The 57671-nt window shown below is 68.1% G+C and carries 52 protein-coding genes (1 of these 52 running past the window's edge); 28 read left to right on the top strand and 24 right to left on the bottom strand.

Annotated elements, in window-relative coordinates:
* From eccB to mycP (ACIGDI_RS30330), 8 genes are all read left to right on the top strand, one after another.
* On the top strand, positions 1 to 1270 hold the 3' portion of the coding sequence (gene eccB / locus ACIGDI_RS30365) for a type VII secretion protein EccB (protein ID WP_399903210.1). The gene continues 308 nt to the left of window position 1, outside the view; the window shows 1270 of its 1578 coding nt (coding positions 309–1578); its start codon lies beyond the left edge, outside the window; the stop codon is at positions 1268 to 1270.
* 246 nt (positions 1271 to 1516) lie between these two features.
* The gene (locus ACIGDI_RS30360) at positions 1517 to 1828 is read left to right on the top strand and encodes a WXG100 family type VII secretion target (RefSeq protein ID WP_142142896.1); all 312 of its coding nucleotides are present in this window, start codon (positions 1517 to 1519) and stop codon (positions 1826 to 1828) included.
* An 89-nt stretch (positions 1829 to 1917) separates the two neighbouring features.
* Complete coding sequence (locus ACIGDI_RS30355) at positions 1918 to 2202, top strand: WXG100 family type VII secretion target (RefSeq protein WP_374192155.1); 285 nt, start codon at positions 1918 to 1920, stop codon at positions 2200 to 2202.
* Positions 2203 to 2414: 212 nt separating this feature from the next.
* Positions 2415 to 3698, top strand: a complete 1284-nt coding sequence (mycP, locus tag ACIGDI_RS30350) for a type VII secretion-associated serine protease mycosin (protein WP_399903207.1) — start codon at positions 2415 to 2417, stop codon at positions 3696 to 3698.
* 55 nt (positions 3699 to 3753) lie between these two features.
* The gene (locus ACIGDI_RS30345) at positions 3754 to 4092 is read left to right on the top strand and encodes a hypothetical protein (RefSeq protein WP_272177414.1); all 339 of its coding nucleotides are present in this window, start codon (positions 3754 to 3756) and stop codon (positions 4090 to 4092) included.
* A 41-nt stretch (positions 4093 to 4133) separates the two neighbouring features.
* A complete protein-coding gene (locus ACIGDI_RS30340; RefSeq protein WP_399903204.1) occupies positions 4134 to 5672 on the top strand; it encodes a hypothetical protein in 1539 nt (512 codons plus the stop codon).
* Between the two features lie 122 nt (positions 5673 to 5794).
* Positions 5795 to 7060 (top strand): S8 family serine peptidase, encoded by a 1266-nt coding sequence (locus ACIGDI_RS30335; protein WP_399903833.1) that lies wholly within the window; start codon positions 5795 to 5797, stop codon positions 7058 to 7060.
* 422 nt (positions 7061 to 7482) lie between these two features.
* Positions 7483 to 8787 (top strand): type VII secretion-associated serine protease mycosin, encoded by a 1305-nt coding sequence (gene mycP, locus ACIGDI_RS30330; protein WP_399903201.1) that lies wholly within the window; start codon positions 7483 to 7485, stop codon positions 8785 to 8787.
* A 364-nt stretch (positions 8788 to 9151) separates the two neighbouring features.
* Here the strand turns inward: mycP (ACIGDI_RS30330) and ACIGDI_RS30325 are convergent, their stop codons facing one another.
* The 4 genes from ACIGDI_RS30325 to ACIGDI_RS30310 are packed head-to-tail and all read right to left on the bottom strand — an operon-like array spanning position 9152 to position 12152.
* Entirely contained in the window at positions 9152 to 9808 is a 657-nt protein-coding gene (locus ACIGDI_RS30325) for a hypothetical protein (protein WP_399903198.1), read from the bottom strand.
* Positions 9809 to 9842: 34 nt separating this feature from the next.
* Positions 9843 to 10553 (bottom strand): hypothetical protein, encoded by a 711-nt coding sequence (locus tag ACIGDI_RS30320; protein WP_399903195.1) that lies wholly within the window; start codon positions 10551 to 10553, stop codon positions 9843 to 9845.
* 28 nt (positions 10554 to 10581) lie between these two features.
* Positions 10582 to 11823 (bottom strand): putative T7SS-secreted protein, encoded by a 1242-nt coding sequence (locus ACIGDI_RS30315; protein ID WP_399903192.1) that lies wholly within the window; start codon positions 11821 to 11823, stop codon positions 10582 to 10584.
* Entirely contained in the window at positions 11823 to 12152 is a 330-nt protein-coding gene (locus tag ACIGDI_RS30310; protein WP_399903190.1) for a hypothetical protein, read from the bottom strand. The genes ACIGDI_RS30315 and ACIGDI_RS30310 overlap by 1 nt, the downstream gene beginning before the upstream one ends.
* Before the next feature lie 411 nt (positions 12153 to 12563).
* On the opposite strand from ACIGDI_RS30310, the gene ACIGDI_RS30305 reads away from it, so the two are divergent.
* A complete protein-coding gene (locus tag ACIGDI_RS30305; RefSeq protein ID WP_399903187.1) occupies positions 12564 to 12827 on the top strand; it encodes a hypothetical protein in 264 nt (87 codons plus the stop codon).
* Between the two features lie 33 nt (positions 12828 to 12860).
* On the opposite strand, the gene ACIGDI_RS30300 is transcribed toward ACIGDI_RS30305, so the two are convergent.
* Both ACIGDI_RS30300 and ACIGDI_RS30295 read right to left on the bottom strand, forming a co-directional pair.
* Entirely contained in the window at positions 12861 to 13442 is a 582-nt protein-coding gene (locus ACIGDI_RS30300; protein WP_399903184.1) for a hypothetical protein, read from the bottom strand.
* 80 nt (positions 13443 to 13522) lie between these two features.
* On the bottom strand, positions 13523 to 14101 hold the full coding sequence (locus ACIGDI_RS30295) for a hypothetical protein (RefSeq protein ID WP_399903181.1): 579 nt from the start codon (positions 14099 to 14101) through the stop codon (positions 13523 to 13525).
* Positions 14102 to 14231: 130 nt separating this feature from the next.
* On the opposite strand from ACIGDI_RS30295, the gene ACIGDI_RS30290 reads away from it, so the two are divergent.
* The 7 genes from ACIGDI_RS30290 to ACIGDI_RS30260 all read left to right on the top strand — a co-directional run bounded on the left by ACIGDI_RS30290 (position 14232) and on the right by ACIGDI_RS30260 (position 19840).
* Positions 14232 to 14567 (top strand): hypothetical protein, encoded by a 336-nt coding sequence (locus tag ACIGDI_RS30290; RefSeq protein WP_399903178.1) that lies wholly within the window; start codon positions 14232 to 14234, stop codon positions 14565 to 14567.
* A 29-nt stretch (positions 14568 to 14596) separates the two neighbouring features.
* The gene (locus ACIGDI_RS30285) at positions 14597 to 15763 is read left to right on the top strand and encodes a PE-PGRS family protein (RefSeq protein WP_399903176.1); all 1167 of its coding nucleotides are present in this window, start codon (positions 14597 to 14599) and stop codon (positions 15761 to 15763) included.
* A 134-nt stretch (positions 15764 to 15897) separates the two neighbouring features.
* On the top strand, positions 15898 to 16293 hold the full coding sequence (locus ACIGDI_RS30280; RefSeq protein WP_399903173.1) for a hypothetical protein: 396 nt from the start codon (positions 15898 to 15900) through the stop codon (positions 16291 to 16293).
* Between the two features lie 197 nt (positions 16294 to 16490).
* Positions 16491 to 18152, top strand: a complete 1662-nt coding sequence (locus ACIGDI_RS30275; RefSeq protein WP_399903170.1) for an alpha/beta hydrolase — start codon at positions 16491 to 16493, stop codon at positions 18150 to 18152.
* Positions 18153 to 18214: 62 nt separating this feature from the next.
* Positions 18215 to 18697, top strand: a complete 483-nt coding sequence (locus ACIGDI_RS30270) for a hypothetical protein (RefSeq protein ID WP_399903167.1) — start codon at positions 18215 to 18217, stop codon at positions 18695 to 18697.
* Positions 18698 to 18742: 45 nt separating this feature from the next.
* A complete protein-coding gene (locus ACIGDI_RS30265; protein WP_399903164.1) occupies positions 18743 to 19309 on the top strand; it encodes a hypothetical protein in 567 nt (188 codons plus the stop codon).
* Positions 19310 to 19348: 39 nt separating this feature from the next.
* Positions 19349 to 19840: a hypothetical protein gene (locus tag ACIGDI_RS30260; RefSeq protein ID WP_399903161.1), complete on the top strand. Its 492-nt coding sequence runs from the start codon at positions 19349 to 19351 to the stop codon at positions 19838 to 19840.
* Between the two features lie 56 nt (positions 19841 to 19896).
* Here ACIGDI_RS30260 and ACIGDI_RS30255 read toward each other — a convergent pair whose 3' ends face one another.
* From ACIGDI_RS30255 to ACIGDI_RS30230, 6 genes are all read right to left on the bottom strand, one after another.
* Positions 19897 to 20502, bottom strand: a complete 606-nt coding sequence (locus tag ACIGDI_RS30255; protein ID WP_399903159.1) for a hypothetical protein — start codon at positions 20500 to 20502, stop codon at positions 19897 to 19899.
* Between the two features lie 934 nt (positions 20503 to 21436).
* On the bottom strand, positions 21437 to 23683 hold the full coding sequence (locus tag ACIGDI_RS30250; protein WP_399903156.1) for an SUKH-4 family immunity protein: 2247 nt from the start codon (positions 23681 to 23683) through the stop codon (positions 21437 to 21439).
* A gap of 50 nt (positions 23684 to 23733) precedes the next feature.
* On the bottom strand, positions 23734 to 23922 hold the full coding sequence (locus tag ACIGDI_RS30245) for a hypothetical protein (RefSeq protein WP_399903155.1): 189 nt from the start codon (positions 23920 to 23922) through the stop codon (positions 23734 to 23736).
* Positions 23912 to 25399 (bottom strand): NAD(P)/FAD-dependent oxidoreductase, encoded by a 1488-nt coding sequence (locus tag ACIGDI_RS30240; protein ID WP_399903152.1) that lies wholly within the window; start codon positions 25397 to 25399, stop codon positions 23912 to 23914. The genes ACIGDI_RS30245 and ACIGDI_RS30240 overlap by 11 nt, the downstream gene beginning before the upstream one ends.
* A 202-nt stretch (positions 25400 to 25601) precedes the next feature.
* Entirely contained in the window at positions 25602 to 27521 is a 1920-nt protein-coding gene (locus ACIGDI_RS30235) for an SUKH-4 family immunity protein (RefSeq protein WP_399903150.1), read from the bottom strand.
* 236 nt (positions 27522 to 27757) lie between these two features.
* The gene (locus ACIGDI_RS30230; protein ID WP_399903147.1) at positions 27758 to 30241 is read right to left on the bottom strand and encodes a toxin glutamine deamidase domain-containing protein; all 2484 of its coding nucleotides are present in this window, start codon (positions 30239 to 30241) and stop codon (positions 27758 to 27760) included.
* A 196-nt stretch (positions 30242 to 30437) separates the two neighbouring features.
* Between ACIGDI_RS30230 and ACIGDI_RS30225 the strand changes: the two genes are divergently transcribed.
* Positions 30438 to 32276 carry a hypothetical protein gene (locus tag ACIGDI_RS30225; protein ID WP_399903145.1) on the top strand — a complete coding sequence of 613 codons (1839 nt, stop codon included), beginning with the start codon at positions 30438 to 30440 and terminating at the stop codon, positions 32274 to 32276.
* Positions 32277 to 32327: 51 nt separating this feature from the next.
* Positions 32328 to 32570, top strand: a complete 243-nt coding sequence (locus ACIGDI_RS30220) for a hypothetical protein (RefSeq protein ID WP_399903142.1) — start codon at positions 32328 to 32330, stop codon at positions 32568 to 32570.
* Between the two features lie 500 nt (positions 32571 to 33070).
* On the opposite strand, the gene ACIGDI_RS30215 is transcribed toward ACIGDI_RS30220, so the two are convergent.
* Both ACIGDI_RS30215 and ACIGDI_RS30210 read right to left on the bottom strand, forming a co-directional pair.
* The gene (locus ACIGDI_RS30215; protein ID WP_399903139.1) at positions 33071 to 33601 is read right to left on the bottom strand and encodes a hypothetical protein; all 531 of its coding nucleotides are present in this window, start codon (positions 33599 to 33601) and stop codon (positions 33071 to 33073) included.
* Between the two features lie 94 nt (positions 33602 to 33695).
* The gene (locus ACIGDI_RS30210) at positions 33696 to 34334 is read right to left on the bottom strand and encodes a hypothetical protein (RefSeq protein ID WP_399903136.1); all 639 of its coding nucleotides are present in this window, start codon (positions 34332 to 34334) and stop codon (positions 33696 to 33698) included.
* Positions 34335 to 34440: 106 nt separating this feature from the next.
* On the opposite strand from ACIGDI_RS30210, the gene ACIGDI_RS30205 reads away from it, so the two are divergent.
* Positions 34441 to 34875, top strand: coding sequence for a hypothetical protein (locus ACIGDI_RS30205; protein ID WP_200705015.1), 435 nt, complete (start codon positions 34441 to 34443; stop codon positions 34873 to 34875).
* 21 nt (positions 34876 to 34896) lie between these two features.
* Here the strand turns inward: ACIGDI_RS30205 and ACIGDI_RS30200 are convergent, their stop codons facing one another.
* The 6 genes from ACIGDI_RS30200 to eccCa form a co-directional block, all read right to left on the bottom strand.
* Positions 34897 to 35199, bottom strand: coding sequence for a hypothetical protein (locus ACIGDI_RS30200; protein WP_399903134.1), 303 nt, complete (start codon positions 35197 to 35199; stop codon positions 34897 to 34899).
* Positions 35200 to 35247: 48 nt separating this feature from the next.
* Positions 35248 to 36312 (bottom strand): SUKH-4 family immunity protein, encoded by a 1065-nt coding sequence (locus ACIGDI_RS30195; protein ID WP_399903132.1) that lies wholly within the window; start codon positions 36310 to 36312, stop codon positions 35248 to 35250.
* A 59-nt stretch (positions 36313 to 36371) separates the two neighbouring features.
* On the bottom strand, positions 36372 to 38300 hold the full coding sequence (locus ACIGDI_RS30190) for an ATP-binding protein (RefSeq protein WP_399903129.1): 1929 nt from the start codon (positions 38298 to 38300) through the stop codon (positions 36372 to 36374).
* 104 nt (positions 38301 to 38404) lie between these two features.
* Entirely contained in the window at positions 38405 to 38698 is a 294-nt protein-coding gene (locus ACIGDI_RS30185; RefSeq protein ID WP_399903127.1) for a DUF397 domain-containing protein, read from the bottom strand.
* Between the two features lie 79 nt (positions 38699 to 38777).
* Positions 38778 to 39164 carry a hypothetical protein gene (locus ACIGDI_RS30180; RefSeq protein ID WP_159104135.1) on the bottom strand — a complete coding sequence of 129 codons (387 nt, stop codon included), beginning with the start codon at positions 39162 to 39164 and terminating at the stop codon, positions 38778 to 38780.
* Positions 39165 to 39290: 126 nt separating this feature from the next.
* Positions 39291 to 43235, bottom strand: a complete 3945-nt coding sequence (gene eccCa, locus ACIGDI_RS30175; protein WP_399903125.1) for a type VII secretion protein EccCa — start codon at positions 43233 to 43235, stop codon at positions 39291 to 39293.
* Between the two features lie 299 nt (positions 43236 to 43534).
* Here eccCa and eccD point away from each other — a divergent pair, with 299 nt between their 5' ends.
* The 7 genes from eccD to ACIGDI_RS30140 all read left to right on the top strand — a co-directional run bounded on the left by eccD (position 43535) and on the right by ACIGDI_RS30140 (position 52311).
* Positions 43535 to 44992, top strand: coding sequence for a type VII secretion integral membrane protein EccD (gene eccD / locus ACIGDI_RS30170; protein ID WP_399903122.1), 1458 nt, complete (start codon positions 43535 to 43537; stop codon positions 44990 to 44992).
* A gap of 178 nt (positions 44993 to 45170) precedes the next feature.
* Complete coding sequence (locus tag ACIGDI_RS30165) at positions 45171 to 46703, top strand: PQQ-binding-like beta-propeller repeat protein (RefSeq protein WP_399903120.1); 1533 nt, start codon at positions 45171 to 45173, stop codon at positions 46701 to 46703.
* 166 nt (positions 46704 to 46869) lie between these two features.
* Positions 46870 to 47157 (top strand): 30S ribosomal protein S15, encoded by a 288-nt coding sequence (gene rpsO / locus ACIGDI_RS30160; protein ID WP_200705305.1) that lies wholly within the window; start codon positions 46870 to 46872, stop codon positions 47155 to 47157.
* A 306-nt stretch (positions 47158 to 47463) separates the two neighbouring features.
* Complete coding sequence (locus ACIGDI_RS30155) at positions 47464 to 49680, top strand: polyribonucleotide nucleotidyltransferase (RefSeq protein ID WP_200705306.1); 2217 nt, start codon at positions 47464 to 47466, stop codon at positions 49678 to 49680.
* On the top strand, positions 49677 to 51056 hold the full coding sequence (locus ACIGDI_RS30150) for a M16 family metallopeptidase (protein ID WP_399903116.1): 1380 nt from the start codon (positions 49677 to 49679) through the stop codon (positions 51054 to 51056). Before ACIGDI_RS30155 ends, ACIGDI_RS30150 begins: the two co-directional genes overlap by 4 nt.
* A gap of 37 nt (positions 51057 to 51093) precedes the next feature.
* A complete protein-coding gene (gene dapB / locus ACIGDI_RS30145) occupies positions 51094 to 51846 on the top strand; it encodes a 4-hydroxy-tetrahydrodipicolinate reductase (RefSeq protein WP_399903113.1) in 753 nt (250 codons plus the stop codon).
* Between the two features lie 12 nt (positions 51847 to 51858).
* Positions 51859 to 52311 carry a hypothetical protein gene (locus ACIGDI_RS30140; protein WP_142142963.1) on the top strand — a complete coding sequence of 151 codons (453 nt, stop codon included), beginning with the start codon at positions 51859 to 51861 and terminating at the stop codon, positions 52309 to 52311.
* Between the two features lie 65 nt (positions 52312 to 52376).
* Here the strand turns inward: ACIGDI_RS30140 and ACIGDI_RS30135 are convergent, their stop codons facing one another.
* The 3 genes from ACIGDI_RS30135 to thyX form a co-directional block, all read right to left on the bottom strand.
* A complete protein-coding gene (locus ACIGDI_RS30135; RefSeq protein ID WP_399903110.1) occupies positions 52377 to 52925 on the bottom strand; it encodes a PH domain-containing protein in 549 nt (182 codons plus the stop codon).
* Between the two features lie 91 nt (positions 52926 to 53016).
* Positions 53017 to 53253, bottom strand: coding sequence for a hypothetical protein (locus ACIGDI_RS30130; RefSeq protein ID WP_399903107.1), 237 nt, complete (start codon positions 53251 to 53253; stop codon positions 53017 to 53019).
* A gap of 213 nt (positions 53254 to 53466) precedes the next feature.
* Positions 53467 to 54252 (bottom strand): FAD-dependent thymidylate synthase, encoded by a 786-nt coding sequence (gene thyX / locus ACIGDI_RS30125; RefSeq protein WP_200705311.1) that lies wholly within the window; start codon positions 54250 to 54252, stop codon positions 53467 to 53469.
* Between the two features lie 334 nt (positions 54253 to 54586).
* On the opposite strand from thyX, the gene dapA reads away from it, so the two are divergent.
* Both dapA and ACIGDI_RS30115 read left to right on the top strand, forming a co-directional pair.
* Positions 54587 to 55486 carry a 4-hydroxy-tetrahydrodipicolinate synthase gene (gene dapA, locus ACIGDI_RS30120; protein ID WP_249839493.1) on the top strand — a complete coding sequence of 300 codons (900 nt, stop codon included), beginning with the start codon at positions 54587 to 54589 and terminating at the stop codon, positions 55484 to 55486.
* Between the two features lie 145 nt (positions 55487 to 55631).
* Positions 55632 to 57317: a ribonuclease J gene (locus ACIGDI_RS30115; RefSeq protein ID WP_399903103.1), complete on the top strand. Its 1686-nt coding sequence runs from the start codon at positions 55632 to 55634 to the stop codon at positions 57315 to 57317.
* Between the two features lie 141 nt (positions 57318 to 57458).
* Here the strand turns inward: ACIGDI_RS30115 and ACIGDI_RS30110 are convergent.
* The coding region (locus ACIGDI_RS30110; protein ID WP_399903100.1) for a hypothetical protein at positions 57459 to 57671 on the bottom strand (213 nt) is incomplete at its 5' end.

The raw sequence follows: 57671 nt of genomic DNA, 5'->3' as shown, positions 1-57671 counted from the left end.
CCCCGTCCTCAACTACGCCTCCGCCAAACTCCTGTTGGACAAGGGCAAGGGCAGCGTCCTGGAGGTCTCCGGCAAGGAGATCGACAAGAGCGACATCGCGCACGGCGCCACCCTCGGCATCCCGTACGCCCCCGACCGGCTGCCCTCCGCGAGCGACGCGGAGAAGACGAAGACGTGGGCGGTGTGCGAGCGCCCCGCGCAGGGCTCGGGCAGCACCGAGGACGGCAACATCGACCGCGCGGTGTTCGTCATGGACGCCGCGGACGCCAAGTCCCTGAACGGCACGGGCAAGGTGGGCCCCGGCCAGGCCCTGTACGTCAAGGACCCCAAGACCGCCCGTGAGTACCTGGTCGACGGCAAGGGCAACCTCTTCTGGCTCGGCGGTCCCTCGGTCAGTGACGCGGCCACCATGCAGCAGTTGCGCTCCGTCGTCATCGGCAGCACGGCCAAGGCGCAGCCGGTGAGCCAGGAATGGCTGCGCACCCTCAACCCGCGCGGCGTCATCACCTTCCCGAAGGTCCCCGGCTCCGGCGGCACGACCTCCGTCAAGGGGCTGCCCAGCGGGGCGAGCACGGTGGGCCAGGTCCTGGAGGCGCCGGACGCGCAGGGCATGCAGTACTACGTCGTCCTCAAGGACAAGGTCGCCGTCGTCACGCCGTTCGTCGCGCAGCTGTTGATGCAGTCGCCGCAGGCCCAGAACACCAGCCCCACCAAGGTCTCCTCCGGCGTGATCATCCAGGCCAACGGCGGCCCCGCGGACCCGTTCTACGGCGACCAGGGCTGGCCCCAGACCGTCCCGCGGCAGGCCAACCCGGCGACCACGGCCACGGGAGAGGCCCGCACCACCTCGTGCAGCGTCTACGACGGCACGATCGGCGCGGACAAGAAGCCGCAGCTGGCGGCGTGGGCCGGGACGACATACCCGAAGAAGGTCATCGCCGACTCGCTGAGCGCCTACGTGTCCTCGGGCTCGGGCCTGCTGTTCCAGGAGGTCATGGGCGCGGCGGGCGGAGGCGGCGCGTGGTACCTGCTGACCGACACGGGTCTGCGCTACTCGCTGCCGTCGAACAACGACAGCACGGCGAAGGGGAGTTCGGCCTCCTCGGCGTCCACGTCGTCCGGGGAGCCGAGCGAGACGGACAAGGCGCGTACGCGCCTCGGCTACGAGGACGTCTCCAGGCCGGCGATCGTGCCGCAGACGTGGGCGACGTTCATCCCGAAGGGACCCACACTGGACACGGGCGGCGCGAAGCAGGAACAGAGCCAGTGACCTGCGGGGCCGTTTGTCGGCGGCCAACGGACGTATCAGAAAGCGCACTTGAGGGTAAGACGGCACATGGGTCACGAGAGCGTCGCTCAAGTGTGTGAGCCGTGTAACTGATTGGTCCTGTCAGTGGATGAGTGACAGGCTGACGATAGAGTGTTTGCAGCGCTCAACGGTGCGAAGCTTCTCCGGGCACCTGGCAGGTTTCCCGGATCCGACAAACATGAACGACGACATGGGGGAAGGTTCATCATGGCCGGCCAGTTCCGGGTAACAGAGGACGAACTCACCAAGCTCTCCGGTGACATCAACACCGTCAACGGCCAGCTGCAGGGCGAGATCCGCCGCCTCAACGGCGTCATCGAGCAGATCGCCGGCGGCTGGAAGGGCCAGGCGGCCACGTCCTACCACCAGCTGCAGGAGCGGTGGAACGCGGACGCGAAGAAGATGAGCGACATTCTCAACGACATCAAGGAAGCCGTGGACTCCACGCGGAGCAACTACTCCGCGTCCGAGGACCAGCAGAACTCCGAGATCAGCAAGATCATGTCGGACTTCGGCTGATCCAGCAGGCCGTCGGAGGTTCTCGCCCCCGAATCGCCCGGATCAGCACTCCACTGCCTTCCACCACTCTTCCTGAAAGGGAACTGACGATGTCGATCCTCGTCAATTACGCAACGATCACCAACGCGTCCACCGACGTCCGCACCACGGCCGGCCGTATCAAGCAGCAGCTCGAGGACCTCGAGGCCTCCGTCAAGCGCGTCGCCGCCACCTGGGAGGGCGAAGCGCAGGAGGGCTACCAGCGCAAGCAGCGCGAGTGGGACCAGACCGCCCAGGACCTACACTCCACCCTGCTGAAGATCTCCACCGCCCTGCAGAACGCGGCCGACAACTACCAGGCCACCGAGAAGAGCAACGCCGCCACCTGGGGCTGAGCCCGTCGGCGACCCGAGGGCCTGAGGGACCTGAGATGAAGAGAATCGGCCCAGCCGACGCCACGGCGTCCGCTGGGCCGAGCTCTGCTCCGGGTCCGTGCCCGAACCGTGCGGGGCGACACACAGCAAATCCCGCAAATCTTCACACTCGTCAGCAGTACGTCTCGGACGTCGAGGAAGCCCTGGGGGCCTGGACAATGAGGGGCCTGAACGTGAAGGGCCGCAGAGCCCGTTCGCGTAGCCACAACGGCCGTAACGGCCGCGGCACCGGAACCCGCGCGGCGCAGCGGGTCCTCGGCGTGCTCGCGGCCGCCGGGGTCTGCCTGGCGTCGACGCCGCCGGCGCTGGCCTCTGACGGTCACCCCGCCCCCGGTCGCGCGGACTTCGGCCTGGCGGCGAGCGGGGAGTGCGTCTTCGGGGGCGGCGTCATCAAGTCCACGCCGTGGTCGCTGCAGCGGGTGCTGCTGGACCAGCTGTGGGCCCAGGCGACGGGCAAGGGCGTGACGGTCGCGGTGATCGACACGGGCGTCGACAGCTCCAACCGCCAGCTCACCGACGCGATGGCCCCGGGCAGCAAGTCCTTCGTCGACGGCTCGGCCACCCAGGACCGGGAGGGTCACGGCACTCGCGTGGCGGGCATCATCGCGGCCCGCCCGATTAAGGGCACCGGGTTCGAGGGGATCGCGCCCGAAGCCAAGATCCTGTCCCTCCGCTACACCGGCGGAGCGAACAAGCAGGGCAACTCGGGAACCATGGCCTCGGCGATCCGCGCGGCGGTCGCCAAGGGCGTGGACATCATCAACATCTCGTCGGACACCGCGAACAAGAAGGACGACCCGACGCTGCGCAGCGCGGTGACGGCCGCCGTGAACGCGGGCGCACTCATCGTCGCCGCCGCCGGCAACGACGGCGCCGACGGCAAGTCCGCGGACACGTACCCGGCTTCGTACGACGGCGTCCTGGCCGTCGCGGCCTCCGACCGCAACGACGAACGCGCCTACTTCTCCCAGTCCGGCGACTTCGTGGACGTGGCGGCCCCCGGCGTCGACATGGTCTCGACGGTCCCGAAGGGCGGCCAGTGCACGGCCGACGGCACGAGCTTCGCGGCGCCGTACGTGGCGGGCGTCGCGGCCCTGCTGAAGCAGGCGCACCCGACCTGGAAGGCGGCCCAGATCGCCACCCGGATCGAGCAGACGGCCCAACGGCCGGGCCGGGGACCCAACCAGTTCACCGGATGGGGCGTCGTCGACCCGGTGGCCGCCCTGTCGGACACCTCCACCCCGGCCACGTCCCCGACCCCCGACCCGCCCGTGCGGGCCGGCACTGGCGGAGTCGTCCCCATGGCGGTGACCATGGGCGAGAGCGAGGCCGAAAAGGAACGCCGAACGGCCATCTACGTACTGGGAACCGGCTTGGCCCTGGTACTGGTGGTGGCGGGGAGCGGGGTGGCTGTGCGGGATTGGCGGAGCCGGCGAACCGGGCGGGCCGACCGATGAGGCCGACGCTGAACGGTGCTGAGAACTTGAATAACAGGGGAGAGGACAACGGGGTATGAGTAACGGAATGCGGGTCGATCTGAGCGCCCTGGATGAGGTCATCCGAAAGCTCAACGGCCTCCTCTCGGACATGGACAAGGCCAACACCAAGGCCAAGTACGAGACGGACATCCCGAGCAGTGCCTTCGGCAGTGAGAAGTTCCTGGAGTCCAACGAACTTCACGAGGCCCACCAGAAGCAGAAGACCAGGATCGAGAACATGATCAAGGATCTGCACAAGCTGATCGACGACTTCGGTACCAGCACCTCGAAGGTCAGGGACAAGTACAGCAACCAGGAGCACGCAAACGCACAGGGCGTCAGCGCGACTCCCAAGGGTGGGTCCGCTTACTAGGCGGTTCGGCGACCGGTCACTGACGGAGGGGATGTTCGAAGATGTACGGCTACGGCTACACGCCTACCGAAGAGCAGATCAAGGCCCAGCAAGAGGCACAGAAGCAGCGGATCAAGGACAAGCACGACGAGAAGCTCGAGTCACTGCCCGATGGTGGAATGGGGGGTCCGGACCGCAGCAAGCTCGACACCCATTTCATGAAGATGGGTATCCCCGAGCTGCGCTCCCTGATCCTGGACGCGGACCCCAACCGCATCTACGAGGTCAGTCAGCACTGGAAGTCCGTGCACAACATCCTGTCGGGCGGCGACGGTGACCCCAAGACCGGCGGTGTTGACTCGGTCTCCTCGAAGGACAGCGTCGCGGGCATGATGCAGAGCGCCGTGGAAAACGTCCTCGAGCACTGGGAGGGCGACGCGGCCGAGGCCTTCCGCAAGAAGGCCAACGAAATCATGGGGAACGTCCGCAACGCGGCCGCATGGGCCAACCACTACGGCGAAACCATGCACGCCGTTCAGAACGACCTTCGCAACTCAATGAGCAAGATGCGGGACGTCAATGAGCCCTCCGGTTGGGACCGGGCCTGGGACAAACTCACGGACGACAACCGCAGCGACGAACAGCTCCTCGCCGACATCAACAAGGGCGTGAGCACGGACGCCGCCCGCCAGGCCAACGCGGATTCCTTGTCCAAGGGTAAGGAAGAGCAGTTGAAGGGGGTGGCGATTATGGAGCAGTTGGGGGTTAATTACAAGGCCTATGCGAGTCCACAATATTTCGACAGGGACAAGAACGACCCATTCTCGCCGCCGAACCCTAGTACGCCAATGCCGCCCCCCATCTCTGTTCCATCTGCTGGCGGTTCGGCTCCAAGTAGGGCAGGAACCACAGCTAAGCCTTGGAGCGCAGGCCCGACGGCGAGCATTAAGCCGTCTCCGACGGTTCCGCGTGATCAAGGCATCACAGGCGGTTCGCAGCTTCCAGCTGTCCCAACAGCCAAGACGAATGTGGACAGTATCTCGCCGGGTATGAGTGGACCTGGTCCCAGCACGGGTGTTGGCGGACCTAGCGTTGGTGGAGGCAGCGTCGGCAATCTCGGAGCTGGTGGATCTATGAGCCCGGGCATTCTGGCTGCTGGCGAAGCAGGCGGCCTCGCGGGCGGCGCTGCCGCACGCGGCGGCATCGGCGCCATGGGCGGTCGCGGTGGCTTGGCCGGTGGCGGCGCGGCAGCAGGCCGAGGTGTCGGTGGCCGAGCGGGTATGGGCGGCATGGGCGGTGGTGCCGGTGCTGGGGCGGCCGGTCGAGGCGGCGCAAGCGCCGGCGGTCGCGGAGCACTCGCGAGGGCCCGTGGTGGTGTCGTTGGTGCTGCCAAGGGAGTCGGCAAGGGCGCCGGCGGCGGCGCAGGCTTGCACGGTAGCCGCGGCGGAACGCAGGCAGGTGCCGGCGGAGCCGGTGGCAAGGGCCGTAAGTCCAAGAAGGAGAACAGCCAGGGCGACCGTCCCGACTACTTGGTCGAGGACGAAGAGACCTGGATCTCGGAAGAGGACCGCAACCGCAACGTGCCGCGGACCATCGAGTAAGCGTGTAAGCGGGCCTGGCGTAAGGTCGGAGTCGGCCCATTTATCGGGCTGGTGACTCCAGCCGCAGCTGAGTGAGGAGCAGGGAGTTGGGTTTCAAGCGAGTCTGGTCCACGACGGGTGTCGTGGCGTTGACAGGAGCCTTGCTCCTCACTTCGGCCCCAATTGCGTCGGCGGATCAAGTACGAGACGCTCAGTGGCCGTTGACCGTGTATAGCGCAGAAAAGGTTTGGAAGACGTCACAGGGCGCTGGTGTAACGGTCGCTGTAGTCGACTCAGGCGTCGACGCCGCCCATCCGGACCTCACCGGACAAGTTCTTCCGGGTAAAGACTTCACAGGAGCGGGAACTCCGCATCGCGACACTGAGGGGCATGGCACTGCCATGGCCAGCCTCATTGCTGGCCATGGACACGGGGCCAACAACTCTGCTGGCGTGATGGGACTTGCGCCGAAAGCAAAAATTCTTCCGGTTCGCGTGGACCTGGCTGGTAGCAAGTTCGTTACTGCAAGTCTGGCGTCCGGGATCCGCTATGCCGTAGATCAAGGCGCTTCCGTCATCAACCTCTCGCTTGGCGATGATAATTCGTACCCCGGGTCGAAAGCGGCGAAGGCGGTCGCATATGCGGAAGCCCATGATGTAGTTGTGGTGGCAGCCACTGGCAATGATGCGAGCACCGTGAGCTATCCGGCCGCACTGCCTGGCGTAGTCGCTGTTACAGCTGTAGATCAGGGACTCAAGTTTTGGTCCAATTCCAACACTGGAAAGGTGACTGTCGCAGCGCCTGGAGTTGAAGTTGCACAGGCTGACCCGACCACAAAAAGCGGTTACGCGGTAGCGGACGGGACCTCGGGATCCAGCGCTTATGTTTCCGCCATCGTCGCCCTCCTCCGCTCCAAGTACCCCGACCTCACCGCAGGCCAGATCATCAACCGTCTGGTGAAGTCGGCGTCGTTCCTGAACAACACCGGCAAGAAGGCCCCGGACAAGGAACTCGGGTACGGCATCGCCCGTCCGGGCTCAGCGTTGACGATGGACATCCCGAAGGGACCCAAGGAGGGCCCCCTCGCCCAAGCCTCGCCGTCCACGTCAACGCAGTCCGGCTCGGCCTCCGGTAACGAGAGTCCGAGTCAGGCGGTCAAGAAGGACAAGTCGTCCTCCAGCGGCATCCTCCTCATCGCCGGCATCGCAGCCGCCGTAATCGTCCTCGGCATCGTCTTCGCGGTGATCCGCAGTCGCCGAAACCGCGGCAGCGGCGGCCCCGGCTCCGGCGGCGGTATGCCCCCGCATGGCACGGGCTACCCGCCCCAGCCCCCGACGGGCTACCAGCAGTACCCCAACACGCCCCCCAATCAGGGCTACCCCGCCCCTCCGGGACAGTCCCCGCAGTAACCCAACCCGTACGCCCAACAGCCCCCGCATCAAGGGCAGTAGGTATTTCAGAGTTCGGCGTGGGGGATCGATGACGCCTGCATGGCACTGCAGGCACGCGAGTTCAGCGGGTGACCTACAACCAGACAGAGTCGTTGAAGAGAGTGGTGTTTCTACTGAGGCGCTCGATGCCGCGCCAGGGAATCCACTCCTCCGAACGTGTGCCCTGCGCCTCCAGCGACCTGACCTGCTTTCTTCGCGAGTGCGTTTTACCCGTGGCATCGCTGCTTCTAAGCCAGTGTGCCAATTTTTTCAAGTTCCCGAGGCCTGACGTCGTTCGGCGCAAGCCAGGCAGATCACATCAGCATTAACTGGAGAGTCGATTGGCATTCAAGCGGATGCGGTCCATCACAGGAGCCGCAACACTCGCGGGAGTACTTCTCATGGCCGCGGCTCCCAGTGCCTCGGCAGACTACGTGAGAGACCGCCAGTGGGTCATGGACGTCTTCTCGGTTGATGACATGTGGGCTCAGTCTCAGGGCGAGGGTGTCATCGTTGCTGTCGTGGACAGTGGCGTGGACGCCGGTCACCCCGATCTGAGTGGGCAGGTCCTTGAAGGCAAGGACTTCACCGGCGGAGGAAATGCCCAGCAGGACATCCAGGGTCATGGCACCGCCATGGCAAGCCTCATCGCCGGCCACGGGCACGGCGCAGGAAACGACTCCGGTGTGAAAGGGCTCGCGCCAAAGGCCAAGATTTTGCCGCTGCGTACTCTTCAGACAGCTGCCGACAGGAATGCAGATGAGACTTGGGGTGCCGCCGTTCGCTACGCAGTTGACCATGGCGCGAAGGTCATCAACCTGTCCTTCGCAAACGATGGTGGGCACACGCTCAGTGACGGGCGTCAAGCGATCGCATACGCGCAGGCTCATGACGTCGTAGTCGTCGCGGGTGCGGGCAATGACGGATTCAGCACCGTATCCGAACCGGCAGCTCTTCCTGGGGTCGTGGCCGTCGGCGCTGTCGACAGAAATGCCAATCGGTGGGATGAATCCAATACGGGAAAGGGACTCACCCTCATGGCGCCTGGCGTCGACATCGTCGCCGCCAACCCCAAACGGTCCCCACAATACGGCTTGTCTGATGGCACCTCTGATGCAACCGCGTATGTATCAGCCGCTGTGGCACTGGTCCGGGCCAAGTATCCCGATCTCACTGCGGGCCAGGTCATCAACCGGCTGATCAAGTCCGCTTCGTTCCTCCATCACAAGGGCCTGAAGGCACCGGACAAAGAGTACGGCTACGGCATCGTCCGCCCCTACTCAGCCCTCACCATGAACATTCCCAAGGGGCCGGAAGGGAATCCGCTCGGCCGGGTCCAACTGGTCGACGATGCATCCAAAGGCAGCACCAGCTCAGCGACTGAGAACTCGAAGACGAAGGGATACACCTCCGTGGGCGCAATCGTCCTCCTCGTCGGCGTCATTGGCCTGCTGGCCGTGATCGGCATCATCACCAGCTTGGTTGTCGCCCGCAGCCGCCGAGCCACACAGAACGGTGCCGAGACGAACGGCACTTACCCCAACCGTGCTTACCCAGCCCAACAGTTGATGCCTCCGCCGGTTCAACAACCGTTCCCATCTCAGCCCCACAACCAGGCATATGGCTACCCCGCTGCTCCGCCCCAGTCTCCCCAGCACCCCAATCCCTATGCGCAGCAACCACCGCATCACGACCCAACACGGTGACCGTAGACCGGTGTATGGCAGAGCTCGGTCGCAAGTAGCTATGCGCAAGGCCTTCGGACAGGGAGGGATCCGGATTGCGGTTCCTCCGCCCCGGGCTCTAGGCACGGCACAAGGGGGACCAAAAATGGCGCACGCACAGCTGTTGGACAGGAGCCGAGGATCTCGGTAACCAGCTGAATCGTGCACTCGGCTGGGTGTGAGGTACGTCAGGGGCTCTGAATGCCGGCCGTCCCATCACCCATTGCGCCCCGCAAGCGGACCGTGCCGCAGCGTCGAGGCGCGCCTCACGACGAAACGGCGCCCCGCGCGCATTCACGGGTACCTGTGCTTGGCATCTGACGCGGGGAACAGCGTCTCCAACCCACTAGATGATCCGCCGCGTGAGGCCGGCGTGCTGGGCTCGGGTTACCCGGTCAGGGGCCGCCGACTTTCGTTCATGAGCAGCCCCTTCCCAGTCGTTTGGCTGCATGAGGAAGAAAGTTCGGGAGCTTGGCACATATCCGACAGCACCGAAGGGCTCATCTCCCGCTATGTACACGCCTTTCTCGATGCCTTCCGGCCAAGGATTGCACCAAGGACCCCGCCGCGGCAGCGGGTTGATCCGCATGACGGGCCACTCATGGTCCTCCTCGGTGTGCAGCCTTAGAGTCATGATCTTCGGGCGCCCTCTGGTCGCCTGGGCGCCGTCCACTTTTGTGATCTGCGGGCAGAAGGTGTCGAAGGCGTAGAGGGCCAGCGTCTTGCGGCAGATGCGTGTGAGGAGAACCGCGCCAGCGAGAGTACGGAGCGTGGCGACGAGACCGAAGATGCCGACGAGGATCATCGGGCCCCCGATGATAAAGATCCAGGACATGCCGGCGCGATTCGCTGCCGCACCCAACGGGGGCACTCCGAACGCCATGAGCGCGTAGATTGCGGTGTTGCGGCTAGCCGTCCACCACATCCGGGTAGTCAGCTTTCCACGGAGCGTGGCGGCCTCCGGTATGCCAGGGGCTTGTGCGCCTTGGATGTTGTGCGGCACGAGTTCTCCTGTAGTCCTTCCCAGTTCGGTGGTGCTACCCGAAGTCGTTTCGCATGGTGGCGGCGGCACCGGTCAGCGCCTCCGAATCCTCGGCGGCCGAGCCATCCGTGGCGGGTCGCTCAGGGTCCGTGAAGGTCAAGGTGCGGGCGATGCCGAGGAGTATGTTGCGATAGTCGTCGGCCGCGTGCAGATTAGGGGTCACCATCTGAAGCACGATGAGTTCTGAAGAGGCTGGCGCCGGCACCGCGACGATGCCCTGCCAAATGTGGCTGGGCAGAGTCTGATTCAAGTCCGGCCTCCGAGACGACCGCGGGGCGGCCACCAGCTTTTCGGACAAATAGCCGAGACCAGACGGCAGCGCTAGGGGGCGCACGCCTTCATTGCAGTTGCTCGCGGCGCTAGCTGCGAGGCCGGCCACCACGAGCTTGGCGTTTCCCGGCGCCGCCACCGTCGACACCGTGAACACCGACACGGTGACACCACTGGCTTCGTCAGGGTGGAGCCCGAGGGCGCACTCCTGCACGTTGTTGGAGTTGAGCAGGTTGATGATGCCCGCGTACAGGCGCAGGGCCCGATCCGTTTCGCTCCGCGCTTGCTCGGGCACTTCGCGGAGTTGGTTGATGAGTTCCGTGAGCTGTTCGGCTGACGGGTTGAGGTCCAGCGACATGTAGCCGACGGGGAGCCCGTACCAGAAGGACGGCCTGCGTGTGTCCAGCGGTACGGTGGTCGGTCCGGTCAGGGTCATTCGTTGCCTTCGTTCTCGCCGACGCGGGTCATACGAGGCCAAGCAGTCCGGCGATGGCATGTCCCGTCGCGGCGGCCTTCGTGCTCTCAGCGGCGTTGTGCTCGGTGCCCTTGTCGTCGACGAGGCCGAAGCTCTCCGCGGAAGACACGCCGTTCGCGGCGACGTTCACCATGTTGACCTTGATGTCCCCCATGAGCTTCACCGAGCCCATCGCGCTGTCCCCGGCAGCCCTCCAGGCGTCAGTGGCCTCGTCTGCCGCCGACCGGCCCACTCCGAGGAACCCGCCCTTCATGCCGGCCCAGGTCTTCCCGCCGAGGTTGGCTCCGTCAGCCACACCTTCGAAGCCCTCCTTGGCTGCGATGCCCAGTGCCTTTCCCCCCGGAACCATGCCGACCATGTCGCCGGCCATGGACGCATAGGCGGAGAAGATGTCCATGCCGCTTCCCTCGAACATCAAGTTCTTGCGGAACTCATCGTCGGAGAGGTTTTTGCCCATGGACACCGCGCTCGCGATAAGGGCGATCGGTCCCATGATGGGTGCCAGGGCGGGGAAAAGGGCGAGGAGGCCGGCGATGGCACCGATGGTGCCCGCATGCTCGGCCAAGAAGCTTCCAGCGGATTCGAGAATATCGCCGACGCTCTCCCAGAATCCCTTGTCGGGAGCCTTTTCCGCCGTTGCCTCCAGAGCTTTGGCCACGATCTCGGCCTCGTGGGAGTGCTCGGACTCCAGCTCCTTGATCTTGCGGTTGAGTGACTCGTACTCGTTATTGGCCTTGGTGAGGGCGTTGCTTGCCGCGTTCAGATCCCGTTCGGCGGAACGCAGCCGCGCGGTCGCGTCGTCGGCTTCCTCCTGAGATGGGAAGGTCTGATTGGCCAGCTTGAGGTCCGGGTGCTGGGCGGCCTGGTCGTATGCACTCCTGGCCTTGCCGACCGCGGCCTTCTTCTCGGCCGCGTCGTCGTCGTACTTCTTCGCCAACTCCCGATTGGAGGTCAACCGGCCGTCCCACTTGTGCAGTTGAGTGGCTGCGGAGCGTAGCGCCGAGGCGGCCTTCTTGATGTACTTCGGCAGGTCGCCCTCGAGGTTCTGGCGAAACTGCTCGGCTGCGTCGCCCTCCCAGTAGCTGCTCTCGGCCGTGAGCTTGGTGAGCTGTCGGTGTGTGTTCTCCAACGCAGTGGCGGCCGAGGCAACCTTCTGCTGCAGCTTCGCGACCTCGGCAGGGATGCCCGGTACGGGGTTCCAACCGATGTTGGGATAAGGATTGGCTGCCACTACTTGCCGCCCCCGGCGCCGCCTGAGGTGCTCTTGGCCGCGATTTGCTTGAGGACCTTAGCCAAGGCCTCCTCGACCTCTTCGTAGCCCTTCTTGTTGGATTTCACGCCGTCCTTGATCGAGTGGACCATTTCCTTGGTCTTGTCCGTGCCGTACTTCCACTCGTCCTGGAACTTGTCGCATGCCTCGTCGAGGCGGGTGGTGCCGATTTGGTCGGCCCGTACGTGATCGAGAGCAGAGCGGGCCTCGCTGAGTTCGTCGACGCATCTCTCCAAGTTCGTCAGGAACTGCTCGAGTTGCCCGATATCCGTCTTGAAGTAATCCCCCATGGGCCGGTTTCTCCCCGGTCTGTTCTGGACGCACTGGGCCCAGGCGCCTTCTACCGGTCGCCCAAGCCTCCCGGAACCTTACATGGGTCGGTCAAGCGCTGGTCAAATCATCTCTTCGTACGGCAGTTTGTGTGATTGAGGCGTCCAATGATGAGAGCCAGGTGGCTGCGTCATATCCCAGGGCTGGCGATTCCGACATCTGGGACATCGAGACCCATCCCGATTCACCCGCATTGGTATACGCAGTCACCAACGCCGTTACGGGTGCCATCGGCGCCGGGCAGAACCACGCGTCAGCCAAGCCCGCCCTGAACACGGGCTTCGACGCGCTGGTTCAGGTATCGAGTCCGACCTGCAGGACCTGTTGAAGGACGAGAAGGACGAGAAGGACGAGAAGGACGAGAAGGACGAGTGAGAGTACCGAACGCCGTCGACCTCGCTGCCGTGTGGACACCGAACCCGGACCACCCCTACACCTGGGCCAAGTTCTTCGGCCTGCTGGCCGTGGTGCTCGGGTCTGTGATCGCGCTCGTCGGGGTGTACGCGGCACGCAGCACATGGCGCGGTCTCGATCCGGCGCGTCGCCGCAAGCAACTGCGACCGCTCGCCGTGACGGCCGGAGTCTTCGTCGCGTTCGGCGCGGTGTTGGTGGCCTTCGGGGTGTGGCTGTTCTAGGCCCATTCCTTCTGGGTCTGCATGGATCTGCCGTCACGCGAAGAACGCAACCAGCAAGCTGACGGCGAGTCCGAGCACACCCACACCCATCAGCACCATGCAGATCCGGAACAGTCTCGGGCTCTCCCCCTCCCCGTACGGGAAGCCCGTGACAGCGACGAAGACTCCGGCCGCGAGCGCGATCAGCGCGCCGAAGCCCCATGCGCATCCCAGCGCGATGGCGTAGACCCAGCCTCGGTCCAGCTGGTAGTTGGTGTCACCGCTGCGACGGGCGTCGAGGACGTGGCCCTTCTGGTAGAGCGCGTCGCTCTTCAACTCGGCGTTGAGGTCCCTCGCCGAGCCGTTGTCGGCGGTGAAGGTGCCGTAGCACCACCTGGTCTTGGTCTTCTTCCGTGAACTGCTCGACGAGCTGCGGTACTTGTAGTCCACCGTGCACGTCTCGACGGTGAGTTTGCCCGGCGTTGACGTCGCGTAGCGGACGGGGCCGAGGTAGGCGCCCAGGCCCAGGAGGACGACGCCCACGAGGATCAGGCCGGCGCCGATGAGGCGGGCGAGGCCGGTTCGGTCTCCCCGGGCGGCGGTGTCCGGCGCGGTGTTCCCATGTACTTGGGTCATTGAGGGGTCCCTCAGAACTTCGATCTCAGAACTCAGAACTCGGAGATCAGGTATTTGGAATCAGAACTCGGAAACAGAAATCAGACTGCTAGTGCACACGCGAGTGCTGTCACCGCTCCGGCGACGAATACACCGCCCAGCGCGTACCCCGTCACATTTCCGCCCGGGATTCTCTGCCAGGAGGCCGCCAGGCCGGGGCCGTTGCGGGTGCCGAAGCCGGTGAGGAGGCAGAAGGTGCCGAATGTCAGCAAGGCGAGGCAGAAGGCGAGAATCGCGATGTCCTTGGCGGGGGCCCGGTCCTCCGGAAGTGTGAACGTCCCGTCCGCCTGTACGACGTCGATTTTCGCTCCGCTTTCCAGGCGGGACGAAGTTTCCACCGTCACGTCTTCGTACGTGGTGCCACCACTGCGTGCCGTCCAGGTCCCCGTGCAACCGAACTTGAGTTCCGTTGTCCGCCGGCGCGTGCCGTAGTGGGGTTTCGTGTGCACTTCGCATGAAGAAACAGTGAGGGTTCCGTCCGTGCCCTCACCGGCGAGTTCGCTGCGAAGTTCCGGGACGGTCACCGCCGCGATGACCGCGGCCAACAGGATCAGTCCCAGGCCGAGGAGTCTTCCCACCCACAGGGCCCGTGCGCTGGCGTAACTCTGCTGTGTGGTCACCACTGTTGACGTCCCCCCGGGGAACTTGACGATCTCTTGACCAGCGGGTTCGCTCGGTCGTGCGCGAGGAGTCTAAGGTATCGGTCTGTCGTCCAATATGAACTGCAGCAAAGGGAGTCCGGGGGAGAACGTGGGATTCGACACCTTTGACGTCGACACGACGGTGCTCAAGAAACAAGGGCAGAATTTCGCAGAGCTCGGGGGTGTTTTCTCCAAAGCCTCCAAGAAGCTTCAGGACGATCTCGACGGTCTGGGTGAGCCGTGGGACGACGCCGACTTCGGAGAGCTCTTCGGTCAGGTCTACACGCCGATTCGCGACGGCCTCTTCACATCGATGGACAGTCTCGCGAAGCGGCTCGAGCAGATCGGCCACAACCTTGAGGACATGGCCGTCAATTACGACGCCTCGGACGCGTCGAACAGTGGTCAGCTGAGCGGGATCATCAGCGAAGTCGGCAATCTCTAAGAATCCAAATAAATAACGGGGCTATCAGTATGGCGCTCACACTCCCCAGCGAGCTCGTCTGGGTGCTCGACCTCCTCGGCTACTCCTGGCCCGAGGCCGACGAAGAAGCACTGCACCAAGTCGCCGAGACCTGGCGGGATTTCGGCAGGACACTCGAGGAGATCCAGGCGGCCGGCGAGGGCTACGCCCGTACCGTCGTCGCCGGCAACGCCGGAACGGCCGTGGACGGCTTCAGCAAGGCCTGGGGCGCCTACACCGGCTCCGGCGGCGACGACAGGTATCTCCCCGACGCGCAGCTCGCGTGCGAAGTGATCGCCCTCGCCTTCGACGCGGCGGCGATCGCGGTGCTCACCGCGAAACTGGCCGTGATCGCCCAACTCATCGCGCTGGCCGTCGAGATCATCGCAGCGCAGGCGTCTGCCCCCTTCACCTTCGGTCTCTCCGAGGTCGGCGCGCTCGGCGCCACCCAGGCCACCCGTGTGATCGTCCGCGAGCTGCTGAACAAGCTCAAGCAGGAGGTCATGCAGGCGATCACCAAGGCCATGGAGCACGCCACCATGGACGCCCTGAAGAAGATCGCCAAGGAGCAGCTGGAGAAGGTCACCAAGGAGAAGGTCAAGCAGTTCGCCAAGGACAAGATCAAGGAAGAGGCGAAGAAGTTCGTCCAGGAGAAGGTTGTCGACGCCGCCAAGGAGAAGGCCAAGGACGCCGCCATCGGCATGGCGCAGAACATCGGCCAGCAGGGCATCGAGACCTACTTCGACGAGCGTTCCGGCATCGACTTCGGTGAGACGGCGGGCGTCGCCAAGGACGCGGCCGGCGAGTACGTCGACGGCCTCAAGAACGAGGTGAGGGGTGGCGAGGGCTCCACCGTCGCCGGTTACACGGACGTACAGGGGCATGTGGACGGTGCCGTCGACGCTGCCACCGAGAAGGTCACTGGGGCGGTCGGCAACCGGGTGCAGCACGGCGTCGATGCGCTGAGCGGGCACAGCGGCGGCAGCGGAGACGGCGGAGACAGCGGCCAGGGCGGGGAGGCGTCCGACGCGGCCGCGTCCACTTCCTCCTCCGGTACCGGGGCCACGCAGGCGTCCGACGCCGACAGGCCGGTAGCAGCGGCCTCCTCCGCCTCGCGCTCCGGCTCCTCGCACAGTGGTGGCGGCGCCCAGGACTGGGCGCGCAGCGAGTTCGGATGACCTCCGGCCACCCGGCCCCCGGCCACCCGGCCCCCGGCCACCCGGCCCCCGGCCACCCGGCCCCCGGCCACCCGGGTGAATCGCCGCCCCCGACCTTCATCATCAGCACGCAGCAGGAAGGACGTATCCCGCCCATGACCGCGGACCGGGAGATCCAGGACGAGGAACTGATGGGGGTCGCCCATGACCCCGAACAGGCCCTGCGACTGCGCCGTTCCCTGCGTACCATCGCCGGCGCGACCTCGCTCGACCCGGCCCTGCGCGACATGGCGCAGTCGGTGCTGAGCGGGAACGTCGACGTCAAGGACGCCTTCCAGGACCCTCGTTACACCGAGGCCGTCTACCAGCGCCTGCACGAGATGCGCCGGGCCGCCGAGGACCAGACGTACGCCGGACAGCAGCAGTCCAAGGCGCAGTTCGGGGCGTGGGACGCCCGGCAGCAGGCCGAACTGGACCGCGAGCGCGCGGAGCGGGACGCACCCGTGCACGGCTCGGGCGGCAACCGCGGCGGGCGTACGGCTCGGCACTGAGGTCGGATGGCAGCCTTCGCGCCTCGGCCCCGCCCCTGGTCCAACCCCCTGACTCGCCCGCCCGAGCCGCTGGTCGGCTAATCTGTGCGCCTCGAACTCATGAGTGAGCAGGTACAACGGGGGTTGTCTTATGCCTTTTGAGGTTGTTTTGCCGTGCCCTGAAGGAGACTTGAACGCCGGGCCGGGACGAGGCCGTCGTGGCCTCTGACTTCTCCCGCCTGATGAAGCAGGACTTCTCCGACCTGGAAGCGGCGGCCAAGGCCTGGCGCGACCTGTCGACGACCATGGACACCCTCACTGACCGCCACCGCCGTCAGGTCACCGGCCCGCTGCACGCGTCCTGGAAGGGCGACGACGCCGACGCGGCCCTGTTCTACCTGGAGGACGTCGAGTCGCGGATCGGCGTCGTCGAGACCGAGGCGATGGCCGTCGCCGAGGTGCTGGACACCACGAGGTCCTGGATGGAGGCGGCCCAGACGGACCTGCGCAACACCGTGCGACGCGCGGAGGCTGACCACTTCGAGGTCGACGCCGACGGCACGATCACCGACCCGTCGACGGCCGACCTTCCCCACCAGGACCCCGACGCACGGCAGATCATCGCCGACCGCGACACCCTGCTCGGCCAGTACCGCGCCGACATCGACGCCGCCCTGGCCGACGCCCGCAAGGCCAGTGACGACGGCGCCAAGGCCCTCGCCGAACTCGACGGCGACATCCTCACCGATCCGACCAGCCATGACGCGTCAGCGGAGTCCGCGCAGGACGTCAAGAACGCCATGAAGGCCATCGGCGTACAGGGCCCGCAGATCCCCGAGGGCGACCCGAAGGCCGCCGCAGAGTGGTGGAAGGCCCTCAGCCCCGAGGAACGCGAGACCTACACCACGCTCTACCCGAAGGAGATCGGCGCGACCGACGGCCTGCCCTCGGACGTACGCGACGACGCCAACCGCACCGCCCTCACCCAGGAGTTGAACCTCATCCAGGAGGGCAACTGGGACGAAGGCTTCCCCGGCGACTCCGACGAGACGGTCAACCGGCGCCTGAACAACCTCGAAGTGCTCAACGACCAGTTGGAGCAGGCCGACGGCGCGCCCAAGGGCAAGGAGTTGTACCTGCTCGGCTACGACTCCAAGGACGACGGCCGGGCCATCGTCGCCATGGGCAACCCGGACACCGCTGCCCACACCGGGATCCTGGTACCCGGCACCAACACCAACATGGACGCCGTACCCGGCCAGATCACCCGCATCGGCAAACTGCAGTCGTCGGCGGAGCAGCAGTCCGACGGCGAGAGCGTCGCGATGATCACCTGGCTCGGCTACGACGCCCCCGAGGCGTCCATGACCGACTTCGACAGCGTCGGCGGAACCGGGCGGGCCGAGGACGGCGCCCCCGACCTGCGGCAGTTCGTGGCGGGCACGCACGCCGCGCACGACGGATCGCCCAGTCACACCACCGTCATCGGGCACAGCTACGGCTCCACCGTCGTCGGCGCGGCGGCTTCCGGAGGCCCCGGCCTGGGCGCCGACGACGTCATGGTGGTCGGCAGCCCGGGCATGACCGTGGACCACGCGAGCGACCTGCAGATGGACCCCGAGCACGTGTGGATCGGCGGTGCGAAGGACGACGCCGTCATCAACCACGCCTCCGACCTCACCCTCGGCCGGGACCCGATGCTCGCGGACTTCGGCGGCAACAACTTCGAGGTCGACACCCACGGCCACAGCGGTTACTGGGACGACGGCAGCGACTCCCTCGCCAACCAGGGGGCCGTCATCGCGGGCAAGCAGCCCACCGAGGTGCCGAAGGAAGGAAGCGACGTGCCGCCGGAGGCCCAGATCGTCCCCGGCCTGTGACGCCGTAATTCCCGGCCGCCTTTCCTGCCCGCTGTTCCTGCCTGTTCCCGACTGGAGCCCGCATGTCCTCGACGACGGACCGCCGCATGGATCCGAACGCCCCGCTTCCCCGAGTGGACAAGAACGCCGCCGTGAAGTGGGCCGAGGAGTACACCACTTACCTGGCCCACCTCACCGGCGTCGAACTCGACCCGTGGACGGCCAGGGCCAACTTCGAGGCCTGCTTGGGCCGGAACGACGAGGTGGCGATCGACGGCCGCTACAGCCTCTTCTACTACGTCAACTCGCCCGCTCCCGTCACGGACCACACCCGCGTCGTCCGCACGCTCCGCCGCGAGCTGCCTCAGCAGGGCTACGAGGTCACCGCGTACCGGGAGTTCGAGAACGCCTACGCGTCCGCGGTGTTCCGGGCCCGCGACACCAGGAGCTCCTACCTGGTCACCGCGGACACCGTCGGTTCCGGCAGGACGAAGCCCCAGCGCCTCTCCTTCGCCGTACGCACGCCCTGCCTGCTCCCGCCCGGCGCCGAGCAACAGCAGTTCTGAGTCCGCAGTCCTCAACCCCCGACAGGAACGCCGAGGTCCAGGCTGATGAACCCAGTGGCTCGTGGTCTGAAGGTCGCCGGCCGCGCGACGGCCGCGATCTCCTTCGCCCTGCTCCTGGTGGCCGGTTGCGCGTCCCAGGACGACGCATCCCCGAAGGGTGTGAACAGTCCGCTGCCCCGGAAGGCACGGGAGGACGCGCTGCGGTGGGCGAAGGACACCACCGCCAGCATGGCCGAACTCACCGGCGCCGAACTGCTCCCCGACACCGCCAAGACGGTCTACGAGCCCTGCGTCGGCGAGAACGACGAGGTGGCGAAGGACGGCCGTTACACCCTCTTCTACTACGTCAACTCGCCAGCCCCCGCCACCGAACACACCCGCATGGTCCGCAAGCTCCGCAGCCAACTCCCGTCTCAGGGCTACGAGGTGACCTCCTACCGGGAGTTCAAGAGCGCGTACGCGTCCGCGGTCTTCCGGGCGCGGAACAAGAAGAACGACTACCGGGTGGAAGCGGGGACGGTCGGCTCCGGCAAGACGAAGCCGCAACGCTTCTCCTTCGCCGTACGGACCCCGTGCCTGCTCCCACCCGGAGCCGAGCAACAAAAGTTCTGACCCCTGTCCGTCTCCCGAGATCCCCGAGAGGAAGCCGACGTGTCCCAGGGCACCAACGTCGACCCCGCCGAGCTCCGCGCCTCCGCCGGGGCCTGCGACGGCATAGCCGACACCATGAAGCCCCCCGCCGACAAGGCCGTCAAGGAGGCCGACACGGCCGGCGGCTCCCTCACCGGCTGGTCCATGGGCCCCGCCCTGACGGAGCTCGCCACGAGCTGGAAGCCCGCCCTCGACGGACTGCACGCCCGCGTCGAGGCCGGCGGGGCCAACCTCAGGTCCTCCGCGGACGGCCACGAGTGGAACGACGAACGCGTATCCCAGGACTTCGAACACACCGGCACGGACACCGCCACCCAGGCCACGCCCGGCGCCATGCCCGCCGTACTGCGTCCCGGCGCGGGCGAGAGCCACCCCGTCGCCCACGACGGCGCCACTCCGCCCGACCCGCGCACCTCCTACGGCACCAACATGCCGACGTACGACGACACCGTCACCACCGGCCCCACGCCCGCCACGAACGACTTCGGCTGACGACGGGGCGACGACCCGGCGACGCATTCAGCGCGACGCCGCCGTCCGAGGAGACGCTATGCCGGACGGCGCTTGTTGCCCATGAGATAGGCGATGCCCCAGGCAGCCGCCGCGGCGACCAGGAGGCCGAGGAGGTGCAGCCAGTCCACCCCGCCGTCTTTGCTGCTGCCGTGCCACCACGCCTTGGCCGGGAAGAAGGGATCGGACTCCAGCAGGTCCCGGAGTGCCTGGACCGAACTGCTGCTGGCGACGATGTACGGAATGGCGTTGGCGTAGCCGAAGAGGGCCCCCAGCGCGGCGACGACGGCACCGCCGACCTTGGCGCCGTTGCTGCCGTACCCCACCTTGCCGACCACAGCCCCGACGACGGCTCCGTTGACGAGGGCGTGGGCGACGTACAGAAGGCGCACCGTGCTGTCCGACTGGTCCTTGTACGTGGCCATGATCAGGCCGCTGTAGAGCAGCGAGACGATGAGGGAGACCAGCAGCCCTAGCAGCACCGCGCCCACCGGATTACCACTCGTCGCCGGCCGCTGCTGCCCGAACGGCACCGCCTGGAACGGCTGTCCGGGCTGCAGGGGGTACGGCTGCTGCGCCGGGAAGGGCTGCGGCGCGCCGTACATCGGGGGCTGGCCGGGGGCGGGCGGCGGCGCGGCCTGCATCGGGGGTTGCTGCGGGGCTGAAGGCGGTCCGAAGCCCGGGGCCTGCTGCTGCGGGGGCGGGGCGGGCTGGGCGTACGGATTCGCGGGGTATGGCGGAACCTGCGGAGCCTCCGGCGGCTGCGGGGGGTGTTGCGGCGGCTGGAACGGCGGCTGGCTCATGGTTCCCCGTGGTCAGATCGAGTTGGCTGGTAGGAGCAGCAAATTACCAGCGAGATCGGGAGGGAGGTGTCGGGGGCGGGGCGGGGTGCGTGAAGGGTGTGGAGCCGGCCGGTGCGGGCTCCAGAGGTGCTCAGAGGGGCAGGGCGCCCTTGAAGCGGGTGTTGGGTATGTCGGGGTCACCACGACACCCACTCCTCATGGGACGCGGCAGCGAGACCCAGTTCCTCCAAGTAGTGGATGTCCGCGGCGATGCTGTCGTGAGGAACACCCGCCGGCCAGGCAGCTGCCATTCCATGGCCTGTCTGCGGATCGTTCGACAACGAACTGCAGGGTGGGGCGCGCGAGGCGGCTGAGGGTTGGGATCACGTGTTGAGTGATCTTGTTCGCTTCGTTCGATGTGACGAACTTGTCTGCCCATTGGACGTTCCCGAGGAACGCGACCCCGCCGCGTCTGATGCGAAGAGCATCCGAGACGAGCGAGCCTGAACTTTCGGTGACACCCCAAGCTGCCAACAGTCGGTGTGCGACTTCCTCTGCGGTCATTCCCTGACAGTCCACGAAGACGGCCTGAGGGTTCCGAGCCGTCAGCTCAAGCAGGAGCTGCGTTTCACCGCTCCCGGGCAGTCCCCGAAGCGCCAGCGTCTCGTACAGGCGGCTAGGCGCCGCCGGCCAGGCTTCGACCTGCTCGAACGCCTGCTCGGGCGTCAGTTCCACAGCTCTCCCACTCGATGATCGGCCGCACCACCAGGAAGGGCCCGTCCGACCGATTCACGCGTCAGACGTAGTCGTCACCATACGTGGCGAGGTCCCAAGTGCTGTCCTCGAAGTCATAGCCCTCAAGGATGTGGGTCCAGACCTCGCCCTGGACCGCCTCGGGATCGATGTGCCGGCACCATGCGGCGAGACTTGCCTGTGCGTCCTTGTGGTCGGGAGCCCCGGGGCGGTGTGCCCTGCGGAACTCGTCGAAGAGCCGGACCATGACGAAGAACTGGACGAGGCTGCTGGCCGCCAGCGGTTCCGTCATCCCGCCAGCCGTGTCTCGTAGTACTCGGCCGGTCGTCCCGTCCAGCAACAACTTCGAGTACATCCACGAACCCAGCTCGTAGAAGGGGCCGTTGCTGGGCCCCTCGCTCCGGGCCCGGAGATGGCGGGGAGTGTCTCTTCCGCGGCCGGGCCGGGGAACTTCGTGCAGAGGGCGGTCGCCGCGTGGCGTGATGGCGAGATGCAGGAAGTCCCGGATCTCGGGCAGGCCGGTCTCGGTGAGGAAACGCCGGGCCCGTGCGTCGCTGATGCCCGGAGGCAGTTGATTCGCGTCGAGGCGATGGCAGGAAGAGGCACCGAACGTCTCTTCCAACCATTCTCGAAGCGCATCCCCGCGCAGCGCGGCTGCCGCACGATCGGGCAGTGGCCAAAGGGCCGCGTGACAATGAGCAGCGACCAAGGGCTTGCCCGGGTAGGGCGGTTGTTGTGGGTGATCATCCACCGCACTCGTGGTTACGGCGAAGATTCCCTCCTTGCCCGCCAGGCTCCAGGTGTCATGGATACGGACAGCCTGGGTGACAGATGCGGGGCACCGGGGCGGCAGGTAGCCCACCGGTGGGTCTAGTTCCCACCCGTTGTCGCTGTGACGTGCGAAGACAACAGACGAGCCTCCAGCACGGTTGCGCGCATCGACCCAGTCCCATTCACCCTCGACGAGGCCGCGGCGGACCGTGACCGGCGCCGAGGTCCGTACACCGGTCGCCGGGTCCCACTCCTGTCGTAGATATCGGTATCGGGGTGCCGCGTTCTTGCCGGTGGTGGTGTCTCGCGCGGTGATCAAACGTGCAGCGGGATCGACGCCGGTGATCCCGAACTCGTCGACCCTACCCGCGTCCTGCGACCGGAGCCCGAAGAAGCCCGGAGGCCGCCACCGGGTCCAGATCGTTCGCCAGGGCAACCCCGGTGTGGCGCTCAGGAGTTGATCGGCCAGCTCTGTACGTCCGGCGGAGAGGGCCGCATGATGCAGCCACGCCACCCACTCGCCCTGCTCCGAGGGGACGATGCCCTGGACTTCCACGTAGTGCAGGAGCGCTGCGGCGCTCGCGTACGGGACGCCGTCCGGGTAGGCGACAGCGAGCGCCTCGTACAGGCCCGTCGGCGCGAAACGGGCGAGCAGCCGCCCGTTGTCCAGCAGGGCGGGCAAGGAGCCCGCAAGATCGGCGTGCATGGGCAGAGCACGGCTGACGTAGCGAGCCACTGGATCCGAGTGAGTCCAGTTGTTCTCGGGCGGGTTGCTGACGGCGGCCGACAGCGCCTCGACCACCCTTGCCTGAGTGGCTGCCTCGCAGGGCCACAGCCGACGCAAGGCGTGCACGAGTGCGTCTGAGACGAACTCCACCTCTGGGGTGCCTGATTCGTCCTCGGTCACCGACAGAACAGCTGGAGCGCGGCGAGCGAGGTCGAGCAAATCCTCGGAGCTGGCGGGCGTACCGATGGCGGCGCAGAGCAACTGCCATACCGTAAGCGGGACTCGACGGAGTTCTGCAGCCGCAAGAGCCTTCACCCGGGCATCGACCTCTGACTGGTCACCGCCTGGACGGATCGGCGACTGGTCGGCGAGCGTGACCTGATACTCCTGATCGACGGCCCCCGGAATCAGTTCCGGGTCGTGCTCGGCCATGACCCACACCTCTCGGCTGCTGAACCGCCTGAAGCCGGGAGCCAGTACTTCGGCGATGCGTGTGGGCTGGGCGGAGGTCAGCAGCTCTCCGGCGTACTGGACGTTGGCGAGCAGGATCACCACATCGCCAGGCGTGGGGCGCGTTCGGCACGCCTCACGCATGCGCAGCGCTACAGCGTCCGCCGTCATCCCTCGACAGTCGATCCAGATGGATTCGGAGATCCGTTGTCGCACCTGGTTCAAGAAGTCTGTCTTGCCCGCCGCTGGAGGGCCGGTGACGGACAAGACCCGCCGCTTACGAGCAGGGAGACTTCGCCAGGCCTCGATGCGCTCCAGACATTGATCGAGAGGTTCGGGCAAGGAGGAGTCCTTCGCTACGTGAATCCGGTTGCGCTGAGATCAGGCGGCAGTCAGAGGTACGGGGAGTTGTCGGAATCCAGGACGGTATTCGGCGCGACCTCGGCGAAGTCCCGCAGGAGGACACTCTTGCCCGAGCCGCCCGGACCGTCGACGAAGAGGAAGCCGTACTTGGGAGCTGGGCCGTCCACCCATGCCCGCAGTCGGCCCATGGCTTCCTGCGAGCCGCTGTCAGATGTCATCCCCATCAGTGGACGTCTTCCTGCCTACTTCGGTTGTCCTGTCAAGTCGGCGATCTTGCGTGGCCCAAGGGGGAACTTCTTCCAGGCTCGCCAGCAGGCGGCGTTCCCGCAAAGTGAGTTGGGGGCCATCGAGCGGCCGGCGTAAGGGGCCCGCGACCGCCGTAAGCAAGGTACCGGGTGTGACGAGCGATGCCGGCGAGGCTTGGAGCGCCAGAACGTCGGTCAGGGCGGTCGCTGCGCTGAAGGAGCCGGTTGCCGTGCGGGACAGCCGGCTGACGTAGCGGTGGAGCAGACGGTCGGCAAGATTGGGGCGTCGGCCCGTGGTGGTGGAGAAGTGGATGTCCGTTCCCACCGCGAGGGCCCAGGCAGTGTCGATACGTCGGCCGATGGCGCGCTGGGCCTGCCGGGAGAAGCCGGCGCTCAGCCCGGTCGAGAGGGCGCCGCGCAGCGCGAGGGCGCCTTGTGCCACTACGGACATGCCGTGCCCATAGATCGGGTTGAAGGCGGCTGCCGAGTCCCCGAGGACGACAAGACCGTCGGGCCATGTCGAGAGCCGTTCGAAATACCAGCGGCGGTTGGCGGTGCTGTGGGTCACCCTGACATCGGTGAGCGGTTCGGCCGCTTTGATCAGGTCGGCCATGATGGGGTGCCTCAGGGTGCGGGCGAAGGGCTCGAAGGCATCGGCGTCACCGGTCGGGTGGCCGCCTGGAGCGCCCATCACGCTGACGTGCCAGCGGTCCCCTTCGATCGGCAGGATGCCGCCGGACTTGGCGGCCCGGGGCAGCCTCGGGTCGGCTTGCACGGCGACGACGGGCCAGTTGCGGGTGGGCACGGGGGCGCGGAAGAAGCGGCTGGCGTAGACGAGACCAGAGTCGATGCGGTCTTCCTTCAGGCCGGTGATGCCGAGTTCCGTCAGCCACTGAGGAGTCCGGGAGGCGCGGCCGGAGGCGTCGATGACGAGGTCGGCGCGCAGCTGAGATTCGGTGCCGTCGGCGCTGCGTACGCGTACTCCGGTGACGTGATTGCGGGCGCCGAGGAGGCCGACGGCCTTGGTGCGCGACCGAGTGCTGACGCGTGGGTGCTTGAGGACCTGTCTGCGGATGACGGAGTCGGTCAGGTCACGACTGGCGGTGATCAAGGAGTGGGTGGCCCGGGTCCAGCGGCGGTACCAGCCCTCTGGGGCGTACACGAGCATGTTCGTGGTCACGGGTATGCGATGGGCGCCCGCGGAGAGAAGTAGATCGATGCTGCCGGGCAGGAGGTCTTCGATGGCCTCGAGGCCGCCGGTCTGCAGGAGGTGGATGTGGACGGCCTGCGGAACACCGGTACGTGCCTCGGGGCCTTCCGGTAAGTCGTGGGCGTCGATGATCTCGACGGAGCCGACGAGGTCCGCGACAGCAGCCGCGGCGAGCATTCCGGCCATGCTGCCTCCGATGACGACGGCATGGGGTGCTCTGCTGCGCGGGGCGTCACTCATGATGGGCTGCTCTCCAAATCTGCCGTCATGTCAAGGTCCTGCGAGAGGAGGACGCCTTCGAGGCGGTCACCGAGGCGGATGAACGGACCGGTCTCCATGGCCTGCTTCACTCCGGCAAGCCATGCCAGCCGATGGCCGTCGGCAGGACGACGTTCGTGAGTACACGGCGTGCCGCAGTACGGCGCGACCTACGGCGTTCCCGTCAGATCCGGTCCGTGAAGTTGTAGTCCTCGAAGACGCGTTGCCAGGATTGCGTGGCGTAGGCGTCGGCATCGATGCGCGCGAGCCATGCCCGCAGATCCGCTTCGGCGTCCTCGACGGGCCAGTCGGAGGCGTACCACCAGTAGTACAGCCGAACCATGGTGACGAACTGCCGCAGCGACGTACCGGCCAAGGGATCGTCGATGCCGGACGAACCGTCCTGCAGGACCTTGCCGGTGGTGCCGTCGAGCAGGAGCTGCGCTCCTTGCCAAGTACCCAGGCGGAAGCTCGTGCCCTTGTCGGCCACGGAACCGGGCACGGGCGTCAGTCCGGTGGCGGAAAGGTCCAAGGTGTCGAGTTCCAGAAAGCCTGTGAGGCAGGGGAAGCCGACTTCGGTCAGGAACCCTCGCGCGTCGGCGTCGACGAGGTCTGACGGCAGCGAGTCCTCTGCGAGCCGCTTGAGTACGGCGGTACCCCAGACTTGCTCGAACCACTCGGTGGAAGCATGCACCGCGCCTGTGGGCATGTCGGTGGTCGCCACCGTGGTGTTTGTGGGCAACAGCCTTTTCAGCACCTCAGTCGGTGCTCCGTCCGGCGAGGACGAGTGAATACCGATGGCGAAGACGCCATCGCTGGACGACATCACCGCACGGTCTCCCGTACGAACGGCCCGTCGCACGTATCGCGGCATGCGCGGCAGATCGACGCATCCGTCAGCGGCCCCGGCCGGCCTCCACCCGTGCAGGCCCTGGTCCGCCGTGATGGACCCCGGAGCCTCGGGCACGTCCCCGGGATCGGTGGCCGGTTTCCCGCTGTCGAGTTCCCAGACGCTGCTGTTGCCCTCCCCGTCCGTGGCGACGGTCAGGGAGACAGATGGAGCTTGTAGAACCTGCAGTCGGCGTACGGTCGGCCGTTTGACCACGCGCTCCGTAGTTGCCATTCCGGGCCCGGTGCCATGCGCCCACAGAGTCACCCATGGCCAGGTCGAGGAGTCGGCAGCGGCCACGAGCCGGTCGGCCAAATCCTTGCCCGAAACCCCTCGGTTCAGCAGGGCATGGTGCCAGAAGGCCAGCCATTCCCCGTGGGTGGCGGGCCAGACGCCACGTTCGGCCATGTAGTGAAGGTTGGCGGCGAGGCCTGCCGGGGGGACAGGACGGTCGTGGTAAGCGGCTTCGAACGCCTCGAAAAGGGAGTGATGGCCGACCTTGGCCATGATCGAGGCGTCTTCGAGGAACGCTTCGAAGACGCCGGCTGCCGCGGCGTGTCCCGCCGCCGCGAGATGGATGTACCGGTCGACCGCGGACGTGGGCTCTGCCGATCGCAGGGACGTAAGCACCTGCGCGTGGAAGCGCCCGATATCCTCGGCGGGCACTGTCTCACGCCACGCCCGGGCTGTTGACTCACGTCGGAATGCGACTTCAAGTCCCCCGGCTTCGCTGCTCGCCCGTGTCAGTGTGGCCGACGAATCCTCGGCGACCAGCTGCTCCAGCTGCCGGACCGAGACATCGTGACCGAGTGCCGAGCACAGAACCGACCACACGGCTGACGGCACCGTGCGGGATTCGGCCAGGGCGAGGGCTCGAAAGGCTGTCGTCTCGGCTGGGCTCAGAGAACCGGTCAGGCTTACGTCCTGCTCGTCGGGGCCGACGAGTGTCAGTTCGCGACCTCGCAAGGACGCCGCTGTGCCGGCCGAGTCGTCCACCTCGATCAGGATGCGCATACGCACGCCACGTGGGTGATTCCTGATGAGAGTCCGCGCTACTTGGTGAACTACTCGCTCGGGCTCGCGAGTGGTGCGCAGGGCGCCAGCCCACTGGGTGTTTGCCAGAATCACCACGGGTCCAGTGGCGATTTTCGTCACCCCTTCCGCGAAGGTGCGCCCGTAGGTATCGGGCGCGCCCACACCGAAGAAATCAGCCACCTTGCGGGCGATCTCCTCGGAGTGCAGGCCTGCGCAATCCAAGAAGAAAGAGTCAGGGTGTCGTTCAGCGATCTCTCGAAGCACGCGGGTCCTGCCCACCCCCTCCCTGCCACCGAACCACAGCCAGGCGCTGCTGTCGCGCGGCCTGTCGATCCATCTCAGTGCACTCGTCAAAGCGAGATCGGGTGAGACTTCGGTCGGTCGGGGAGCAGGTGTACTCATATCTCAGGTCGTTCCTAAGAATTCGATGCGGGGGTCGGGAGAGCGTATGCCTTGAGGACGTCCGCCACCCTGTTCAGATGGTGCTGGAAGTCAGAGTCCATTGCCTGGCGTGAAGTACTGACACCCTCTCGGCCCTTGGGATCACTGAAGGGAACGACTTGTTCGCCCTTGCGGTATCCGGTCCCGTAGCTGATCGGCATGTCCTCGGGCATGTACTTGAGGATATAGCCCGAGCAGTCCGCGTGGCCCGGTGAATCGGACGGGTGGCCGCAGGGCTCGCGTTCCGTGTACATGTGCACCATGGTGAGGGGGGCCTGCCCGTTGGCCGCCCGGTCCTCGTTGAGTCGCTCTATCCAGCCACCAATGTGCGGTTCCGAGTGTGAGGGACGCGGTCCGGCGTGGCTGAAGGAACTGTCCGCCACATAGTGCGTTTCGTTAGTCTCGGGGTCGTGCACTTCGAGTACAGCGAAGTTACGCCCGGAGAAATCGGGTTTCATCCCCTCGGTCGCCGCCACCAACTGGTCAGCGACGCTCTCGCTATATGTTTCATCGAGGTAGTGCCGGGTGCGCTGGGCCGGTGAACTGCTCTTGTTGTTCGAACCGTCCACATTGGAGAAGTCGGATTTTCCGCGAACCTTGGCACCCCGAGAAGACGTGTCTTTGTCGACTCCGTCGTAGTTCTTCTGGCGGAGGACATCACGCTGACGAAGAGGCTCCCGCTCGGCGTCTTCCCGCCACTTGTATGCCGAATCTTCTCCCTCGCGCCGATAAGGGCTGGCGCCAACGCCTTGATTCGTATGGAAGTCGATGCTGAGGCGCGCCAGAACGGCGACGGTCGCCAACTGCTGGCCACGACTCAGGTCACCGAAGCCGGGGAGCTGCATCAGGTCGCTGCGGGTCCATGTGGTGCCGTTCTCGCTGCCTTCCAGCAGTTGACGCAGGTGCTGGTTGTCGTTGTTCGCCAGGTTCTGCAGGTAGTTGTAGACGTGTTCCTGATCGATCTGGTGTATGGGGCGCTGCCGGAGGTCCTGTTGTGCCTGGTCGCCTAGGACGCCGTAGTGCTGGTGCTCTTTCTGCTGGTTTTCCTCGTAGGACGACGTGCTTTCCGGAGGCGGGGTGTTGTCTCCGTTGTCCCCACCCTCGCTCAGTGGGTCGGCCGATTCGCCTTCGGAATGTGTACCCGTCGGCTCCTGCGGCGCCGAGTGATCTCCGTCGGCGGACTCGTGCGAGGTGGACGTGGGGTCGGCGTGCTCCCCCGGGGCATGGTCTGGTGCCTCGGCCGAGACGTGCTCCGGAGCCTCACCTGTGGAATCCGACTCGGTGCTGTGCTGGTCCGGGTGTTCTTCGGGCGGGCCGTGAGTCCCCTGCTGAGGCGTATCACCCTCCTGGGAGGGCGCCTTGCCGTCATCGTGGGAGGCGTCGCCGTTGTCCGCGTCAGTCGTCAGATCCTGCTGCGGAGATTCGGCGCCTTCCTCAGAGTCGTGAGCGTCTTGGTCCTCGGCTGCCGAGTCCGTCGTCTGCTGGTTGTCGTCGCCGTCCTGGTTGGTGTCCGCTGCCTCATCCGAGGCGTCGCTTCCGTCGGACGTCTTACTCTCGTCCTTGGACCCGTCCGTTGTGTCGTCTGACGTGCTGGACTCGTTCGGGGAGGAATCGGCGTCCTCATGTGAGGTGTCGGCGCCCTGTTGTGAGCCGTCCGTGCCCTGCCCGGACTGTCCCGTCCCCTGGCTGTGGGGCTGGCTGGTGTCGATCGGGTTGCGGTTGGCGTCCAGGGGGATGTGCCAGACGTGGGTTGCCTGGTCGATGTGGAGGGGCTGGGTGCTGACCTGGCCGCTCTGGGTGTCGATCCAGACGATCTTGCCGTTGTGGTTGACGACGTTGAAGGCGTGGCCGCCGCCGCCCGGCCAGTCGACCTGGACGATGGCCGCCGAGCCGGGGCCCGCCTGCTGGAGGGTGTTGGCGATGTTGTTCGCCGTGTTGGGGTCGCCGCCGGGACCCGCGTAGGTGTGGGCGGCGCCGGTCCAGCGGATCTGGTTGTCGTTGGCGTTGTCCTCGGGGGACCAGAGGTCCGGCTTGCCGTTCGCGTCGGTGTCCAGTGTGCGCGGCGCCGAGACCTGGGGGTTGCCGTACCAGGTTTCCAGGAACGAACGGGAGCAGTCGGCACAGTTGTTGCTTCGGCCGGGGACGTTGACGCCGCCGTCGTTCTGGAGCTGCGACCAGTTGCCGTCGAAGGGGTCCGGGTAGCGCTGCGGGGTGCCGTCCTCGTTGCGCGGTACGGCGTCCGCCAGGGCCTGCTGGTCGGACGGGTCGGGGTCGGTCAGGCCGCCCGGGTAGTGGTCCAGGTCGGAGCGGATGTCCTGCAGGCTGTCCTGGTTGGGGTGGCTCGGTGACGTGGTGTCGCCCGGCGTGGCTTGCGGCGAGCCGGGTGCGTGCGGGGTGGCGGGACCGGCCGCGTGGTTCGGCGTCGCCGAGGTCCCTGGCGTGCGGATCGGCGTGTGCACCGGGACCGGCGTCACCTGGTTCTGGTGCTGTTGCTGCTGCGGGTTGTTCGACTGGGCCGCCGGCTGCTGCGGGGAGGCGGGGGTATTGGGGGTGTTGCCTGCGGGCTGCTGGGGCCGGTTGGGCGTGGTGCCGGTACCGGTGTCGGAGCCCGGCTGGTTCTGACGCCCGGGAGTGGCGGTTGTACCGCCCTGAGCCGTGGGGTTGTCCGTACGGCCACTGGGGGTCGAGGAGTTCGACGAGTTCGAGGAACTCGGTGAGCCCGAAGTGCCGTTGCTCGAGGGTGACGTCGTCGAGTTCCGGTCCGGTCCGGAGCCGGTCGAGGAGGACGGCGTCGACGTGGAGTTGCTCGACGTGGAGCCGCTCGACGTGGAGTTGCTCGTGGACGGCGACGTCGTCCGCGGAGACGACGACGGGCCCTGGTTCGAGGTGCTCGTGTTCGAGTTGGAGGAGCCCGGGGTGGTGGTACGAGTACTGCCGGTCGGGTCTGTCGTGTTGCGAGGCGTGGTGCGGTCGCCCGGTGTGGTGTTCCCGGACCCGGGGGTGTTACGGGACGTCGTACCGTCGCCCGGCCGCGTGCCGTTGGTGTCGCGGGAGGTCGTGCCGTCACCCGGCGTCGACGTACGAGGCGTCGTCTCGTCGCCCGGCCTCGTCCCCGGAGTGGTCCGCGGTGTCGTTCCGTCGCCCGGCGTCGTGCTCCCCGGCGTGCGCTGGCTCGGTATTCGGCCGTCCGGCGTGCTGCCGGGCGTACGGCCGTCCGACGTGCCGGACGGCCGGCCGTCACCCGAACCGGGAACACGCCCGTCCCCGGTACCGGAAACGCGAACCCCCGCCCCGCCGCCGGAACGACCGTCCGCCGTCGCGGACGCGGATGCCGATGCGGACGCCGTCGGTGTCGGAGTGCTCCGCGGCGCCGTCGACGACGTAGGACTCGGCGTGGAAGCCGGCCCCGACCCGGTGGCGGATGCCGTAGCCGACGCAGTGGCCGAAGTCGACCTCGCCGCACCTGAGTTGGGAGTCGGGCTGCTCGGGCTCGAACCCGACGACGTCGTGCCGCCGGACGAACTGCCGGCGTGCGGCGAGCCGCCGCCACCCACGCTGCCGCCCGTCGACGGCGCCACGGGAGACGTGGGCATCGACGAGCCGCCGTCGGGCCGCCCGCCGCCGGCCGACGGGTCGCTCGACGTCGGAGTGGACGTGGGTGCCGCGTTGGTGTGCGTCGGCGCGCTGGCGGCCAGGCTGTCGACGTTGGTGCTGATGCCGCCGCCGTGTCCACCGGTCGACGGCGTCGCGGACGTACCCCCGGACGACGCGGAGGCGGCCACGGTGTGCGGCGTCGGCGACGACAGACCGGAGACCGACGAGCCGCCGCCGGAGTGGGAAGGGCCGGAGACGCTCGGGCCGTCGGACGAGCCCCCGGAGTCCGCACCGCCGGAGGAGGAGCTGCTCGGCGAGGGATCGTCGAAGTCGGACAGCGTCGGTCCCGCGTGGGACACCGTCGGCCGCGCGGCCCCGGAGTCCGCCCCGGACCCCGCGTCGGCACCTGACCCGGAGTCCGACCCCGACCCCGAGTCGGAGCCCGGACCCGAACCGACGTCCGGCGCGCCTATGGTGTTGCCGCCGGTGTCGGCGGATATCCCGCCGCCGATGTTCGCACCGGAGTCGTGGCCCCCACGCGTCGACGCCGAGGAGTCCGAGCCGTCCGAATGCGACCCGGAACCGGACGAGGAGTCCGAGCCGCCGTCGCTGCCCGAACCCTCGGAACCGCCAGAGCTGTTGGACCCTTCAGAACTGGTGGACCCCTCAGACCCGCTGGACCCCTCGGAACCCTCGGAACCCTCCGACGAGTGCGAACCACCCTCCCCGTCCCCGGAACTCCCATGCCCGTCGATACGGCTGTCGATCGCGTGGTGCGCCCGGTGCCCGGCCTTCTCGCCGAGGCTGTCGCGGACGCCCTCGGCGAGGGTCTGCGGGGTCTGCTTGATGGCGTCCCAGCCGGCGTTGGCGCCCTGCTTGGCGGTCGTGGCGAGGTCGTAGCCCTCCTGGGCGCCGAAACCGACGTTCACCGTCTGACGGATCAGGTCGGTGATGATCGCCTCGATCGCCGAGATCGCGGGCTCCTTCATCGCCTCGACGATCGCCTCGATCAACGCCTCCTTCAGCTCCTTGAGGAGCCGGCGCACGATCAGCCGGGCGGCCTGGGTCGCGCCCAGGGCGCCGACCTCGGACAGGCCGAAGGTGAACGGCGCGGCGGCCTGCGCGGCGGCGATCTCGATGGCGAGCGCGATGAGCTGGGCGATGACCGCCCACTTCGCGAACTCGACGATGTAGGCGCAGGCCTCCAGCACGGTCGCGATGATGTATGCGGCCTGCGCCGCGTTCGCGAGGTAACCGTCCCCGCCGCTGTCGAACTTCGCGTACGTCTTGGTGAACGCGTCGATCGACTCACCGGCGTTGTGCGCCACGACCTGGCGGGCACTGGTGTTCGCCGCGGTGTGCAGTTCGGTGACGTCGTCACCGAACTTCCGCCAGATGTTGGCGCACTCCTTGAGCTTGTCCTCGTTCGCCGTCGGCCAGTCGTAGCCGAGCATCTCGAGAACCCATTCGAGCTCGCTCGGCAGCATCATCGCCACAGCAGAAAGCACCCCCGTCAGCCGATACGGCCGTACAACTCCCTCATCGGTCAAGGGGAATCACACAGAAGTACAGCCGTTCGCAAAGCTTACGGAATCACCCGCGAGCAACTTCAGAGGGTTGCCGTCACAAATCCGTTGCAGGTCCTGTGCAGGTCTGGTGCAGACAGCGCCCACGGTGCCCGGACGGTGGACAGGTCAGACCTTCGTGAAGCACAGGGTGTAGTCCAGCTGGTGACTCTGGTGGACCTGGATGCCGTAGGCGTACTTCGAGTCGCACTTCTGGTCGGGGCCGAGCAGCTTGTCGGCCGTCTTGTACTCGGCCTCGGGGGAGCCGCAGTCGACGATCGTCGGCAGCGGTTCGCCCTGTGGGTCCTTGACCTTGACGCAGTCGCCGATGTTCGGGTCGTGCGTCGCGTCCTCGGAGGCCTGCGCGGACGCCGCGGCCTCGGCCTTCGCCTTTCCGCCGTCGGGGTCGGTGTTGTAGTCGTAGACGTACCAGGCCAGTGCGCCGAAGACCGCGATCACGACGGCCGCCGACTTCACGACCCGCAACGGCCCACCCGGGCGCGGACGCTGAGGACCCTGCGGCATCTGCGGCTGCTGCGGGTACCCGTACGGCGCCTGCGGTTGCTGCGGGTACCCGGACGGCTGTTGCGGCTGCCCATAGAACTGCTGCGGTTGCCCGTACGGCGGTTGGTTCTGGTACTGCGGCGGAGGCGTCGACATGCCTGAAAAACCCCGTGGTTGACATCAGTGGTGGAGAAGGAAGTGGACCTGCGCAGGCTATACGCCCAGGTCAGCCGGTCCCAATCGAACCCGCTCACACCAGGTAACTGATCAGGAAGGACAGGATGCCGCCCACCGAACCCACCCCGATCATCCCCAGAACAACCACACGCGTCCGGCTCCGCCCCGCCGCCTCCCAGGCATCGTCGTACGACACCCTGCTCTGCCCGAACGGCGCGTACCCGGTCGCGAGGCAGAACAGCCCGAGCCCCGTCAGCACCCAACCGCCGAAGAACGCGGCGAAGTAGCGCCAGGCCCGGTCGAGGCCGCTCTGGACGTACCCGCCGTCCGTCCGCTGTACCGACAGCTCCGTGCCCGCCGCGTACCGCCGCCTGACCTGCACCGCGGCACCAGCGTCCCGGCCGTCTCCGCCATCGGACACGAAGCTGCCCTCGCACCGCACCGGCCGCCGGTTCTTACGGCTGCTGCGGGACGCATTGTTCGGGTAGCTGACCTCGCACTGCTGCACGGTCAGGGTGCCGTGGGTGCCCGCCCAGCCCGCCAGGTACGCCCCCTCGTACGCGCCCCACCCGCTCAGCGCCAACCCGGCGAGCAGGAAGACCAGCCCGCCCCAGCGCCCGAGACGGCCCAGCGTCCCGCTCACGAGACCGTGGAGGCCGGTGGCGGTACGGTCGTCCGGTTCACCCTTCCCCATACCCTGCGCCTGAGCCATGACGACGAGGTCCTTCCCTTCGCGAGCAAGGGCCCAGCATGACACCCGGCCGTGACGGGAGATACTGCTGGAGTCCGAGAGACGAGGGCCAGCGAGGAGAAGCGGCATGACCAGGCGACCCGAGAACTCACCCACCCCGGAGGGCACTTCGCCGGAGCGGGGTGTGCTGGACGAGGCGCTCGAACCGGAGCAGATCCGTTCGCTGAACTCCGCCCTGCGCCGGCTCTCCCGGAGCGACGGCGTCGACAAGGATCTGCAGGACGCGGCGAAGAAGCTGCTCTCCGGCCGGCTCGCGCTGCGCGACGCCATGGACGACCCCGGCATCGCCCGCGCGCTGGGCAGCGGCATGGCGTCCCTGCGCGGTCAATGGGAGTCGCTGTCCGAGGAGGAGCGCGACCAGGTCAGGCACGGGGAGCCGCTGGACGGCGCGGACCCGTCCGGCGAGTCCTCCGACCCGGCCAAGCCGGACGCGGACGGGCGGCCCTCGCGCTTCGCGAAGAAGAACCAGGGCCGGCACAGCGGCGGATTCTCGCTGTACTGAGCACCCGCCGCGGGGATCCGATCAGCCGTGCTGTCGGCGGTACAGGTCGATGGCCGTCTGCGTCGGGTAGTTGGGCACGGTGACGGTCTCGCCGGTCTCCTTGGAGACCACGATCTTGCTGCCGCCGGGCGGAGCCGGCTGCGGCCGCCCGGCGTCGTCGGTGACCGGCGGGAACACCGCGTACACCAGGTAGCCGATGTCGAACTCCTCGACGCGGAGCTCGGCGCGCGAGCCGTCGGGCAGCCTGGGCTCGGCGAAGCGGCTGCGGACGATGTCGAGGGCCTGTTCGGGGGTGGTCGGCGGAGCCGGGTGGTCCGAAGTCACAGAAGATCTCCCTGAGTCTGACTCGCTGAGTGCGGATTTCGAGGCCGGTCAGAACAGCCCGTGCCACATCTGCTCGACGATCAGCGACCACCAGGTCTCGGCGTTCGCCAGCGCGGAGGCGTCCAGGGCCACCAACTGCTCCTGCAGTCCGGCCACTTCCGCGCCCGCCGCGACCGGATCCAGGCCCCGCATCCGCTGCCGTACCGTCGCCAGCAGCGCGAGGGAGCGGGCGAAGGCGGCGGCCGAGACATTGACGTAGCGGCACTCGGCGGTGACCGGGTCCACGGCCCACAGCGCGCCGAGGCCGTCCGGCTCCGTCGTACCGGGCAAGCACTGCACGGCGATGACCGCGAGCCCGTCGAAGCCGATCCGGGACAGGTGCGCCAGGGCAGCTATCTTCTCCTCGCCGGCCGGGCTCTGCCGCTCGCGCAGGTTCGTGGCGACGTCGGTGAACAGGCCGCCGAGCGGCGGGTTGTCGGCCCGGTCCGCGGTGAAGAACAGCGGGACGTCGGCCGGGAGCCCTGCCCAGGTGAGCGTGGACTTGGTGGTCTCCGGCAGCGGGCTGTCGGCGATGTCGTCGGCGGCGTAGCGGCGTACGCCGGTCTCGCCGAACACCTCGACGAGGTGGTGGCCGAGGGCCACGTCGCGCATCGGCTCCGCGGGCGTCACCTGGGCGGGGACGGGGAGTCGGTGCGGGCGGGGCGGCGGCGCCTGGCCCGCCACCTGGTGCAGCATCTCGACCTGCTGGATCAACGCCTGGACACCCTCGGCGCGTTCCTCGGGACGGGACCCGTAGGTCTGCGAGCAGGAGAGCTGGGCGTTCGGGAAGGAGTTCAGCAGCTCGGACGTGTAACCGCCGGGGAGCAGGCTGGGGCGCAGGTCCGTGTGGACGGCGAGGACGCTGTCGGCGGGCACGTTCATCCGGCGCAGCTCCGCGTACGCCTGGTACTCGGCCGGGGGCAGGCCGGGGCCGGAGTTGCGGAAGAGGGTGGTCTCCTCGCCGTTCGCCGGGTCGACGTAGGTGAAGACGGCGGTGTTGCCGGGGCCGGTGACCGGACGGGCTCCCTGGGCCGCGGCCGTGCCCTGTGCCGTCGCCTGCTCCTGGCTGTTCAAGGGGAGGCTCCTTCGGGATGACTGGTCGAACGTGAGAGGTCGGTGGTGGGCGCTGTGCGCTACGAGGCTATCGCCGGGTCGGCCGGGCGGATCCGCAGGGCCTTCGCCCCGCGCTCGGTCGCGACGAGGAGGATGCCGTCGGGGGAGAGGTCGGCGGCGGTGAAGGGGGTGTCGGAGATGAGCGCGGCTACCACTTCCTGGCTCGCGCGGTCCCAGACACGCAGGTAGTCGGCGCCGCGGCTCAGGCCCAGCGGTGCGGCGGCCCGCTCTTCCTCGGAGGGGCGCAGGATGTGCGCGGGATCGACGTCACCGAGATCCTCGCCATCCACGAGACCCCGCACCAACACCGCCGAACCAGCCTCGCCCGCGTCCTCGCCGACCAGCCACGCCCCCGGCGTCCCCGCCGGCACGACGAGGACGGCGACCGGTACCGGCGGCCCCTCGGACCGCGGCACGCTGCCCACCGTGACGGCGTCGACGCCGCCGACCGGCAGGCTCCACAGCGTCCGCCAGGGCAGGTCGAGGCCCAGCCGGCCGTGGACGGCGTCGGCGTACTCGGGCAGGCCGTCCTCCACGAACGCTGTCTCCAGCAGGGCGGCACGCAGCACGACCTCCGCCTGCGTACGGGTGAGCAGGGGCGCCGTCCGCAGGTACGTACGGGCCGGCGCGCCGAGTTCCTCCACCGGAACCGCCTCGACGGCGGCGCGCAGCGACACCGGGTCGGCATGGACGAACAGTCCGGGATCGGTGAGGAGTTGGGGCAGCAGGCCCGCCTCCAGGGTGTGCCCCGCGATGTGGTCGCGGACGTACGGGTCGGCCTTGCCCCAGTCCTGCTCGGGCACGGCCTCCAGCAGCGCCATGGCGACCTGGGTCTGGGCGGCTCGGACGTTGGGCAGTCCGGCGCGGATCTCGTCGCCGACGGCGGGGTGGAACAGCCGCAGCAGTGTGCGCCCGCCGTCCTCGGATGCTTCCTCCGGCTGCACGAACGGTCCGACGAGCAGCATCCCGTCCGCGAAGGCCTGGCTCATGTCCTGCCTGGCGATCGCGCTCGCCAGTCGCGGCCACAGCTGAATGGGGATGCCGTCGGCCTCGGCCAGGGCGAGCGGAGCCAGCAGCATCCGCAGGGTCTGCGGGTCGGCGCCGAGCCGGTGGGCGTGCAGGTCGAGGGCCTCGCCGACGGAGGTCGGCAGGTGACGCTCGTCGGCCGGGTCGAAGCCGTCGGAGGCCATCAGGATGCAGTTGACGGCGAGTTGGACGACCAGCGGGCTGGTTCCGGCCCGCCGTCCGATGGCCGCTCCCAGGGCGAGACGGGCGGCGGGATCGACGGTGAAGGGCAGCTCGGGCGCCCCGAACTCCGGGTCGACCGCGGCCTGGGCGTGCAGCACGAGGCCCTCGGGGTCGGCCCACTCCGGTTCGTCGAGATCGATGACCTGCGCAGCGCCGGGAGGCAGGCTCCCGGCCAGCTCGGAGGCGAGCGGCCTGGGCACCTCGGTCAGCAGTCGGACCGTCCCGGTGGCGGCCAGCGGCGCGAGCACCTCCCGTACGAGTCGCGCGGGTTCGGCCGTGGCCCGCACCGGGCCGGCCCGGTCGACGTCCGGTACGACGACGGTCACCGGTTCGGCGCGCGCGGCCAGCTCGGCGTAGACGCCCTCGGTGCTGGTGGCGGTCAGTTCGTAGTGCTCGGCGAGCAGCCAGAGGACCTGGGCCGCAGTGAGCCCGTCGGGGGCCGGTACCGCGGGGGCCGGCAGTTCCGGCGGCACCGTCGACGGGTCCATGTCCTCCAGCGGGAGGCGCTTGCGGTAGTCCGGGTCGCACAGCATCAGGAACCCGGTGATCAGCCGGGAACGCCCGCTGCCGGAGTCACCGGTCAGCACGACCACACGGGGAGAGCCGGGCGCGGCCGCACGCCACGCGGCGAGCGCACGCAGCGCGGCGACCCGACCGCCTATGTGAGGGTGCGGTGCGTAGTCCTCGGTCACGCCGGTCATGCTTCCCCGTCCTCCGCCGTCACGGATGCCTCTTCACCAGACATGCCATGTTCGTACGACATGCGACGTCGATCTTAGGCACCGGGCGCGGGGACGGTCGCGGCCTACTCGGCCGCCACACCACCCTTCCCCGGCGCCGACTCCAGATCGAACTCCCCGTCCCGTGCCCCCAGCACGAACGCCCGCCACTCCGCCTCGGTGTACCGCAGGACCGTGTCGTGGTCGAGGGACGAGCGCATCGCCACCGCGCCCCCGGGGAGGTAGGCGATCTCGACCCGCTCCTCGTGCTCCTCGGTGCCGGGCGCGCTGTGCCACTCGGCGTCCGAGATGTCGAGTGCGTACAGCTCGTCCCGCTCCCGCTCCTTGCGCGCCTTGATCTGCTCTTCCGTCTCGGCCATGCTGCGGGGCCCTCTTCCTCACGCGCGAACGAAGTACGCGGCTCACCCTACTGGCGGGTGCCGCGCGTCCGCCCGCGGATCAGGCGTTTTCCACCTTAGTGAAGGTGCCCTGCGCGGCACCGGGCGGAAGCTTCACCTGTCCGTCGTACTCGGATGTCGTCTTCTGCCAGATGTCGACCTGGTCGGCCTCGTTCTGTTCGTGGGCGACGCCCATCTTGGTGAAGGCCAGGCCCATGCCCGCGAGCCGTTCCGCGAGGCTGCCCATCGACTGGTACATGCCGTCGCGCAGGCCCTCGTAGACCACGCCGAACTTCTCGCCGATGTCGTCGTCGCCCCACGGCGGGGTCTGGCCCTGTTCCTGCGCGCTCAGCCCGTTCTGCAGGGCGGTCACGGCCTTCGAGAAGTTCTGGCCGACCGTGAACATGTTGAAGCCCTCGGTCTTGAGGACCTGGGGATCGGAATCCATGTAGTCCGACGACACAACTGCCCCCCGTGGCTCGTCTTTTCTCTTGCAACGTCACCATAGCGGCCCCCACTGACACAAGGGGGCGGCACCCGTGCGGGTACCGCCCCCTTGTGACAGGTCGGAGGCTCAGAATCGCGCCGGCAGCCAGCCCGTCTGGATGAGCTGCCCACCGCGCCGCCGGGTGTGGAAGTAACCGCGCCCGGGCGGCAGTTGCGAGGCGGTGATGCTGCCGAGCAGCTGGCCCTCCGAGCGGTCGCCGGAGAGCACGACGCCCTGGGCGCCGAGCTCGCGCATCCGCTGCATCACCGGCTCGTACAGCGACCGGCTGGCACCGCCCGAGGACCGCGCGATGATGACGCGCAGACCGATGTCACGGGCGAACGGCAGGTACTCCAGGAGCGGCGCCAGCGGGTTCACGCCCGTGGCGACGAGGTCGTAGTCGTCGACGATGACGAACGCGTCCGGGCTGCTGTACCAGCTGCGGTTGCGCAGCTGCTCGGGCGTGACGTCCGGGCCCGGCATACGGCGGTGCATCGAGCCGGCGAGGCCCTCCAGCGTCTCCGTCAGCGCGGGCGCCGAGGCGCAGTACCGCGACAGGTGGGAGTCGGGCACGCCCTCCAGGTGGGCGCGCCGGTAGTCACCCATGACGATCTTCGCCCGGTCCGGCGTGTAGCGCTCGGTGATCTGCTTGACGAGCATCCGCAGCAGCGCCGACTTACCGGACTCGCTCTCACCGAACACGATGAACAGCGGGTCGGTCTCGAAGTCGACGAACACCGGCGACAGCGAGGACTCGTCGATGCCGATGGCGACACCGCGGTCCGGGTGCTCGAAGCCCTTGGGCAGCCGGTCCGCCGCCAGCATGGTCGGCAGCAGCCGGACGGCCGGGGCGTGGTTGCCCTGCCAGTTGTCGTTGACGCCGCGGATGAGGATCTGCGTCGCCTCGGACAGGTCCTCGGTCGAGGAGGAGCCGTCGACGCGGGGGAGCGCCGTCATGAAGTGCAGCTTGTCCTGGGTCAGACCGCGGCCCGGGATGCCGGCGGGCACGTTCTGCGCGACCTTGCGGTCGATCTCCGACTCGGTCGGGTCGCCGAGCCGCAGCTCGATGCGGTTCTGCAGCATGTCCTTGAGGGCGGGCCGCACCTCGGTGTAGCGGGAGGCGGTCAGGACGACGTGCACACCGAAGCCGAGGCCGCGCGTGGCGATCTCGGTGACCGTGGACTCCAGCAGCTCGTAGTCCGTCTTGAAGGTCGCCCAGCCGTCGATGACGAGGAAGACGTCACCCCAGGGCTGGTCCGGCAGATGACCGGCGGCCCGCCGCTGACGGTAGGTCTGGACGGAGTCGATGTTGTTGGTGCGGAAGTACTCCTCGCGCGCGTTGAGGATCCCCTCGACCTCGCTGACGGTACGGCGCACCTTCTCGGCGTCCAGCCGGTTCGCGACGCCGCCGACGTGCGCCAGCTCCTCCATCGCGATCAGACCGCCGCCGCCGAAGTCCAGGCAGTAGAACTGCACTTCGGCCGGGGTGTGGGTGAGGGAGAACGACGCGATGAGCGAGCGCAGCAGCGTCGACTTGCCGGACTGCGGGCCACCGACGAACAGACCGTGGCCGGCGCCGCCGGAGAAGTCCCGGTACAGCACGTCGCGGCGCTGCTCGAACGGCTTGTCCACCAGGCCGACCGGCACGTTGAGCCGGCCGAGCGCCGTGTAGTCGGGCGCGGTCAGGCCGCGTTCCTGGGTGACGGCGAGCTGCGGCAGCAACTGCTCCAGCGAGGGCGCCTCGTCCAGCGGGGGCAGCCACACCTGGTGGGCGGGCGGACCCTGGTTGACCATCTTGCCGACGATGACGTCCAGGACGGTGTCGGCGAGCGCGTCGTCGACGCGGTTGTCGGCCTCCGGCTCCTCGACCACCGGCTGCGGCGGCAGCGCCACGTGCTCGGCCGTGAACAGCGCGGGCCGCAACTGCGTCGAGCGGTGCACCCGGGAGGGACCCTCGCCGTGGTACGCGCCCGACACGTACGCCGCCTTGAAGCGGACCATGGTGTCGGTGTCGTAGCGCAGGTATCCCGAACCGGGGATCGACGGCAGGTGGTAGGCGTCCGGGACGCCGATCGCCGTGCGGGACTCGGCGGCGGAGAAGGTGCGCAGACCGATCCGGTACGACAGATAGGTGTCCAGGCCGCGCAGCTTGCCCTCCTCCAGGCGCTGCGAGGCCAGCAGCAGGTGCACACCCAGCGAACGGCCGATACGGCCGATCTGGATGAACATGTCGATGAAGTCCGGCTTGGCGGTGAGGAGTTCGGAGAACTCGTCGAGGACGATCACCAGCGACGCCATCGGTTCGAGGGCGGCGCCGGCGGCCCGGGCCTTCTCGTAGTCGTGCAGGTTGGCGTAGTTGCCCGCGGTGCGCAGCAGTTCCTGGCGGCGCTGCATCTCACCGGTGATCGCGTCCCGCATGCGGTCGACGAGGGTCAGGTCGTCGGCGAGGTTGGTGATGACGGCCGCGGTGTGCGGCATGTCCGCCATACCGGCGAACGTCGCACCGCCCTTGAAGTCCGCGAGGATGAAGTTCAGCGTCTCCGAGGAGTGCGTCACCGCGAGGCCGAGCACCAGCGTGCGCAGCAGCTCCGACTTGCCGGAACCGGTGGCGCCGACGCACAGGCCGTGCGGGCCCATGCCCTCCTGGGAGGCCTCCTTGAGGTCCAGCATGACCGGCTCGCCGTTCTCGCCGACACCGATCGGCACACGCAGCCGCTCGTGCAGGGTGCGCGGCCGCCAAGTCCGCGAGACGTCGACGGAACCGGCGTCGCCGATACCCATCAGGTCGGTGAAGTCCAGGTTCGACAGCAGGGGTTCGCCCTCCTCGGCCGAACCGACCCGGAAGGGCGCCAGCTGCCGGGCGAGCGACTCGGCCTGCTCGGGACTGAGCACGTCCGGTCTGCCGGTGTACGCCGACTCGTGGCCGACGAACAGGCGCATCCGCTCCGGCTTCACGTAGATCGTGAGGCCGGCCCGCAGTTCCTCCTCCAGCTCGCCCGGGGCGATCTCCAGGAAGGTGACGCCCTGCAGCCCTTCGGCGCTGGCGAGTTCGGAGTCCGGGGGCACGGTGCCGCCGTCGAGGATCACGATCAGGTGCGGCTGGTCGTAGACCGGGTTGGCGTCCCGGTTCCAGCGCGGCCGGTCGTCCAGCTGGTCGGCCAGCGCCTCCTCCAGCTCACCGAGGTCGTCGAAGAGCAGCCGGGCCGAGCCCGCGCCGTCCTTGGCCTTCGGGTGCTGGCTGTGCGGCAGCCACTTGATCCAGTCCCAGTCGGCCGCCGCGGAGGGATGCGCCACCACCGCGACCATCAGATCCTCGGGCGAGTGCAGACTCGCCAACTGGGCAAGCGTGGCACGGGCGTTGGCGTACACCGTGTCCGTCTCGCCGCAGACCGTCACGTGGTAGAAGGCGCGCAACGACACCGAGACGGGCAGGTCGTTGAGCGAGCCGTGCGCGTCGAGGAACGCCTTCATGGCCGCCGCCGTCAGTGGCTCCAGCTCCTCCTTGGGCGCCGTGTCCGGCGCGACGAGCGGGGTGTTGAGCTGCTGCACACCGCGGCCGATCCGTACGGAGGCGAAGTCCGCGTCGGTCGGGCGCCGTTCCCACAGCCGCTTGCCGTCGGCGGCGACCGCCCACAGCTGGTCCGGCTCGGGGTGCTGGAACAACTGGCTGCGCCGCTGGAGTTCGGCGGTCTTGTGCACGTCCTTGCGGACCTGCTCCAGATAGCGGAAGTAGTCACGCCGGTCCTGCGCCATCCCCGCGCCGCCGCCCTGACGGGACTTGGCGAACTGGGCGATGGCCATGGCCAGCGTGGAGGCCAGCATCAGGCCGCCGACCACCCTCATGTACGAGGGCAGGTTGGGCATGAAGAAGAAGCCGACGGAACCCAGCATGCCCATCATGGGCAGCAGGTTCATCAGCATGCTCTCGTCGCCCTCGCGGGGCAGCTCGGGTGGCGTCTCGAGCCTCACCTCGCCCTCGGGCACGGCCGGGGGCACTGTCCGCGGTGGTCGTTTGATGATGACGACGCTCACCGATGCACTCATCCTTCGCGATTGATACGTCCTGGCACCGACGCCCCCGTGTACCGCGACGTTCTTTTTCGCGCAGGCGTCGTTCGCGTAGGCGACGATCCTACTGATGGCGGAGAGGGCCGAGGGAGCCAGGCGCATGGAGATGCGGCGCAGGTCCTGGGAGGAATGGGGGAGGCAGGGCCTGTCGTGGGTGCGACAACGGATATGGTGGCGCTCCGCGTCGTACGAGCGACGCGAGGATGCGTTTTCGACACGCGTCGCGCAGTCGTCTAGCAGTTGTCTAGCAGGGGGATCACCAGGTGAGCACGGGGACTTCGACAGGTTTCTGCCGAATCACCATCGCAGCGCCGGACAGTCGGGTGGATGTGGCGCTGCCCGAGGACCTTCCGATCCAGGACCTCTTCCCTGAGATCATCAGGCTCTCCGGTCTGGTCCAGTCGGACACGAGTCTCGCCGGCTACCACCTTGTGACGCGCGAGGGCCAGGTGCTCGACGCGAGCCGGTCGTTGCTGGAGCACCGCGTCCGCGACGGCGAGGTGCTGCTGCTGCGCACGTTCGCCGACTCGCTGCCGCCGGCCGTGCACGACGACGTGGTCGACGCGATCGCCGCCGCGGTCAAGCAGGACACCCGCAGCTGGAACGACAACCTGATGCGGGTCGCCGGCCTGGTCGCCGGGTCGCTGCTGCTGGTCATGCTCGGCTTCGTCTTCTGGTTCGCCGACCCGGTCCGGCACGACATGAACGGCCTGCAGGGCATCCTCGCCGGCGTCACCGCGCTCGCCCTGACGGCCATGGCCGGCGTCCGTGCGCGGGTGTACGACGACCGGGGTTCCGCCGTCGCGCTCGGCATCTCGGCGCTGCCGCACGCGCTCATCGCGGGCTCCGGCGTCATCGCGCAGGACGCGCACGAGGGACCCGGCCGCATCCAGTTCCTCGTCGGCTGCGTCGCCGTACTGCTCTTCTCCGTCGTGCTGATCATGCTGCTGCCGCAGGGCGACGCCCCGTTCGTGGCCGCCGCGCTGGCCTCCGCCATCGGCACGCTCGCCGTGTTCGCCGGCGTGCTCACCGACGCCGCGCCGCGCGAGATCGCCGCCGGCACCGCAGTGGTCGCCCTTGCCGTCGTCGGCTTCCTGCCCGGCTGGTCGGCCCGGTTCGCCAAGCTGCCCATCGGCTTCCGCAACCCCGAGGACCTGGCCCGCGCCCGGCGCGAGGGCCGCGAGGGCGACCTCGAGGCCGTCGACGTCCAGCGCATCGTCGCGCAGACCAGTCGCGGCCACGAGTTGCTGCTCGGCCTGGTGGGCGGCTGCGCCGCGGTCGTCGTCGGCGCGGGCGGCGCGGTGCTCGGCTTCAGCGACAGCGGCTGGGCCCAGCTGCTCGCCCTGTGCACCGGCCTCGCCGCGATGCTGCGGGCCCGTCTGTTCCGCTACACCGCCCAGGTCACCTGCCTGTTCGTGGCCGGTGTCGTCACGCTCGCCCTGCTGGTCCTCGGCCTCGCGATCTCGCCGCCGGCCGGCGTCATCATGGATCTGCTCCAGGGCAACTCCGGCCCGGTCAACGTACGGACGCTGTGGCTCGGCGCCTCGGTCGCGGTCGGTGTGCTGCTGCTGATCGCGATCGCCCTGATCGTCCCGCAGAAGGGCCTGTCCCCCTTCTGGGGCCGCATGCTCGACCTCGCGGACTCGCTGGTGCTGCTGTCGCTGGTACCGGTCTGCCTGGCCGTCCTCGACGTCTACGGCAAGGTCCGCGGCGGCGTCTAGCCGGCAGCCGTACCGCCCCACGCTCCGCTCCCGGAGCGTGGGGCGTTTCCATGCCCGCCCGACCGGAATCCGCACCTCCGGAATCCGCGCCTCCGTCGCAAAGACGCTCCGCCGCAGAAATGCTCCGCCGCAGAAACGCTCCGTCACCACACGGCCGTCATACGAAAGGGACCCTCGCGTGAGCTTCGGCCCGCCGCCCTCGATGTACACGCCCCCCGCCCCGCACGCACAGCCTCCCGCTCCGAAGCGCCGCCCCAAGTGGCCCCTTGCCCTGCTCGCGCTCGTCCTGGTCGCGGCCCTCGGCACGGGCGGCCGGCTCCTGTGGGGCTCCGGCACGGGCGGTACGAAGACCTCGGGCGCCCCGACCGCCGCCCAGGGCCCCCTCGACGTCCGGGAGACCGTCGAGAAGAAGCCCGCGAACCCCACCGGAAAGATGGCCTTCCGCTTCTCCGTTGACGACATGAGCCCCGGTGAGCACTACGAGCTGCCCGGCATGTGGGCCACGGACCGAATCCTCGCCAAGGGCATCAACAAGACGGTCGTCGGCCTGCGCATCGGCGACGACGCCTCTCCCGGCGACGAGAAGTGGAAGCTCCCCCTCGACGGCCCGATCTGCGGCTACACCCGCCACGTCACCGGCGACAACCGCACGGCCGTCCTCTTCCGGGCCAACGACCGCGGCAACGCCTTCTGCAACCACGTCGCCTTCTTCGACCTCGACGACGGCCGTGAGGTCTGGGACGCCGACTTCCCCGTCTCCCAGCTCGGCGACGGCCACGGCATGGCGACCGGCGGCGACGAGCAGGACACCCCGAGCGTGACCCTGGTGCACGGCACGGTCGTCGTGACCTGGGGCGGCGGCACGGACGCGTACCGCATGAAGGACGGCACGCGCGCGTGGGAGACGACGGCGACCGGCCCCTGCCAGGACATGGGCGCCGCCGGCGGAGGCGCGCTGCTCGTGCGCGAGCAGTGCTGGAACGACAAGGCGCCCGCCGACTCCACGGATGCCACCACCTACAAGGCGCGCAAGGTGGACCCCAAGACCGGCACGACGCTGTGGACGTACTCCGCGGCCAAGGGCGTCCGCGACCTGAACATCCCCTCCGCCGAACCGCCCGTCCTCGCCGTCCAGGCCGGCGAGATCGGCATCTCCGAGATGCTCTCCCTCGACGGCCACGGCAAGACCCGGGCCGTGATCCGCCTCCAGAACGGCACCTACGTGGGCGAGTGCTCGTACGACGACTACCTGTCCACGGAGGACTGCCCGACCATCGCCGTCGGCGCCGGCCAGGTCTTCCTGCGCAGCAAGGACTCGGGCGAGCTGATCAACTCCAACTGGATCATCGGCTTCGACCTGGCGACCGGGAAGACCACCAGAAAGTTCGAGTCCGGCCCCGGCTCGCTGCTGTACCCCGTACGGATGAGCGGCGACCGACTCCTCGCCGTCCGTGTCACCGACCAGCACGTCATGCCCACGGGACTGGTCGCCCTCGACCCGAGGACCGGTACGGAGACCCCCTACCTCTACTTCGACCTCCCCCAGGAGGCCGACTTCATGACGACGACCGAGTACAACGACATCGTCGTCGAGGACGGCCGCATCTTCTTCGGCGTCAAGAAGGTCGACGGACCGGCCAAGGGGCAGCCACGATGGGTCTACCTCGTCCTCGGCGTGGAGAGCATGGCGGTGCGACAGGAACCCCGGTGAGAGGCGCCCCGGCCGCCTGGTACGCTGTGTGACGGCCGTGTGTGTACGCGTCCCCGGTTCGTCCGGAGACTGCGCCCAGCGGATCCCCGCCTCCCGAGTCACGGAAGCTCCCCTGAGAAGCAGACCAGGGGCACTCGGCGGCAACCACAGATCATGAGGAGTACGCGTGTCGCTCGACGCCGCTACGAAGAAGTCCATCATCTCCGAGTTCGGTACCAAGGACGGTGACACCGGCTCCCCCGAGGTCCAGGTCGCTCTGCTGTCCCGTCGGATCTCCGACCTGACCGAGCACCTCAAGACCCACAAGCACGACCACCACTCCCGTCGTGGTCTGCTGATCCTGGTCGGTCAGCGCCGTCGCCTGCTGCAGTACCTGGCGAAGAAGGACATCCAGCGCTTCCGTACGCTGGTCGACCGCCTCGGCATCCGCCGCGGTGCGGCGGGCGCCAAGTAACACGCCATGAAGGGAGCGGTTCCCGAAACGAGTCGGGGATCGCTCCCTTTGCCGTACATGCGGAAACGTGCGCAGTGTCACACCCACTTTGTAGTGTGGTAGCACAGCACAGTGCCGCATACGCGGTACTCACGAGGAGAAGTGCACCTCGCCGCCGCCGGTCCTCGGTAGTGGCCCCCGGGCGATGCGAACCCCGGGTGCTTCGATCGAAGACCGGCCCGCACCAGAAGGAGCGCTTCTCCGCTCACGTCCCACCGCCACACGGGCGGACGGGACAAAAGACGAAAAGTAACGGAGAAAACGCTAGTGGAGAACGAGACCCACTACGCCGAAGCCGTCATCGACAACGGCTCCTTCGGCACCCGCACCATCCGCTTCGAGACGGGCCGCCTGGCCAAGCAGGCCGCCGGCTCCGCCGTGGCGTACCTGGACGACGACACCATGGTGCTGTCGGCCACCACCGCCTCCAAGAACCCCAAGGACCAGCTCGACTTCTTCCCCCTCACGGTGGACGTCGAGGAGCGGATGTACGCCGCCGGCAAGATCCCCGGCAGCTTCTTCCGCCGTGAGGGCCGTCCCTCCGAGGACGCCATCCTCACCTGCCGTCTGATCGACCGCCCGCTGCGCCCGTCCTTCAGGAAGGGCCTGCGCAACGAGATCCAGGTCGTCTGCACGATCATGGCCCTCAACCCCGACCACCTGTACGACGTCGTGGCGATCAACGCCGCCTCCGCGTCCACGCAGCTGGCCGGTCTGCCCTTCTCCGGCCCGATCGGCGGCGTCCGCGTCGCGCTGATCAACGGCCAGTGGGTGGCCTTCCCGACGCACACCGAGCTCGAGGACGCCGTCTTCGACATGGTCGTCGCGGGCCGCACCCTGGAGGACGGCGACGTCGCGATCATGATGGTCGAGGCCGAGGCCACCGAGAAGACCATCCAGCTGGTCAAGGGCGGTGCCGAGGCCCCCACCGAGGAGGTCGTCGCCGCCGGTCTCGAGGCCGCGAAGCCCTTCATCAAGGTGCTCTGCAAGGCGCAGTCCGACCTCGCCGCCAAGGCCGCCAAGCCGGTCGGCGAGTTCCCGATCTTCCTGGACTACCAGGACGACGTCCTCGAGGCCCTCACCGCCGCCGTCAAGCCGGAGCTCGCCTCCGCGCTGACCATCGCCGGCAAGCAGGAGCGCGAGGCCGAGCTGGACCGCGTCAAGGCGCTCGCCGCCGAGAAGCTCCTGCCGGAGTTCGAGGGCCGCGAGAAGGAGATCTCCGCCGCGTACCGCTCGCTGACCAAGACCCTGGTCCGTGAGCGTGTCATCAAGGAGAAGAAGCGCATCGACGGCCGCGGTGTCACCGACATCCGCACCCTGGCCGCCGAGGTCGAGGCCATCCCGCGCGTGCACGGCTCCGCGGTGTTCGAGCGTGGCGAGACCCAGATCCTGGGCGTCACCACCCTGAACATGCTCCGTATGGAGCAGCAGCTGGACACCCTCTCCCCGGTGACCCGCAAGCGCTACATGCACAACTACAACTTCCCGCCGTACTCCACCGGCGAGACCGGCCGCGTCGGCTCCCCGAAGCGCCGCGAGATCGGCCACGGCGCCCTCGCCGAGCGCGCCCTCGTCCCGGTCCTGCCGACCCGCGAGGAGTTCCCCTACGCGATCCGCCAGGTCTCCGAGGCGCTGAGCTCCAACGGCTCGACGTCCATGGGCTCGGTCTGCGCCTCCACCATGTCGCTGCTGAACGCCGGTGTGCCGCTGAAGGCCCCCGTCGCCGGTATCGCCATGGGCCTGATCTCCCAGGAGATCGAGGGCGAGACGCACTACGTCACCCTCACCGACATCCTCGGTGCGGAGGACGCCTTCGGCGACATGGACTTCAAGGTCGCCGGTACGAAGGAGTTCGTGACCGCGCTCCAGCTGGACACCAAGCTGGACGGCATCCCGGCCTCGGTCCTGGCCGCCGCCCTGAAGCAGGCCCGTGACGCCCGCCTCCACATCCTCGACGTGATGATGGAAGCGATCGACACGCCGGACGAGATGTCCCCCAACGCCCCGCGGATCATCACCGTGAAGATCCCCGTGGACAAGATCGGCGAGGTCATCGGCCCCAAGGGCAAGATGATCAACCAGATCCAGGAGGACACCGGCGCCGAGATCACCATCGAGGACGACGGCACCATCTACATCGGTGCCGCCGACGGCCCGGCCGCCGAGGCCGCCCGTACGACCATCAACGGCATCGCCAACCCGACGATGCCCGAGGTCGGCGAGCGCTACCTGGGTACGGTCGTGAAGACGACGACGTTCGGCGCCTTCGTCTCCCTCCTGCCCGGCAAGGACGGTCTGCTGCACATCTCGCAGATCCGCAAGCTGGCCGGCGGCAAGCGCGTGGAGAACGTCGAGGACGTCCTCGGAGTGGGCCAGAAGGTCCAGGTCGAGATCGCCGAGATCGACTCCCGCGGCAAGCTCTCGCTCGTCCCCGTGATCGAGGGCGAAGACGACGCAGAGACGAAGGACGACACCGACAAGTGACGTCGAGCAGCGCCACGGCGACGGCCCGCACCTCTTCGGAGGCGCGGGCCGTCGCCCGTACCCAAACCCTGATCAAGGGCGAGAACGGCATCGGCACGGTCCGCAAGACCACCCTCCCGGGCGGCCTGCGCATCGTCACCGAGACCCTGCCCTCGGTCCGTTCCGCGACCTTCGGCATCTGGGCGCACGTGGGCTCCCGCGACGAGACGCCGTCCCTGAACGGCGCCACGCACTACCTGGAGCACCTCCTCTTCAAGGGGACGCAGCGCCGGTCGGCCCTGGACATCTCCGCCGCCCTCGACGCGGTCGGCGGCGAGATGAACGCCTTCACGGCGAAGGAGTACACGTGCTACTACGCGCGCGTGCTCGACGCCGACCTGCCGCTGGCCATAGACGTCGTCTGCGACATGCTGACCGGCTCCCTGATCCGCGAGGAGGACGTCAACGTCGAGCGCGGCGCGATCCTCGAAGAGATCGCCATGACCGAGGACGACCCGGGCGACTGCGTGCACGACCTGTTCGCGCACACGATGTTCGGCGACAACCCCCTCGGCCGCCCGGTCCTCGGCACCGTGGACACGGTCAACGCCCTCACCGCCGACCGCATCCGCCGCTTCTACAAGAAGCACTACGACCCGACCCACCTCGTGGTCGCGGCCGCCGGCAACATCGACCACAACAGGGTCGTACGACAGGTCCGGGCCGCCTTCGAGAAGGCCGGCGCCTTCAGGAATCCGGAGGCCGCCCCCATCGCCCCGCGCGACGGACGGCGTGCCCTGCGCACCGCGGGCCGCGTCGAACTGCTCGGCCGCAAGACCGAGCAGGCCCACGTGGTCCTGGGCATGCCGGGTCTGGCCCGCACCGACGACCGCCGCTGGGCGCTGGGCGTGCTGAACACGGCGCTGGGCGGCGGCATGTCCTCCCGGCTGTTCCAGGAGGTCCGAGAGAAGCGCGGCCTGGCCTACAGCGTGTACTCGTACACCTCGGGCTTCGCCGACTGCGGTCTGTTCGGCGTCTACGCCGGCTGCCGGCCCTCGCAGGTCCACGACGTGCTGAAGATCTGCCGCGACGAGCTCGACCAGGTCGCCGAGCACGGTCTGTCCGACGAAGAGATCGGCCGGGCCATCGGCCAGCTGCGCGGTTCGACCGTCCTCGGCTTGGAGGACACGGGCGCGCTGATGAACCGCATCGGCAAGAGCGAGCTGTGCTGGGGGGAGCAGATGTCGGTCGACGACATGCTGGCCCGGATAGCGTCGGTGACCCCGGACGACGTCCGCTCGGTCGCGCGCGACATCCTAGGACAGCGGCCGTCGCTGTCCGTCATCGGCCCGCTCAAGGACAAGCAGGCGTCCCGGCTGCAAGAGGCCGTGGCCTGACATCCGTCTTCGGTAACTGCGTGAGGAAGCGAAAGAGATGAGCAAGCTGCGCGTGGCGGTCCTCGGTGCCAAGGGCCGGATCGGTTCGGAGGCGGTACGGGCCGTCGAGGCGGCCGAGGACCTGGAGCTGGTCGCCGCCCTCGGCCGGGGCGACAAGCTGGAGACCCTCGCCGAGAGCGGCGCCCAGGTCGCCGTCGAACTGACCACCCCAGACTCGGTCATGGCCAACCTGGAGTACTGCGTGGGCCACGGCATCCACGCGGTGGTCGGTACGACGGGCTGGACCGACGAGCGCCTCGCGCAGCTCAAGAGCCTGCTGGCCGCCTCCCCGGAGACGGGCGTCCTCATCGCGCCCAACTTCTCCATCGGGGCCGTGCTGAACATGAAGTTCGCGCAGATCGCGGCGCCGTACTTCGAGTCCGTCGAGGTGGTCGAGCTGCACCACCCCAAGAAGGTCGACGCCCCCTCGGGCACCGCCACCCGCACCGCCCAGCTCATCGCCGAGGCCCGCGCGCAGGCCGGCACGGCTCCCGCGCCGGACGCCACCCAGACCGGCCTGGAGGGCGCGCGCGGCGCCGACGTCGACGGGATCCCGGTCCACTCCGTGCGCCTGCGCGGACTGCTCGCCCACCAGGAGGTCCTGCTGGGCGGCGAGGGCGAGACCCTGACGATCCGTCACGACTCCCTGCACCACAGCAGCTTCATGCCCGGCATCCTGCTCGGCGTCCGCCGCGTGGTGACCACTCCCGGCCTGACCTTCGGCCTGGAACACTTCCTCGATCTGAACTGAGCTCCTGACGTCATGCGCGCGAAGATCTCCTACCTCATAACGGCCGCCGTCCTGGTCTTCTACTTCGTCCTGGTCGGCAGCCGCGGCGTCATGCTCATCCAGGCCGGCACGGCCGTGACCGTCACCTTCGGCGTCGCGGTGCTGATCCTGCCGGTGATCGGCCTGTGGTTCCTGTGGAAGAACACCCGCTTCGTCCGCAGGGCCAACGCCCTCGCCGCCGAACTCGACGCCGAAGGCGGCCTGCCCGTCGACGAGTTGAGGCGCACGCCCGGCGGCCGGATCGACCGTGACTCGGCCGACGAGGTCTTCGCCAAGCGCAAGGCCGAGACGGAGGCGGCCCCGGACGACTGGCGCAGCTGGTTCCGCCTCGCCGTCGCCTACCACGACGCCCGCGACACCCCGCGGGCCCGCAAGGCGATGCAGCGGGCGATCGCCCTGCACGACGGCAGGACGATCGAGGCCTAGATCATGCCGAAGGGGCCGGTCCGCACGCGCTGCGGACCGGCCCCTTCGGCGTACGTCGGTCGGTGTCAGCCCCGCCGGTTCTCCGCCGCCCAGGCCTCGATGGTGTCCGCGGCCCGGTCGAAGGAACCCGCCCGGGCCAGGAAGTCCGCGTTGTGCGTGGTCAGCAGCACCGGCAGGTCCTGAGCGTCCGCGCGTACGAGGATCAGTGCCTGTCCCTGCACCGTGCGCGGCAGCCCCAGCCAGCGCACCGGCTGCTGCACCGTCCGTACGGCGGCGACCTGCCCCCAGGGCGTCGTACGCGTGCCGAAGTAGCGGACGTGGCGCAGGCCGTGCGGGCTCACCCACACGCCCACGCGCAGCAGCCGCAGCGCGGCGAGGATGACGACGAGCGCGACGCCGAGGATCACGCCGGCCTCGGACACCGAGCCCGTGAGGCCGATGAGGACCGCCGCGAACAGCACGAAGGAGGCGAGGAGGAGACAGAGCGCCGCCGTGCCGACGCGCCACGGCCCGGGGCGGTACGGGCGCCGCCAGCGGTCACGGTCGTCGAAGGGAAGCGCGACGTCGTCGGCGGTCTCGAAAGCACGCTCGGCCGTCAGGAAGGGCAGGGGCACGGCTGGTCCTCACTCGCTCCATGCGTGGGCTGTGCCCGGTGAGGCTATCCGCCTGTGTCCCCGCTCACCACCTTCGGGGGTCCGGATGGAGTCAGCGCCCCTGGGACGCCTGTGACTGCTGAGCCGGCGTGGAGCTGTTCACGGACAGGGCCGGCATCCCGAGGACCAGCGAGCCCACCAGCCCGGCGACGATGGTCAGCCCGAGCAGCCAGCGTCCGGCCATCTGGCCGACGGACGCCCGTTGGCGGGGCGGGGGCGTGACGTTGCTGCGGAACCTGTCGGCTTCGGCGACGAAGGCGAACGGAACGGGTTCGCGCCGACGGAACATGAGGGAGCGCCTCCTTCTGGACACGGCTGCGGGTGTCGAACGGGTGACTGTCGTCTACACAGACGGTCGGGTGCCCCAAAAGGTGCCCGCTTTCGCCGAATTCACAGAAATTCGCCGACGTATGTCGTGAAAAGGTGTCCGGGGCGCTCCCCGCGGCCGTGCAGGGAGCGCCCCGGACACCTCGGACGCGCTCAAAAGGGAGGGCGGGAAGGGTCAGACCTTCCGCCAGCCCGGGACCCAGGCTCCGTCCTCGACGGTGTAGTCACCGAAGAGCGCCGGAGCCTCCTTCATCATCAGCTCGCCCACCTTGCCGAAGATGAGACGGATCTCCTCCTCCGCCCCGGCCGCCGTGCGGTTCTCGATCACATGGCGCAGGGTGCGCACGTTCGCGCTCCAGACCAGTCCGGTGCCCAGCCCCTCGGGCGCGAAGCGCCGCATGAAGGAGGTCTTCGCCTTCTTCTCGGAGAAGGGCACGCCCTCCTCGTCCAGCCCGAAGTGGTCCGCCATCCAGCGCTGGAAGGCCTCCATCTCCTTCAACAGCCCGTTGGCGCGGGACATCAGCTCCGCGTCCTGCTGCGCCCACTCGGGGAACCAGAACGGCAGGTCGTCCAGCCGCACGAAGCGCAGCGACTCCTGGGACACCGCCACACCCGCCCGGTGACGCACCAGTTCGTGCGTGGCCACCCGGCTGACGTTGTGCAGGATGAAGTTGAAGGTGACGTGCTCCAGAACCGACCCGTGGGCGCTGGCCAGGATGTTCTGCAGGTACTTCTCCTGGTCCGCGCGGATGCGCGTCACGTTGGGGTTGAGCCCGGGCTCCCAGGAGCGGTAGCAGATGCGGCCGGCGAACTCAGCGAGGTTCTGTGCGTCGTCCAGCTCACCGCGGTCGATGCGCTCCAGCCACTTCTCCCCACCGACATCCTTGAGGTACGCCGCGATCTCGTCGTAGTCGAGGGCGGGGCGACCAATGAGATGCACCTGTGGTTCGACCGCGTGCATGTGATCACTCCAGTTCAGAACGGGGCAGAGGGGGGTAATCCTCCCACGCTGGCACCCCCGCTTCTGGCGGCGGGCCGGGCAGCGGTCGGGCCGCTTCGGGATGGGGTCTCATCGTAGGCACATGGACAGACCGCCCCCTCGGAGTGGGACACCTGTACGGATCGCGCTCAGAGGTGTCCGTATTGCGGCTTTTGGAGAAGTTCATCTAGCCTGATCAAACGGACCCGGTACTGCTTGAACCCCCGAGCAGGCAGTACCGGGCTCCGCATTTGTCCTGACTTATCCCGCACCCCAAGGGCAGACCTCGCATTGAGCACCGAGTAGCGTGTTCCCCATGGCTCCGACCTCGACTCCGCAGACCCCCTTCGGGCGGGTCCTCACCGCCATGGTCACGCCCTTCACGGCGGACGGCGCACTCGACCTCGACGGCGCGCAGCGGCTCGCCGCTCACCTGGTGGACGCAGGCAACGACGGCCTGATCATCAACGGCACCACCGGCGAGTCCCCCACCACCAGTGACGCGGAGAAATCGGACCTCGTACGGGCGGTCCTCGAGGCCGTCGGCGACCGGGCCCACGTGGTCGCGGGCGTCGGCACGAACGACACCCACCACAGCATCGAGCTGGCCCGCGAGGCCCAGCGCGTCGGAGCCCACGGCCTTCTGGTCGTCACCCCCTACTACAACAAGCCCCCGCAGGAGGGCCTCTACCGGCACTTCACGGCCGTCGCCGACGCCGCCGAGCTGCCGGTCATGCTCTACGACATCCCGGGCCGCAGCGGGGTCCCGATCAACACCGAGACGCTCGTCCGTCTCGCCGAGCACCCGCGTATCGTCGCCAACAAGGACGCCAAGGGCGACCTCGGCCGCGCGAGCTGGGCCATCGCGCGCTCCGGCCTCGCCTGGTACTCCGGCGACGACATGCTGAACCTCCCGCTGCTCTCCGTGGGCGCGGTCGGCTTCGTCTCGGTCGTCGGCCACGTCGTCACCCCCGACCTGCGCGCCCTCGTGGACGCCTTCGTCTCGGGCGACGTACAGAAGGCCACCGAGATCCACCAGAAGCTGCTCCCCGTCTACACGGGCATGTTCCGCACCCAGGGCGTCATGACGACGAAGGCCGCGCTCGCCCTCCAGGGCCTCCCGGCCGGCCCCCTGCGCGCACCGATGGTCGAGTGCACGCCGGAAGAGATCGAGCAGCTCAAGATCGATCTTGCCGCGGGCGGGGTACAGCTCTAACACCAGACTTGGCACCACCGGGCTTCACAACTGAATAGGCAGGGCCATCGCGCGCCTGCACCCCACAACGACAACTGCTACACGCACGAACGTCATGCGCGCCACGTGCCTACCGGTACGTGGCGCGCATGGTGAGGAGAGTCTTTTGAGTCATCCGCATCCTGAACTCGGCTCGCCCCCGCCGCTCCCCGAGGGCGGCCTGCGCGTCACCCCGCTCGGCGGTCTCGGCGAGATCGGCCGCAACATGACGGTCTTCGAGTACGGCGGCCGCCTGCTGATCGTCGACTGCGGCGTGCTCTTCCCCGAGGAGGAGCAGCCCGGAATCGACCTGATCCTGCCGGACTTCTCGTCCATCAGGGACCGCCTCGACGACATCGAGGGCATCGTCCTCACCCACGGCCACGAGGACCACATCGGCGGCGTCCCCTTCCTCCTCCGGGAGAAGCCGGACATCCCGCTGATCGGCTCCAAGCTGACCCTCGCGCTCATCGAGGCCAAGCTCCAGGAGCACCGCATCCGCCCGTACACCCTCGAGGTGGCGGAGGGGAACCGCGAACGGGTCGGCCCCTTCGACTGCGAGTTCGTCGCGGTCAACCACTCCATCCCGGACGCCCTCGCGGTCGCCATCCGCACCCCGGCCGGCATGGTCGTCCACACCGGCGACTTCAAGATGGACCAGCTTCCGCTGGACAACCGCCTCACGGACCTGCACGCGTTCGCCCGGCTGAGCGAGGAGGGCATCGACCTTCTGCTCGCCGACTCGACGAATGCCGAGGTGCCGGGCTTCGTCCCGCCCGAGCGGGACATCTCCAACGTCCTGCGCCAGGTCTTCGCCGGCGCCCGCAAGCGGATCATCGTGGCGAGCTTCGCCAGCCACGTCCACCGCATCCAGCAGATCCTGGACGCGGCGCACGAATACGGCCGCAGGGTCGCCTTCGTCGGCCGCTCGATGGTCCGCAACATGGGCATCGCGCGGGACCTCGGCTATCTGAAGGTCCCGCCGGGCCTGGTGGTCGACGTCAAGACGCTCGACGACCTGCCGGACAGCCAGGTGGTCCTGGTGTGCACGGGCTCGCAGGGCGAACCGATGGCGGCGCTGTCCAGGATGGCCAACCGCGACCACCAGATCCGGATCGTCGACGGCGACACGGTGATCCTCGCCTCCTCGCTGATCCCGGGCAACGAGAACGCGGTCTACCGCGTGATCAACGGCCTGACCCGCTGGGGCGCCAACGTCATCCACAAGGGCAACGCCAAGGTGCACGTCTCGGGCCACGCGTCCGCCGGCGAGCTCCTGTACTTCTACAACATCTGCCGCCCGAAGAACCTGATGCCGGTGCACGGCGAATGGCGCCACCTGCGGGCCAACGCCGAGCTGGGCGCGCTGACCGGCGTCCCCCACGACCGGATCGTCATCGCCGAGGACGGCGTCGTCGTCGACCTCGTCGAGGGCAAGGCCAAGATCTCGGGCAAGGTCCAGGCGGGATACGTCTACGTCGACGGGCTGTCCGTCGGTGACGTGGGCGAGCCGGCCCTGAAGGACCGGAAGATCCTGGGCGACGAGGGCATCATCTCGGTCTTCGTCGTCGTGGACTCCTCCACCGGCAAGATCACGGGCGGTCCGCACATCCAGGCCCGCGGCTCGGGCATCGAGGACTCCGCCTTCGGCGCTGTGACCCCGAAGATCGCCGAAGTCCTCGAACGCTCGGCCCAGGACGGCGTCGTGGAGCCGCACCAGCTGCAGCAACTCATCCGCCGGACCCTCGGCAAGTGGGTCTCCGACACGTATCGACGCAGGCCGATGATCCTGCCGGTCGTGGTGGAGGTCTGACACCTCGTCCGCGTGAACTGGGAGCGGGGCGCCTCGATTTGCATCCGGGCGCCTCGCTCCAGTACGTTTACGGCTCCGCCAGCAAGGGAACCCGGACGCTTCGTGTGTCCGGAGCCGACCCGGAGGGGCGGGAAAACCGACTCAGAACTTCTGATAAAGTCGGATCCGCCGGAAAGGAAACCGCGAAACAAAAGCGGGAACCTGGAAAGCACCGGGGAAATCGGATCGGAAAAAGATCTGATAGAGTCGGAAACGCAAGACCGAAGGGAAGCCCGGAGGAAAGCCCGAGAGGGTGAGTACAAAGGAAGCGACCGTTCCTTGAGAACTCAACAGCGTGCCAAAAGTCAACGCCAG

This window comes from Streptomyces sp. NPDC085900 (assembly GCF_044540925.1).
GTDB classification, from domain to species: Bacteria; Actinomycetota; Actinomycetes; order Streptomycetales; family Streptomycetaceae; genus Streptomyces; species Streptomyces gilvifuscus.
This window is presented reverse-complemented; position numbering and strand designations above follow the sequence as displayed.

Excerpts from the sequence above, each read along its gene's own strand:
- ACIGDI_RS30220 (WP_399903142.1), top strand. The coding sequence starts at position 32,328 with ATGATCGCCTCGATCGCCGAGATCGCGGGCTCCTTCATCGCCTCGACG.
- ACIGDI_RS30345 (WP_272177414.1), top strand. The coding sequence starts at position 3,754 with ATGAGTAACGGAATGCGGGTCGATCTGAGCGCCCTGGATGAGGTCATC.
- ACIGDI_RS30190 (WP_399903129.1), bottom strand. The coding sequence starts at position 38,300 with ATGACCGGCGTGACCGAGGACTACGCACCGCACCCTCACATAGGCGGT.
- ACIGDI_RS30270 (WP_399903167.1), top strand. The coding sequence starts at position 18,215 with ATGTCCTCGACGACGGACCGCCGCATGGATCCGAACGCCCCGCTTCCC.
- ACIGDI_RS30140 (WP_142142963.1), top strand. The coding sequence starts at position 51,859 with ATGCGCGCGAAGATCTCCTACCTCATAACGGCCGCCGTCCTGGTCTTC.
- ACIGDI_RS30240 (WP_399903152.1), bottom strand. The coding sequence starts at position 25,399 with ATGAGTGACGCCCCGCGCAGCAGAGCACCCCATGCCGTCGTCATCGGA.
- ACIGDI_RS30340 (WP_399903204.1), top strand. The coding sequence starts at position 4,134 with ATGTACGGCTACGGCTACACGCCTACCGAAGAGCAGATCAAGGCCCAG.
- dapA (WP_249839493.1), top strand. The coding sequence starts at position 54,587 with ATGGCTCCGACCTCGACTCCGCAGACCCCCTTCGGGCGGGTCCTCACC.
- ACIGDI_RS30255 (WP_399903159.1), bottom strand. The coding sequence starts at position 20,502 with ATGCAGGCCGCGCCGCCGCCCGCCCCCGGCCAGCCCCCGATGTACGGC.
- ACIGDI_RS30360 (WP_142142896.1), top strand. The coding sequence starts at position 1,517 with ATGGCCGGCCAGTTCCGGGTAACAGAGGACGAACTCACCAAGCTCTCC.
- ACIGDI_RS30205 (WP_200705015.1), top strand. The coding sequence starts at position 34,441 with ATGACCAGGCGACCCGAGAACTCACCCACCCCGGAGGGCACTTCGCCG.
- thyX (WP_200705311.1), bottom strand. The coding sequence starts at position 54,252 with ATGCACGCGGTCGAACCACAGGTGCATCTCATTGGTCGCCCCGCCCTC.
- ACIGDI_RS30355 (WP_374192155.1), top strand. The coding sequence starts at position 1,918 with ATGTCGATCCTCGTCAATTACGCAACGATCACCAACGCGTCCACCGAC.
- mycP (WP_399903201.1), top strand. The coding sequence starts at position 7,483 with ATGGCCGCGGCTCCCAGTGCCTCGGCAGACTACGTGAGAGACCGCCAG.
- ACIGDI_RS30300 (WP_399903184.1), bottom strand. The coding sequence starts at position 13,442 with ATGACCCAAGTACATGGGAACACCGCGCCGGACACCGCCGCCCGGGGA.
- ACIGDI_RS30180 (WP_159104135.1), bottom strand. The coding sequence starts at position 39,164 with ATGGATTCCGATCCCCAGGTCCTCAAGACCGAGGGCTTCAACATGTTC.
- ACIGDI_RS30265 (WP_399903164.1), top strand. The coding sequence starts at position 18,743 with ATGAACCCAGTGGCTCGTGGTCTGAAGGTCGCCGGCCGCGCGACGGCC.
- ACIGDI_RS30320 (WP_399903195.1), bottom strand. The coding sequence starts at position 10,553 with ATGACCCTGACCGGACCGACCACCGTACCGCTGGACACACGCAGGCCG.
- ACIGDI_RS30245 (WP_399903155.1), bottom strand. The coding sequence starts at position 23,922 with ATGACATCTGACAGCGGCTCGCAGGAAGCCATGGGCCGACTGCGGGCA.
- ACIGDI_RS30185 (WP_399903127.1), bottom strand. The coding sequence starts at position 38,698 with ATGGCCGAGACGGAAGAGCAGATCAAGGCGCGCAAGGAGCGGGAGCGG.
- ACIGDI_RS30310 (WP_399903190.1), bottom strand. The coding sequence starts at position 12,152 with ATGGGGGATTACTTCAAGACGGATATCGGGCAACTCGAGCAGTTCCTG.
- ACIGDI_RS30130 (WP_399903107.1), bottom strand. The coding sequence starts at position 53,253 with ATGTTCCGTCGGCGCGAACCCGTTCCGTTCGCCTTCGTCGCCGAAGCC.
- ACIGDI_RS30280 (WP_399903173.1), top strand. The coding sequence starts at position 15,898 with ATGACCGCGGACCGGGAGATCCAGGACGAGGAACTGATGGGGGTCGCC.
- ACIGDI_RS30215 (WP_399903139.1), bottom strand. The coding sequence starts at position 33,601 with ATGTCGACGCCTCCGCCGCAGTACCAGAACCAACCGCCGTACGGGCAA.
- ACIGDI_RS30285 (WP_399903176.1), top strand. The coding sequence starts at position 14,597 with ATGGCGCTCACACTCCCCAGCGAGCTCGTCTGGGTGCTCGACCTCCTC.
- ACIGDI_RS30210 (WP_399903136.1), bottom strand. The coding sequence starts at position 34,334 with ATGGCTCAGGCGCAGGGTATGGGGAAGGGTGAACCGGACGACCGTACC.
- dapB (WP_399903113.1), top strand. The coding sequence starts at position 51,094 with ATGAGCAAGCTGCGCGTGGCGGTCCTCGGTGCCAAGGGCCGGATCGGT.